61 protein-coding genes and 2 pseudogenes (2 of these 63 cut by a window edge) are annotated in these 54392 nt (G+C 72.1%); 38 read left to right on the forward strand and 25 right to left on the reverse strand.

The genetic code is table 11. From position 1 onward, the window contains the following. Positions 1 to 767: the 5' portion of an alpha/beta fold hydrolase gene (locus SCATT_RS27790; RefSeq protein ID WP_014152104.1), read on the reverse strand. Its footprint begins 208 nt before the window's first position; 767 of the gene's 975 nt are visible here — the first part of the coding sequence; the start codon lies at positions 765 to 767; its stop codon lies off the left edge, out of view. Beyond that, positions 760 to 2028, reverse strand: a complete 1269-nt coding sequence (locus SCATT_RS27795) for an MFS transporter (protein ID WP_014152103.1) — start codon at positions 2026 to 2028, stop codon at positions 760 to 762. The genes SCATT_RS27790 and SCATT_RS27795 overlap by 8 nt, the downstream gene beginning before the upstream one ends. Before the next feature lie 88 nt (positions 2029 to 2116). Here SCATT_RS27795 and SCATT_RS27800 point away from each other — a divergent pair, with 88 nt between their 5' ends. The 6 genes from SCATT_RS27800 to SCATT_RS27825 all read left to right on the forward strand — a co-directional run bounded on the left by SCATT_RS27800 (position 2117) and on the right by SCATT_RS27825 (position 6469). Then, positions 2117 to 2707, forward strand: coding sequence for a TetR/AcrR family transcriptional regulator (locus SCATT_RS27800; protein WP_014152102.1), 591 nt, complete (start codon positions 2117 to 2119; stop codon positions 2705 to 2707). Positions 2708 to 2859: 152 nt separating this feature from the next. After that, positions 2860 to 3255 carry a hypothetical protein gene (locus SCATT_RS27805; protein ID WP_014626687.1) on the forward strand — a complete coding sequence of 132 codons (396 nt, stop codon included), beginning with the start codon at positions 2860 to 2862 and terminating at the stop codon, positions 3253 to 3255. Positions 3256 to 3273: 18 nt separating this feature from the next. Beyond that, positions 3274 to 3915, forward strand: a complete 642-nt coding sequence (locus tag SCATT_RS27810) for a hypothetical protein (protein WP_014152100.1) — start codon at positions 3274 to 3276, stop codon at positions 3913 to 3915. Positions 3916 to 4022: 107 nt separating this feature from the next. Further along, on the forward strand, positions 4023 to 5441 hold the full coding sequence (locus SCATT_RS27815; protein WP_231904950.1) for an outer membrane protein assembly factor BamB family protein: 1419 nt from the start codon (positions 4023 to 4025) through the stop codon (positions 5439 to 5441). A 273-nt stretch (positions 5442 to 5714) separates the two neighbouring features. Further along, entirely contained in the window at positions 5715 to 6038 is a 324-nt protein-coding gene (locus SCATT_RS27820) for a hypothetical protein (RefSeq protein WP_014152098.1), read from the forward strand. A gap of 116 nt (positions 6039 to 6154) precedes the next feature. After that, positions 6155 to 6469, forward strand: coding sequence for a hypothetical protein (locus SCATT_RS27825; RefSeq protein ID WP_014152096.1), 315 nt, complete (start codon positions 6155 to 6157; stop codon positions 6467 to 6469). A gap of 36 nt (positions 6470 to 6505) precedes the next feature. Here the strand turns inward: SCATT_RS27825 and SCATT_RS27830 are convergent, their stop codons facing one another. Further along, positions 6506 to 7066 (reverse strand): TetR/AcrR family transcriptional regulator, encoded by a 561-nt coding sequence (locus tag SCATT_RS27830; RefSeq protein ID WP_041823760.1) that lies wholly within the window; start codon positions 7064 to 7066, stop codon positions 6506 to 6508. Positions 7067 to 7103: 37 nt separating this feature from the next. On the opposite strand from SCATT_RS27830, the gene SCATT_RS27835 reads away from it, so the two are divergent. Then, entirely contained in the window at positions 7104 to 7655 is a 552-nt protein-coding gene (locus SCATT_RS27835) for an epoxide hydrolase family protein (RefSeq protein ID WP_231904948.1), read from the forward strand. 61 nt (positions 7656 to 7716) lie between these two features. On the opposite strand, the gene SCATT_RS27840 is transcribed toward SCATT_RS27835, so the two are convergent. Beyond that, entirely contained in the window at positions 7717 to 8379 is a 663-nt protein-coding gene (locus SCATT_RS27840) for a hypothetical protein (protein ID WP_014152093.1), read from the reverse strand. Between the two features lie 63 nt (positions 8380 to 8442). Then, the gene (locus tag SCATT_RS27845) at positions 8443 to 9405 is read right to left on the reverse strand and encodes an NADP-dependent oxidoreductase (RefSeq protein WP_014152092.1); all 963 of its coding nucleotides are present in this window, start codon (positions 9403 to 9405) and stop codon (positions 8443 to 8445) included. A 131-nt stretch (positions 9406 to 9536) separates the two neighbouring features. Here SCATT_RS27845 and SCATT_RS27850 point away from each other — a divergent pair, with 131 nt between their 5' ends. Then, positions 9537 to 10520, forward strand: a complete 984-nt coding sequence (locus SCATT_RS27850; RefSeq protein ID WP_014152091.1) for a GlxA family transcriptional regulator — start codon at positions 9537 to 9539, stop codon at positions 10518 to 10520. A 158-nt stretch (positions 10521 to 10678) separates the two neighbouring features. On the opposite strand, the gene SCATT_RS27855 is transcribed toward SCATT_RS27850, so the two are convergent. Both SCATT_RS27855 and SCATT_RS27860 read right to left on the reverse strand, forming a co-directional pair. Then, positions 10679 to 10879, reverse strand: coding sequence for a hypothetical protein (locus SCATT_RS27855; RefSeq protein WP_231904946.1), 201 nt, complete (start codon positions 10877 to 10879; stop codon positions 10679 to 10681). A gap of 106 nt (positions 10880 to 10985) precedes the next feature. Further along, positions 10986 to 11531 (reverse strand): GNAT family N-acetyltransferase, encoded by a 546-nt coding sequence (locus SCATT_RS27860; protein ID WP_014626691.1) that lies wholly within the window; start codon positions 11529 to 11531, stop codon positions 10986 to 10988. 451 nt (positions 11532 to 11982) lie between these two features. On the opposite strand from SCATT_RS27860, the gene SCATT_RS27865 reads away from it, so the two are divergent. Beyond that, entirely contained in the window at positions 11983 to 12570 is a 588-nt protein-coding gene (locus SCATT_RS27865) for a snapalysin family zinc-dependent metalloprotease (protein ID WP_014152088.1), read from the forward strand. Between the two features lie 174 nt (positions 12571 to 12744). Here SCATT_RS27865 and SCATT_RS27870 read toward each other — a convergent pair whose 3' ends face one another. Then, positions 12745 to 14340, reverse strand: coding sequence for an FAD-dependent monooxygenase (locus tag SCATT_RS27870; RefSeq protein ID WP_014152087.1), 1596 nt, complete (start codon positions 14338 to 14340; stop codon positions 12745 to 12747). Between the two features lie 213 nt (positions 14341 to 14553). Here SCATT_RS27870 and SCATT_RS27875 point away from each other — a divergent pair, with 213 nt between their 5' ends. Next, the gene (locus SCATT_RS27875) at positions 14554 to 14928 is read left to right on the forward strand and encodes a hypothetical protein (protein ID WP_014152086.1); all 375 of its coding nucleotides are present in this window, start codon (positions 14554 to 14556) and stop codon (positions 14926 to 14928) included. 71 nt (positions 14929 to 14999) lie between these two features. On the opposite strand, the gene SCATT_RS27880 is transcribed toward SCATT_RS27875, so the two are convergent. Next, entirely contained in the window at positions 15000 to 15380 is a 381-nt protein-coding gene (locus SCATT_RS27880; RefSeq protein ID WP_014152085.1) for a MerR family transcriptional regulator, read from the reverse strand. Positions 15381 to 15460: 80 nt separating this feature from the next. Between SCATT_RS27880 and SCATT_RS27885 the strand changes: the two genes are divergently transcribed. Then, on the forward strand, positions 15461 to 16432 hold the full coding sequence (locus SCATT_RS27885; RefSeq protein ID WP_014152084.1) for an MFS transporter: 972 nt from the start codon (positions 15461 to 15463) through the stop codon (positions 16430 to 16432). 75 nt (positions 16433 to 16507) lie between these two features. On the opposite strand, the gene SCATT_RS27890 is transcribed toward SCATT_RS27885, so the two are convergent. The 3 genes from SCATT_RS27890 to SCATT_RS27900 all read right to left on the reverse strand — a co-directional run bounded on the left by SCATT_RS27890 (position 16508) and on the right by SCATT_RS27900 (position 18267). Then, positions 16508 to 16924, reverse strand: coding sequence for a nuclear transport factor 2 family protein (locus tag SCATT_RS27890; protein WP_014152083.1), 417 nt, complete (start codon positions 16922 to 16924; stop codon positions 16508 to 16510). A 67-nt stretch (positions 16925 to 16991) separates the two neighbouring features. Beyond that, positions 16992 to 17744 carry an SDR family NAD(P)-dependent oxidoreductase gene (locus SCATT_RS27895; RefSeq protein WP_014152082.1) on the reverse strand — a complete coding sequence of 251 codons (753 nt, stop codon included), beginning with the start codon at positions 17742 to 17744 and terminating at the stop codon, positions 16992 to 16994. 91 nt (positions 17745 to 17835) lie between these two features. After that, entirely contained in the window at positions 17836 to 18267 is a 432-nt protein-coding gene (locus SCATT_RS27900; RefSeq protein ID WP_014152081.1) for an Rrf2 family transcriptional regulator, read from the reverse strand. 284 nt (positions 18268 to 18551) lie between these two features. Between SCATT_RS27900 and SCATT_RS27905 the strand changes: the two genes are divergently transcribed. Both SCATT_RS27905 and SCATT_RS27910 read left to right on the forward strand, forming a co-directional pair. Then, a complete protein-coding gene (locus SCATT_RS27905) occupies positions 18552 to 20525 on the forward strand; it encodes a S9 family peptidase (protein WP_014152080.1) in 1974 nt (657 codons plus the stop codon). 66 nt (positions 20526 to 20591) lie between these two features. Next, positions 20592 to 21260 (forward strand): SDR family NAD(P)-dependent oxidoreductase, encoded by a 669-nt coding sequence (locus tag SCATT_RS27910; protein WP_014152079.1) that lies wholly within the window; start codon positions 20592 to 20594, stop codon positions 21258 to 21260. A 27-nt stretch (positions 21261 to 21287) separates the two neighbouring features. On the opposite strand, the gene SCATT_RS27915 is transcribed toward SCATT_RS27910, so the two are convergent. Further along, a complete protein-coding gene (locus SCATT_RS27915; RefSeq protein WP_014152078.1) occupies positions 21288 to 21692 on the reverse strand; it encodes a winged helix-turn-helix transcriptional regulator in 405 nt (134 codons plus the stop codon). A gap of 129 nt (positions 21693 to 21821) precedes the next feature. On the opposite strand from SCATT_RS27915, the gene SCATT_RS27920 reads away from it, so the two are divergent. Continuing rightward, positions 21822 to 22679: an NmrA family NAD(P)-binding protein gene (locus tag SCATT_RS27920; protein WP_014152077.1), complete on the forward strand. Its 858-nt coding sequence runs from the start codon at positions 21822 to 21824 to the stop codon at positions 22677 to 22679. Positions 22680 to 23081: 402 nt separating this feature from the next. On the opposite strand, the gene SCATT_RS27925 is transcribed toward SCATT_RS27920, so the two are convergent. Beyond that, entirely contained in the window at positions 23082 to 24470 is a 1389-nt protein-coding gene (locus SCATT_RS27925) for an MFS transporter (RefSeq protein ID WP_014152076.1), read from the reverse strand. A gap of 70 nt (positions 24471 to 24540) precedes the next feature. Between SCATT_RS27925 and SCATT_RS27930 the strand changes: the two genes are divergently transcribed. After that, positions 24541 to 25521, forward strand: a complete 981-nt coding sequence (locus SCATT_RS27930) for a GlxA family transcriptional regulator (protein ID WP_014152075.1) — start codon at positions 24541 to 24543, stop codon at positions 25519 to 25521. A 25-nt stretch (positions 25522 to 25546) separates the two neighbouring features. Here SCATT_RS27930 and SCATT_RS27935 read toward each other — a convergent pair whose 3' ends face one another. Further along, on the reverse strand, positions 25547 to 26053 hold the full coding sequence (locus SCATT_RS27935; protein WP_014152074.1) for a GNAT family N-acetyltransferase: 507 nt from the start codon (positions 26051 to 26053) through the stop codon (positions 25547 to 25549). 124 nt (positions 26054 to 26177) lie between these two features. Between SCATT_RS27935 and SCATT_RS27940 the strand changes: the two genes are divergently transcribed. Beyond that, a complete protein-coding gene (locus SCATT_RS27940; RefSeq protein ID WP_041823758.1) occupies positions 26178 to 26891 on the forward strand; it encodes a TetR/AcrR family transcriptional regulator in 714 nt (237 codons plus the stop codon). 174 nt (positions 26892 to 27065) lie between these two features. Beyond that, complete coding sequence (locus tag SCATT_RS27945; RefSeq protein WP_014626697.1) at positions 27066 to 28478, forward strand: MFS transporter; 1413 nt, start codon at positions 27066 to 27068, stop codon at positions 28476 to 28478. A gap of 64 nt (positions 28479 to 28542) precedes the next feature. Here SCATT_RS27945 and SCATT_RS27950 read toward each other — a convergent pair whose 3' ends face one another. Continuing rightward, positions 28543 to 29286 carry a class I SAM-dependent methyltransferase gene (locus tag SCATT_RS27950; protein ID WP_014152071.1) on the reverse strand — a complete coding sequence of 248 codons (744 nt, stop codon included), beginning with the start codon at positions 29284 to 29286 and terminating at the stop codon, positions 28543 to 28545. 394 nt (positions 29287 to 29680) lie between these two features. On the opposite strand from SCATT_RS27950, the gene SCATT_RS27955 reads away from it, so the two are divergent. From SCATT_RS27955 to SCATT_RS27990, 8 genes are all read left to right on the forward strand, one after another. Then, positions 29681 to 30535 carry an SAM-dependent methyltransferase gene (locus tag SCATT_RS27955; RefSeq protein WP_014152070.1) on the forward strand — a complete coding sequence of 285 codons (855 nt, stop codon included), beginning with the start codon at positions 29681 to 29683 and terminating at the stop codon, positions 30533 to 30535. Between the two features lie 195 nt (positions 30536 to 30730). Next, the gene (locus tag SCATT_RS27960; protein ID WP_014152068.1) at positions 30731 to 31717 is read left to right on the forward strand and encodes a phosphoglycerate dehydrogenase; all 987 of its coding nucleotides are present in this window, start codon (positions 30731 to 30733) and stop codon (positions 31715 to 31717) included. After that, the gene (locus SCATT_RS27965) at positions 31714 to 32502 is read left to right on the forward strand and encodes a hydroxypyruvate isomerase family protein (RefSeq protein ID WP_014152067.1); all 789 of its coding nucleotides are present in this window, start codon (positions 31714 to 31716) and stop codon (positions 32500 to 32502) included. The genes SCATT_RS27960 and SCATT_RS27965 overlap by 4 nt, the downstream gene beginning before the upstream one ends. Further along, positions 32499 to 33149: a hypothetical protein gene (locus SCATT_RS27970; RefSeq protein WP_014152066.1), complete on the forward strand. Its 651-nt coding sequence runs from the start codon at positions 32499 to 32501 to the stop codon at positions 33147 to 33149. The genes SCATT_RS27965 and SCATT_RS27970 overlap by 4 nt, the downstream gene beginning before the upstream one ends. Before the next feature lie 99 nt (positions 33150 to 33248). Next, positions 33249 to 34649, forward strand: a complete 1401-nt coding sequence (locus tag SCATT_RS27975; RefSeq protein WP_014152065.1) for a GntT/GntP/DsdX family permease — start codon at positions 33249 to 33251, stop codon at positions 34647 to 34649. Positions 34650 to 34692: 43 nt separating this feature from the next. Next, positions 34693 to 35958 carry a 3-oxo-tetronate kinase gene (gene otnK / locus SCATT_RS27980; RefSeq protein ID WP_014152064.1) on the forward strand — a complete coding sequence of 422 codons (1266 nt, stop codon included), beginning with the start codon at positions 34693 to 34695 and terminating at the stop codon, positions 35956 to 35958. Continuing rightward, on the forward strand, positions 35955 to 36581 hold the full coding sequence (otnC, locus tag SCATT_RS27985; protein WP_014152063.1) for a 3-oxo-tetronate 4-phosphate decarboxylase: 627 nt from the start codon (positions 35955 to 35957) through the stop codon (positions 36579 to 36581). Before otnK ends, otnC begins: the two co-directional genes overlap by 4 nt. 55 nt (positions 36582 to 36636) lie before the next feature. Beyond that, positions 36637 to 37338 carry a molybdate ABC transporter substrate-binding protein gene (locus tag SCATT_RS27990; RefSeq protein WP_014152062.1) on the forward strand — a complete coding sequence of 234 codons (702 nt, stop codon included), beginning with the start codon at positions 36637 to 36639 and terminating at the stop codon, positions 37336 to 37338. Positions 37339 to 37360: 22 nt separating this feature from the next. Here SCATT_RS27990 and SCATT_RS27995 read toward each other — a convergent pair whose 3' ends face one another. After that, a complete protein-coding gene (locus SCATT_RS27995) occupies positions 37361 to 38005 on the reverse strand; it encodes a GntR family transcriptional regulator (RefSeq protein ID WP_014152061.1) in 645 nt (214 codons plus the stop codon). A 100-nt stretch (positions 38006 to 38105) separates the two neighbouring features. Then, on the reverse strand, positions 38106 to 39335 hold the full coding sequence (locus tag SCATT_RS28000) for an erythromycin esterase family protein (RefSeq protein ID WP_014152060.1): 1230 nt from the start codon (positions 39333 to 39335) through the stop codon (positions 38106 to 38108). Between the two features lie 58 nt (positions 39336 to 39393). On the opposite strand from SCATT_RS28000, the gene SCATT_RS28005 reads away from it, so the two are divergent. The 5 genes from SCATT_RS28005 (at position 39394) to SCATT_RS28025 (ending at position 43663) form a co-directional block, all read left to right on the forward strand. Further along, positions 39394 to 40113 carry a TioE family transcriptional regulator gene (locus tag SCATT_RS28005; RefSeq protein WP_014152059.1) on the forward strand — a complete coding sequence of 240 codons (720 nt, stop codon included), beginning with the start codon at positions 39394 to 39396 and terminating at the stop codon, positions 40111 to 40113. Between the two features lie 269 nt (positions 40114 to 40382). Continuing rightward, positions 40383 to 40901 (forward strand): hypothetical protein, encoded by a 519-nt coding sequence (locus SCATT_RS28010; protein WP_014152058.1) that lies wholly within the window; start codon positions 40383 to 40385, stop codon positions 40899 to 40901. A gap of 85 nt (positions 40902 to 40986) precedes the next feature. Continuing rightward, positions 40987 to 41829 carry a DUF4097 family beta strand repeat-containing protein gene (locus SCATT_RS28015; protein ID WP_014152057.1) on the forward strand — a complete coding sequence of 281 codons (843 nt, stop codon included), beginning with the start codon at positions 40987 to 40989 and terminating at the stop codon, positions 41827 to 41829. Between the two features lie 74 nt (positions 41830 to 41903). Beyond that, entirely contained in the window at positions 41904 to 42875 is a 972-nt protein-coding gene (locus SCATT_RS28020) for a daunorubicin resistance protein DrrA family ABC transporter ATP-binding protein (RefSeq protein WP_014152056.1), read from the forward strand. Beyond that, positions 42872 to 43663, forward strand: coding sequence for an ABC transporter permease (locus SCATT_RS28025; RefSeq protein ID WP_014152055.1), 792 nt, complete (start codon positions 42872 to 42874; stop codon positions 43661 to 43663). The genes SCATT_RS28020 and SCATT_RS28025 overlap by 4 nt, the downstream gene beginning before the upstream one ends. Positions 43664 to 43763: 100 nt before the next feature. On the opposite strand, the gene SCATT_RS28030 is transcribed toward SCATT_RS28025, so the two are convergent. Continuing rightward, the gene (locus SCATT_RS28030) at positions 43764 to 44231 is read right to left on the reverse strand and encodes a Pycsar system effector family protein (protein WP_014152054.1); all 468 of its coding nucleotides are present in this window, start codon (positions 44229 to 44231) and stop codon (positions 43764 to 43766) included. A 126-nt stretch (positions 44232 to 44357) separates the two neighbouring features. Beyond that, positions 44358 to 45119, reverse strand: a complete 762-nt coding sequence (locus SCATT_RS28035; RefSeq protein ID WP_014152053.1) for an SDR family oxidoreductase — start codon at positions 45117 to 45119, stop codon at positions 44358 to 44360. Between the two features lie 323 nt (positions 45120 to 45442). Between SCATT_RS28035 and SCATT_RS28040 the strand changes: the two genes are divergently transcribed. Beyond that, positions 45443 to 46276: a helix-turn-helix transcriptional regulator gene (locus SCATT_RS28040; RefSeq protein WP_014152052.1), complete on the forward strand. Its 834-nt coding sequence runs from the start codon at positions 45443 to 45445 to the stop codon at positions 46274 to 46276. 23 nt (positions 46277 to 46299) lie between these two features. Here SCATT_RS28040 and SCATT_RS28045 read toward each other — a convergent pair whose 3' ends face one another. Further along, positions 46300 to 46860 (reverse strand): dihydrofolate reductase family protein, encoded by a 561-nt coding sequence (locus tag SCATT_RS28045; RefSeq protein WP_014152051.1) that lies wholly within the window; start codon positions 46858 to 46860, stop codon positions 46300 to 46302. A 166-nt stretch (positions 46861 to 47026) separates the two neighbouring features. Here SCATT_RS28045 and SCATT_RS28050 point away from each other — a divergent pair, with 166 nt between their 5' ends. Then, positions 47027 to 47362, forward strand: a complete 336-nt coding sequence (locus SCATT_RS28050) for an STAS domain-containing protein (protein ID WP_014152050.1) — start codon at positions 47027 to 47029, stop codon at positions 47360 to 47362. On the opposite strand, the gene SCATT_RS28055 is transcribed toward SCATT_RS28050, so the two are convergent. The 3 genes and pseudogenes from SCATT_RS28055 to SCATT_RS40810 all read right to left on the reverse strand — a co-directional run. Then, positions 47315 to 48304: a sigma-70 family RNA polymerase sigma factor gene (locus SCATT_RS28055; RefSeq protein WP_014152049.1), complete on the reverse strand. Its 990-nt coding sequence runs from the start codon at positions 48302 to 48304 to the stop codon at positions 47315 to 47317. The genes SCATT_RS28050 and SCATT_RS28055 overlap by 48 nt on opposite strands. 51 nt (positions 48305 to 48355) lie before the next feature. Beyond that, positions 48356 to 48760: a zinc-binding dehydrogenase gene (locus tag SCATT_RS40625; protein ID WP_322972897.1), complete on the reverse strand. Its 405-nt coding sequence runs from the start codon at positions 48758 to 48760 to the stop codon at positions 48356 to 48358. 221 nt (positions 48761 to 48981) lie between these two features. Then, positions 48982 to 49473: pseudogene (locus SCATT_RS40810) on the reverse strand (alcohol dehydrogenase catalytic domain-containing protein); the annotation flags it as partial. 50 nt (positions 49474 to 49523) lie between these two features. Between SCATT_RS40810 and SCATT_RS28065 the strand changes: the two are divergent. From SCATT_RS28065 to SCATT_RS28075, 3 genes are all read left to right on the forward strand, one after another. Further along, positions 49524 to 50723: a hypothetical protein gene (locus SCATT_RS28065; protein WP_014152046.1), complete on the forward strand. Its 1200-nt coding sequence runs from the start codon at positions 49524 to 49526 to the stop codon at positions 50721 to 50723. Positions 50724 to 50749: 26 nt separating this feature from the next. Further along, on the forward strand, positions 50750 to 51334 hold the full coding sequence (locus SCATT_RS28070; protein WP_014152045.1) for a hemerythrin domain-containing protein: 585 nt from the start codon (positions 50750 to 50752) through the stop codon (positions 51332 to 51334). Between the two features lie 125 nt (positions 51335 to 51459). Continuing rightward, positions 51460 to 51651, forward strand: coding sequence for a hypothetical protein (locus tag SCATT_RS28075; protein ID WP_014152044.1), 192 nt, complete (start codon positions 51460 to 51462; stop codon positions 51649 to 51651). A gap of 81 nt (positions 51652 to 51732) precedes the next feature. Here the strand turns inward: SCATT_RS28075 and SCATT_RS28080 are convergent, their stop codons facing one another. Further along, the gene (locus tag SCATT_RS28080; protein ID WP_014152043.1) at positions 51733 to 52488 is read right to left on the reverse strand and encodes an SDR family oxidoreductase; all 756 of its coding nucleotides are present in this window, start codon (positions 52486 to 52488) and stop codon (positions 51733 to 51735) included. 154 nt (positions 52489 to 52642) lie between these two features. Here SCATT_RS28080 and SCATT_RS28085 point away from each other — a divergent pair, with 154 nt between their 5' ends. The 3 genes and pseudogenes from SCATT_RS28085 to SCATT_RS28090 all read left to right on the forward strand — a co-directional run. Then, complete coding sequence (locus SCATT_RS28085) at positions 52643 to 53443, forward strand: helix-turn-helix transcriptional regulator (protein WP_014152042.1); 801 nt, start codon at positions 52643 to 52645, stop codon at positions 53441 to 53443. An 87-nt stretch (positions 53444 to 53530) separates the two neighbouring features. Continuing rightward, positions 53531 to 53602 (forward strand): annotated as a pseudogene (locus SCATT_RS38715). Positions 53603 to 53817: 215 nt separating this feature from the next. Beyond that, on the forward strand, positions 53818 to 54392 hold the 5' portion of the coding sequence (locus tag SCATT_RS28090; protein WP_014152040.1) for a glycosyltransferase. Its footprint extends 649 nt past the window's final position; 575 of the gene's 1224 nt are visible here — the first part of the coding sequence; it begins with the start codon at positions 53818 to 53820; its stop codon lies beyond the right edge, outside the window.

Below are 54392 nucleotides of genomic sequence, written 5' to 3' on the forward strand. Positions count from 1 at the left end.
CCGAGGACCGGGACGGTCAGGCGCTGTTGTTGCAGTGCCTCGTGGTTCTTCCGTGCCGACTCGGCGGCGTCCCGGTAGTAGGCCAGGGACGCGCGCAGACCGCCGTCGGCGGCCACGGACGCGGCGTAGTGCTCGGTTTCGGTGTCGTCGAAGGTGTCGGAGGAGAGGGTCTTGGCTTTCAGGAACCAGCCGACGTATTCCCGTTCGCGGCCGGCGAGCAGTGTCTCGGGCAGGTCGGGCACGAGGTGGAAGGCGAAGTGCCAGGTCTTCCACGCCTGTTCGGGGTCGGTCGGGATGGCGTCGGGGAGTGTGATGCCCGGGATGCCGGCGTCGAGCAGGGCCAGGCCGCGCAGGTGGCTCCGGTACGTCAAGGCGAGGGAGAAGGCGACCCACGCGCCGACGTCGTGGGCGGCCAGCCAGTAGGTGGAGACTCCGAGCGCCTCGACCGCGGCGTGGACGTGCGCGGCGACCGTGTGCGTGTCGTAGCTGATGTCGGGGCGTTCGGAGTGGCCCTGGCCCGGCAGGTCGATCGCGATGACGTGGAACCGGTCGGCCAGGTCCGGCATCACCTTGCGCCATGCCCACCAGGTCTGCGGGAACCCGGCGAGCAGCACGACGGCCGGACCGCCGGGCCGGCCGCCCTCGACCGCGTGGAGCAGGACGCCGTCCGCGTCGACCCAACGGTGGGTGAAACCGGCCAGGTCGGGCAGCGGCAGGTCGCGGACCGGGTTGCCGAAGGTGCGGGGGGCGGTTGCGGGGTCATTCATGGTTCTCCTCCACTGGTGTGAGGTGTGTCGACGGTCTGCTGACGGTGTCGGGTGTGCTGGTTGGTCCGGTGCGTCGGCCGAGCGCCAGGCCCACGAGCGCGGTGGACACGACGACAGCGGCGAGCATGGCGCTGGAGACCCGTGTCCCGACGGCCTGGTCGGCGAAACCGAGCAGCAGGACCGGGACGACGAGCCCGGAGTAGAGGAACAAGAAGTAGGTTGCGTTGAGCTCGGCCCGGTTGCCGGGACCGCACAGTGCGTCGGTAACGCTCAGTCCGTGTCGCAACAGCGTTCCGACCGCCGCGCCGGCGAAGACGGTGCCGACGACGAAGAGCGGCGCTGAGCGGGTCCACAGCGCGGCCTCGATGACGATCATCCCCACGGCCAGGAGGGCCGTCCCGATGTCGCGTCGTAGAAGGGCCGCGGGCATGACGATCTGCGCCAGCAGCGCGCTGACGAACAGCGCGCCGACGCCCACGCCGATGACGGCGAAGTTCGACACGCCCAGGTCGTCGCGCAGGAACGCGGGAGCCAGCGAGGAGAAGAACCCGTTGACGCCCGAGGAGGCCGCGACGAGCACACCACTGGCGACGAACGACCGCACCCGGCTCGATCCGTCGGGAAGGACCGGGCGGCGGATACGAGGCCGCCAGGCCGCCGTCCGGTCCGCGGTCTCGGGGATGACCAGCCAGCAGACGCCGGCGACGGCGCACATCCCCAGATAGCACCAGAACACGGTGTGAGTCGGTGCCGTGACGCATTGCGCCAGGACGCCCGCGGCGACGACCCCGAGACTCAGGCCGCCGACGTTGGCCGCGGTGCCCAGCACGGCCGCCGTCCTGCGCCCGCGCACGAGTTCCGCGATCGCCGACGTCGCCGTCGCGGTGATGAGCCCGGTCGCCACGCCGCTGAGCACCCGCGAGACCAGCAGGACCGCCAGGCCGTCCGCCAGCGCGAACCCCACAGCGCTCAGCGCCGTGAGGGCGAGCGAGAGCGCGAGAACGGGACGGCGGCCGATGGCGTCGGACAGGGAACCGGCCACGAGCAGGGTGCCGACGACTCCGACGACATAGGCGACGAACACGACCACGGTGGTGAGCGGTCCGAAGCCGAATCGCGCGGCCCACAGCACGTACAGCGGGATCGTCAGCGTTCCGCCCGCCATGACAACGGTGTAGACGAACGCGACGGCGCCGACCGCGAGCGCGCGGTGCGTGTGTCGCCGCGCTGGGCGGTGTGCGGGGTATCCGGCCGTGACCATGCCTTCACCCTACCCCATCTTGGACTGATCAGTTCAAGATGAGATGATGGTCTCCACCAAGAAGGCAGAGCACGAGGGAGATGCCGGCATGGCGGGCAAGAAGCAGTTCGACATCGCCACGGCGCTCGATGCCGCGATGATCCAGTTCTGGCGGGCCGGCTACGCGAACACCTCGGTGGACGACCTGTCCCGGGCGACCGGACTCAACCGCAGCTCCATCTACTCCTCCCTCGGCGACAAGGACACGCTCTTCCTGCGCTGCCTGGAGCGCTACACCACGCGTTACGGAGACAAGTACGACGCCGCGTTGTCCTGCGCCGCCGACCGGCCCCTGGCAGCCGCGCGGGCGTTCTTCGACGTCACCCTGGAACGCATCGCGGACCCCGGCCTGCCCGACGGATGCCTGGTGGCCCAAACCGTCATGGCGACCCCCGTGCTCAGCGCGAACGTCGCGGCGCGTGCGCGGGAGGCGATCGGCCTCCAGCACACCCGGCTACGCGCCGCGCTCAAGGCCGGCCGACTGCACGACGAGGCGGCCGAAGCCTTCGCGACCCACCTCGCGGCCGTGAACCAGTCCCTCGCCGTCATGAGCAGAGCCGGAACGAGCACGGAGCAACTGCGCGCCATCGTCGACGTGACCCTCGACGCGCTCGCGCAGACCCTCGGTGCGAGCGACTGAGATTCGTCCGGCAAACCGGACTTCGCCGTCCGCCGGGGCGCGGCGACTCGTTTCACGGCGATTTCACCGGCTGCTCCTAGCCTCCTGCCCGTCGTGTTCGCATCGCGTGTGACGCCTTGTCATGCCCGATCGCGGGGGAGTTGGAGTCTTCGGTGGACGCATTGCTGCACAAGCTGGTCTCCGGTGTCATCACGGGCGGACTGATCGCGCTCGTGGGGTGGTTGAGCGTGCAGAGCCGCAAGAGGAAGGTCGCCAAGGCGGAGGCGCTCGCGCCGGCTCCGGTCGAGGACCCCTCGCAGGCGCTGTTGCGCCGCGCCCAGGAGGCCGACCGGCACAGGGACGATCTGATGGCCCAGGGCCACTGGACGGAAGCCCTCCGATACGCCGGGGAGGCGGCCGATCGCTGGCGCCGGCTCACCGCGGCACGGCCCGGCCGGTTCCGCGGCGAGCTTCGGACCGCCCTGGAGCGCCTGGGTGAGTTGCTGGACAGCACGGGCCGCACGGCCGAGGCGGCGCGGGTCCGCCACGAAGCCGCCGGACTGGTCTGACGGAACGGGGGAGCAACCATGTCCGGTTCCCTGTGGACGGGTCGGCAGGGCGACATCCGCACGGTGTCCGCCGCCGTCGCCCGGGCACTCGTGGAGGAACTCGGCCTCGCCGAACCGCCCCCGGCCGGGGCCCTGCCCGCCGACAGCGCCGGCGTCCCCGCGGGAAGCCTGCTGCCGCCGCGCGAACGGTTCAGCGGGATGCCGGTCCGGACGCACGGCTTCGTGTACGTCGACAGCCAGGCACCCCGGCCCTTCGAACTGCGCCTCACGGTCCTGGGCGGACGCCGGTCGTTGCGCCGCGGCCTCGGGATCGGCCCGCTGCTGTACGCGGTGCCGCTGAACGCACCACCGACCGGCCGGGTCGCGCTCGGCCCGGCCCGCGGCCCCGGCCCCGCGTCCTTCGCCGGGGAGCCCGGCGTCGCGGGCCGGTTGAACGCGGACGCCGATCTGGTGCGCGCGGCCGACTCCCTGGCCCCCACCAAGGTCGGCCCCGACCATCTCCACACCTGGCAGGTGGACCGGTTGCTGGCCGTCGAACCGCTCGCCCCGGGCCCGGTCCTGCTGGTGCGCACGTTCCACCGTTCCACCGCGGGAGGCTGGTCACCGCGTGCCGATGCCGTGCTCGACCTCGCCGCCCGGGTCGAGGCGGTACTGCGGTGACTTCCTCCGACCACCAGGCGCAGGGCCGGCCACCACTACCGCCTCTTCCGCCGGCCGCGCCTCCCTTGCCGCCCGGGCCGCCTCCCGTCCCGCCTCCCCCCGGCCGCATGCGTGGGGCGCGTGGACCGGTGGCCGCGCTCGCGGGCGTGATCGCCGGGATCCTCGCCCTCGCCGTCGCCCTCACGTTCTGGGGCCCCGGCTCCTCGTCCTCCACCGAGGTTTCTCCCGCCCCCGCCGCCTCCGCCCCCGCCGCGCGGCCGGGGTTCACCTGGTCGTTGCGTACCGCGGACACCGGCACCTTCGTGGGGCTGTGGAGTACGGCGACGTCCGTGGTGCTGGGCAGCAAGTACGGGCTGACCGCGTACGACGCCGCCTCCGGCGACCGGATCTGGTCCTGGAGACCGCCGGGGAACGGGCTGTTGTGCAACATGAGCCCCGACACGTCCTTCGGCACGGGCGCCTTCATCTACGGTGTGTGGGCCGCGAACCCGGGCATCGAGAGGTGCGATCACCTCCAGACCGTCTCCCTGGCCTCCGGCCGGCTCGGCTGGACACGCCCGGTCGACCTGGTCGGGGCCGGCTCCACCGGCTTTCCCGACCGGCTCGGCGGTACCTCACTGTCCATCAGCGGCTACGTGGTGACGACGCCCTTCGCGGGGTCCCGGACCCATGACCAGCGCGGCACCGACCTGCTCAGCGTCGACGTGCGCACCGGCCGGGTGAGGTGGTCGACCGACTTCGGCCCGGCGGGCATGCCGGGCGGATGCCGCCTGAGCGGACCGGCACAGGCGCTGGTGGGGATGGTCTACGTCCTGGCCGAGTGCGGCGACCAGGCCAGGCTGTTCTCCCTCGGTGACGGTCCGCCGTCCCGCCCGGCCGGGATGATCGCCCTGCCCGGGTGCAACAGCGTGCGGCCGTACACCGCGGTGCGCCGGAGTCTGTCCGGCTTCATGACCGTCCGTGGCTCCCGTCTGCTGGTCGGCTGCTATCTGGCCGATCCGGGTGGCGGCTCGCTCTACGTGTTGCCCGCGGGCACGGGCCGGCCGGTCCCGCTGGACACGGCCGGGGCCGCCACCAACACGGTGGCCTTCGCCTCCGGGGTCGTGTACGGGCCGGCCAACCTTGTCCTGAGTTCGGACACGTTGTACCTGGTCAAGGGCGACAACCGCGCCAACGGCCGCACGGACGGCGTCATAGCGGTGGACCTCGCCACCGGACGGCAGCGCTGGAACACCACACTGCCGGGCGCCTCCTCGGTCGCTCTGACGGCAGCCACCGACTCCGGCGTCGAAGTGCTGACCGGTACGGGCGACCACGCTTCGCTCCATACCGTGACCCGTACCGGTCAGGTGACGCCGGCACCATCGTGGCCGACCGAGCAGGCCACCTCCTTCCGCTGGGACCCCCACGTCAACCCCCCTCGGGCCGCACGCACGGGAGACCGTCTCGCCATCGCCTTCCCCGGCTCGTACGAACCTGACCGGACGAGCCTCGGGGTCCTGCCCCTGGGGGTGCGCCGTGGCTGAGCCGACAGCGTGACCAGTGCGCTGGGCACCCCGGTACGCCGCGACGGCGTCCCTCTGCGCCTCGGATGAGCGGTCGGAGCCCCTCCGTTCCACAACAGGGCCCAGCTCCGCCGAACCGCCAGGTCTCCCATGCGTCGGAAAGCCCCCTCACATCCCGGACCCGTCACATTCCCGATCGCCGTACTGTTCAGCGATGGGCTCGCACCGGATACTGGCGTGGCCGCGACAGGGAAGGGCGAGATGGCCAGAAAGCCTGTGGAACCATCGACTTCGGTGACGGAACTCGCGCGTACGCGGGGGTTCGGCGATCGCGTACGCAGCTTCACGCCGCGCCGGGCGAAGCCCGACCGGGCCGGGGGCGTCGGCTGCCTGCTGGTCATCGTCCTCGCGCCCGTCGGTGTGGTGCTGGCCGTGCCGTTCGCGCCGTGGACACCGGGGATGCATGTCGCCGGGTATGTGCTGACGTTCGTGGCGCTCGTGCTGCTGACGGTGGTCAGCAGCAGGGACAACAGGGCGCGGGTCCTCCACGGCGATCTGCACGTCTACCGGGGCGGCCTGGTCATGCGGTCCGCCGCCGCGCCCGACGCCGGTTTCTAAGCCCTGCCCTGGCCCGAGATCGTGCCGTACCACTGGACCGAGTACCACGCGGTGGGCTCCGCGGGCAACACGCAGGCCCGTCCCTACCTGCTGCTGACCACGCACGAGGACGCGAGGTGCGGCGTTTCTCGGGAACGGACGCGGTGCTGATCGCGAGACTCGCGACGGCGGACGAAGGCCCCAGGGCCATGCGGCGACTTGAGGAGACGGGCTCGGTCACCTACGGCGCCTACACGGTGACCGCCGAATCACTGATCGTCCAGGACACGACGTACCCCTGGTCACAGGTGCGTCGCAAGCCGTTGCGGCCCGACAGCGTGGTCCAGACGCGCCAACCGAACGGCAAGTGGCGCGACTTGGAGATCCCGGAAGCGAAGACACCCCACAGCGCGGTGCTGCTCGACCTGATACGTCATCAGGTCGATTCGTAGGCGGGGCCACCGAGTGCGAGGGGGCCGTCTGGTGCGTCAGCCGTCGGCGAGGCGTTGGATGGTGGCGCTCAGCCATGCCTGGAGGTCGGCGGGGTCGCCGAGTTCGGAACGCAGGACCCGGCGGCGGGTCGAGACGCCGAGCACGAAGGCGTCGATCGCCGCGGCTCGGTTGCGGGCGTCCGCGTCGTCCAGGCCACTGTCGCGCAGGTAGCCGTGGAGCGGATCCAGCGAGTGGGTGTCGAGGAAGGCGGCCAGCGCCTCCGCCGCCTCGGGACGTTCACCGGACGCGCGTTGCAGGATGAGCAGCGGATCCTTCCCGGGCGCGCCGAACCAGCGCTCGACGATGCCGGCCGCGAGGCGCGCACCCAGCGTGGAGAGGTCACCGTCGAGCGAGGTGGTGACCGGGATCTCGACCCGGGTCGCCGCCAGGAAAAGGCCCTCCTTCCCGCCGAAGTAGCGCGTGATGAGGTTGGGCGACACCCCGGCGGCGTCGGCCACGCCTTTGACCGTGATCGCCGCGTACCCGTGCTGGGCGAACTGGCGTTGTGCCTGCTCCAGGATCCGCTGGCGAGTGGAGGCCGCATTACGCGAAGTCATGTGTATCACCATACACATTGTGTGTACGCTGATACACATGGACCACGGGTTGCTGGAACGAATCCAGCGGACGCGTCGTGTCACCACCCCTTGGAGTGACGACACGACGCGCGGCATCAGCGGCACTCACCTCGACGCACTGCTCGAACGCTGGGCGAACGGATACGACTGGGGTGTGCACGAGCGACGCATCGGCGCGCTCCCTTGGGTCACGGTGCGGGCAGGCGGCAGCGACCTGCGGGTGATCCACCAGCGGTCCGCGGATCCCGGCGCCCCGGTCGTCGTGCTGCTGCACGGCTGGCCGGACTCGGTGCTGCGGTTCGAGCGCGTCCTGCCTTTGCTCGCCGACATGCACGTGGTGGTTCCGGCGCTGCCGGGCTTTCCCTTCGCGGCCCCGCTCACCGTTCCCGGTATGTCGGCCAACCGGATCGCCGGGATCGTCGCGGACGCTCTCGACGAACTCGGCCACCCCCGGTACACGGTGTCCGGCGGCGACGTGGGCGGCACCGTCGCCGAACTCCTCGCGGCCTGGGAACAACCCGAGCTCTACGTCGACGACCTGCGCCGCGCCGTCGAGCTGGGCCGCTGAAACGTCAGCTCGCGGACGCTCCCACCCGGGCGGGCCACCCGGCCACATCCACCAACCACGCTCACAGCGGCGACGGCAGGTGCACCGCGGGCAGCAGCCCCCGCTCGATCTCCCGGCGCGGCAGCGACAGCCCGAGGTGCTCCCCCACCGCCCCGAACAGCCGCCTCGCCAGCTCCTCGTCCTCGTCCTCGGGGTCCTCGCAGCCGGGGAAGGTCGCCCGCACCGCCCCGGCCCGGCGCATGGCCGCGTCCAGTGCGGCGAACGCACCGAGCCGGTCCTCGGGCGGGACCACGGTCTCCAGCAAACTGTCACCGGGCTCGGCGGAACCGAGTTCGCCGGCTGCGTCGATGTAGCACACCCACGGGTGCTCGTGCAGGAAGCGGTCCAGGCAGACGAGTTCCTCGCCCCGTCCCACGAGCGTGTCCTGGCCCAGCCGCTCGAGGAGGAGGAGATGCCAGGTGGACCGCTCGACCTCCAGGACGTAGGCCCACTCGCCGCTGTGGCCGAACATCGCCACACTGTCGCCGGGGTCCACGCTCAGCCTGTCGAAGTCCCTGAAGAGTACGGGGTGTTCGGCCTCGCGGCGGTCCGCACCGAGGCGGACCACGAAGTCCACCGCGTCCACACCGCGCACCGCCGTCAGGCAGATGTCCGAGAGCATGCCGTCCTTGACGATCGCACCGCTGTACCAGTGCTCGCCGATCCACGACATGCCGTCCGACATCGTGCCGACCTTCTTCCTCGGGCTTCGCGCGCATGCTACCCAACCGCCACCGCGGTGCCGCCGTCACACCACGGACAGGACGATCTTCCCCCGTGTCCGTCCGGACTCGCCCAGGGTGTGTGCCTTCGCGGCCTCCTCCAGCGGCAGCACCGTCTCGACGTGTACCCGTAGCCGGCCGTCGTCGGCGAGGGCCGCGATCTCCCGGAGGGCGGCGAGGTCGGGTTCGACCATCACGAAGGCGGCGCGGATCCCGGCGGCGGCGGCCCGGTCGGCGGGGAAGGCGGGGTCGAGCGGGAGGATGGAGACGAGCGTGCCGCCGGGTCGCAGGGTGTTCAGGGAGCGGGCCGGGTAGTCGCCGCCGACCGTCTCCAGGACGACGTCGACGTCGCGGACGGCTTCGGCGAAGTCCTGGGTGGTGTAGTCGATGAGTTCATCGGCGCCCAGTTCGCGCAGGAAGTCGTGTTTGGCCTGCCGGGCGGTGGCGATGACGTACGCGCCGCGGGCTTTGGCGATCTGCACGGCCAGGTGGCCGACGCCCCCTGCCGCCGCGTGGATCAGGACCCGTTGCCCGGAGCGGACCTCGGCGGTGTCGACCAGCGCCTGCCACGCGGTGAGCCCGGCCAGCGGCAGGGCGGCGGCCTGGACGTGGTCCAGCCGCGCGGGCCGGCGGGCGAAGCGGCGGGCCGGTGCGGTGACGTACTCGGCGTAGGCGCTCGCCGGGTGCGGGAAGCGCGGCATGCCGAAGACTTCGTCGCCGGGACGGTGCACGGTGACGCCGATGCCCACCGCCTCCACCACTCCGGAGACGTCGAACCCGAGGGTGAACGGCGGCACTTCGCCGGTCAGGAAGGCACCGCGGGCCCGTGCCTTCCAGTCGGCGGGGTTGACGCCGGCCGCGTGCACCCGCACCAGGATCTCGGTGGGTCCGGGTCGCGGCCGGTCGGTCTCGACGACCCGCAGGACCTCGGGGCCGCCGGCCCGCTCCTGGCTGACGGCACGCATCCGGGCCGGTGTCTCCTGTGACATGACCTGATCCTTTCGACAGCGGTGACCGGGCGTGCACCCACGCCGCGCCCCGGTCGGTGCGTTCCCCAGCCTGCCCGGGACGCCGACCGTCCAGTAGTGACCCGATGGTCATCATCTGAAAGGATCGGGACATGCATCGTGTCGCGGTCCTCGCCCTGCACGGCGTCGTTCCCTTCGAACTGGGCATCGCCGGGCGGGTCCTGGGCGCCGCGCGGGACGCCCGCGGCCGGCCGTTGTACACGGTGACGACGTGCAGTGTGGACGGCGGTGCGGTGCAGGCAGAGGCCGACTACGAACTGGCTGTCCACCACGACGCGTCGGTGCTGGGCGAGGCGGACACGGTGATCGTCCCGCCCTCGCACCGGCTCGGGACCATACGTGAACACGGCCTGCTGCCCGACGACCTGCGGGCGGCGCTGGCCGGGGTGCGCCCGGGCACGCGTATGGTGGCCATCTGCAACGGTGCCTTCGTGCTCGGGGCAGCCGGGCTGCTCGACCACCGTCCCGCCACCACGCACTGGCGCGAGGCCGACCTGCTGCAACGTCTCTTCCCCGCCGCCCGGGTCGATCCGGACGTGCTCTTCGTGGACGACGGCGACCTGCTGACCTCGGCGGGGGTCGCGGCCGGGATCGACCTGTGCCTGCATCTGGTGCGCCGGGACCACGGCAGCGAGGTCGCCAACGAGGTGGCGCGTTCCTGTGTCGTTCCGCCGTGGCGCGACGGCGGCCAGGCCCAGTTCATCCGCCGCCCGGTGCCCAGGTCCGCCGAGTCCGGTACGGCCCCCACCCGGGCCTGGGTACTGGAACGCCTCGCCGAACCGCTGTCACTGGCCGACATGGCCCGGCACGCCGGGGTCAGCGTGCGCACCTTCACCCGCCGCTTCCGCGCCGAGGTGGGCACCAGCCCCGGCCAGTGGCTCGTACGGCAGCGCGTGGAGCGGGCGCTGCACCTGCTGGAAACCACCGACTGGCCGGTCGACCTGGTCGCCGACCGCGCCGGATTCGGCACCGGTGCCTCACTGCGCCAGCACCTCAACGCGGTGGTGGGGATCACACCGCAGGCGTACCGCAGGACGTTCCGGGGCCGGCGCGGGCCGGTACCGGCCACCGTCTGACGCGACGCGCCGTCCTCGTGCTGTGTGGGGATGTCCGGCCGTCGGAACCGGTGCGGGCGGTGTTCCCCGTCGGCCGGGCGGCGAAGTCACACGCGGCCGTGGCAGCGGGGCCGCGCGGGGATCTGGCGGCACCGGCGGCCTGTAGGCACTGCGGCGGTTCAGGGGCGGACCTGGACGCGGTGAGCCGCAGGTGCGCCGTCGGCGGGAACCGCGCCGGCCGCCACCAACGCCTCGCCGGTGTCGGCGAACTCCCAGCGGGTGACGCACGTCCCACCCACGCGCAGCGCTGCGACAAAGGCGGGCTCCGCCTCGCCGTACTCCCACGGATCCTCGGCCTCGAACCAGTTGTCGGCGTCCACGGGGAGACCGTGGAGCCGGGGGCGGGCCATCGATGGCATGGGGCTCACCGCTCCCCCGCACCGGGGCCGTTCCGTCCAGGTCGACCACACCGTCTCGCACCTCGTGTCACGCCGCGAACCCGGCCGCGGCTACGGGACGGTAGGTGAAGCCGAGACTCTCGTAGAGACGGATGGCGGCGCCGTTCCACTCGTCCACCATCAGCGCCGCGGTGCCGTGCGCTTCCACCGCCGCGGCGGTGACGAACGCGCACACCTCGCGGCCCAGGCCCCGCCCACGCGCCGCCGGGGCAACGGCGACCCCCGACAGGAACCCGACCCGCGGCGCCGACCAGGCAAGCGCCGCGACGGCGACCAGTTCCCCCGAGGTGTCGCGGATCCCGGCCCAGCGCTCGACGCCGGACACCCCTGGCGCCGCGTACGAGCTGGGGAAACCGTCCTCGATCACCCGCGTGACATCACCGGCGCCGTCGGGGGTCAGCCACACCGGTCCGCCGGGGACCGGAACACCACAAGTGGTGTCCATCCAGCCGAACGCCCCTTGGACCCGCAGCCCAGGGATCCCCTCCACCAGGGCGTCGATGAGCCGCGGTGGCCCGAACGGACGGTAACTAGGCCCGAGTTCACGCAGCGCCACGGCGGCCACAGGGACCACAGCCTGCGGATCACCGTGAACGGCCAGACGGTCACGGCGCGAAATCCCCGGGGACGCCGCGACAACAGCACAACCATCCGCGCAGGCCCAAGCACGCGACCCGGGACGCTCAAGTCCACCCGCCGCCCACACGCACAAGGAAGCCTCGTCACACAACACCGCAAGATGTTCGGCATCCCGAAGCTCGACGACCGTACCCGGTGAAGCGCACCCCATGCCCGCCATCCTGCCAGACGGTCAACGACACGAGAACGGACAGTCCGCCTCGGCCACGACCGCATCGTCGCCCCGACCTCTCCCGGCAGGGCTCCGATCCGGCCGCCAACTCCCGCGCCACTTTGAGCCAACTTCACACCCGCCGAGGCCGGATTACCGGAATGGACCTTGTCATGTCTGCGACGAACCCTTTTACTGCGAGCAGCAGCTGAGTTCGAGGAGGCGCACCAGTCTCATGATCAAGCGAATAGCCGCCCTGACGGCACTCGTCCCGGCCATGCTGAGCACCGCGGTCGTCACTCCGGCGCACTCCGCGCCACGCGCGACCGCGGCTGTGGTCACCCTCACCTACGACGCCAGCGATGCCGGTCAGTGGGCGGGCCCGATCGAGCAGGCCGTGCAGAACTGGAACAACGCGGTGCACAACGTGCGCCTGGAACCGGCGAGCGACCCCAGCTCGGCCGACTACGTCTACGAGGCGACCAGCGGCTGGCCGCAGACCACGTTGGGGCCGATCTTCCCCGGCGGCAGCGGCGAGGTGCAACTGGGCCAGCAAGCGGTGGACGAGGGCTACGACGCGACCCGGATCACGGCGCACGAAACCGGCCACATCCTCGGGCTGCCCGACGACTACAGCGGCCCGTGCTCGGAACTCATGTCCGGCCACGGCCCCGGCACCTCCTGCACGAACGCCAAGCCCGACGCGGCCGAAGCGGCACAGGTCGACGAGAACTACGCCGCCGGCACACCGAGGATCCGCCCCCAGCACCACCAGGTGGTGATCGACGTCTGGTCCGGCCGGGTCCTCACCAACTCGCGCTGACCGCACGGCAACACCCCTGCCGCGAGGACCGGCCACGCCGGAGAACCGACCTGTTGACGCGCGCCCGCGCCGACCTCGGCGGCCGGATCCGGCGTCGTCCGCGGGCGCACGTCCGGCGGCCGAACGCGCGATTCGGCCGCCGGCTCACCCGCCGCCGTCCGGGACGCCGCGATCTCATCGCGTCGGCCGCAGAACCCGTCGCGTGGCCTCGGACAGGGCCGTGGTGGTGTCGGGAGCGGCCTGCGTGGCGCGCCAGGCGATCACGTGGTCGGGGCGGACCAGGACGGCTCCGTGGTCGCCGATGCCGCAGAGGTCGGCCGCCGGTAACGTTCCCGCATCGGCCCGCCGGGGCAGCAGGGCCACGTCGAGGAACGCACCCCGTGGGTCCACAGCGCGGGCGGCCCGTGCCCAGTGGTGTCCTTCGGGCCCGGCGAGCAGCAGGTGGCGGCCGTCGCGGACCAGGTCGAGGGTCGATGCGCCGTCGTACGCGCCGGTGAGGAACGTGTGCGGCAGCCGGGTGCCGGGCTCGCCACGCCAGCGGCCCGGTTCGTCCGCCTGCGGCAGGCCGCGATCCGCATCGACGTCGGACATGCGGTAGCGGTAACCGATCGCCACCGCCGCCTCGCTGAGCAGCGGACGACTGCCTGCCGACGCTTCGGCGCGGTTGTCGAGGCGCAGCAGTGCCTGCTCGACCGTGAGTGCGCCCACCGCGTGGCGCTCGGGCTCGTAGTCGTCCAGCAGTCTCGGGCCGGCGTCGCCGCGCAGTACGGACACCAGCTTGGCCGTGAGGTTCCAGGCGTCCTGGATGCCGGTGTTGGCGCCGAAGCCGCCGGTCGGCGGGGTGACGTGCACGGCGTCCCCGAGGAGGAAGACCCGGCCCGCGCGGTAGGAATCGGCCACCCAACCACCCATCCGCCACGGCCGGGTCCCGGTGACCGTGAAACGCGACGCGGGGAGCCCGAGAGCGCGTGAGACGACGTCACGGCACCGCTCGGTGTCGAACGCGATCGCCGGGTCGACGGCCGCGGGGTCGTACGTCACCGACACCGTCCCGCGGTCGTGTGCGGTGTTCCACGAGAGGAAGGCACGTTCGGGCGCGTCGGTCCAGGCCAGGGCGAGGCGGCGGCCGTCCAGGACTTCGCGCAGGTCGGCCGTGAAGCCGATCTCCATCACGTGGGAGACCACCGCGCTGCCGCTGCGGCCGATGCCGAGCGCTTCCCGGATGGCGCTGCTGTTCCCGTCCGCCGCCAGCAGGTAGTCGGCCTGGACGGTGTACGGCTTCCCGGCCGCGTCGAGCACGTGGGCGACCACGTGGTCCTCGTGCCGGCCCAGGCGGAGAAAACGGTGACCGAAGCGCAGGTCGGCGCCGCGGGCTCGGGCGTGGGCGCGGACCACCTCCTCCACGTCGGCCTGCTTGACGAGTGCGCTGGGACACGGCGAGACATCACCGAAGTCCTCCGCCGCGGGCAGCCGCCAGCGCCGCACTTCCGGCCCGGCGAGGGAGGTCACCACCGCTGCGTGATCGGCCGGCGGCACACTGTGCTGGACGGCGTAGACGTCCTGGTCAACCCCCACACTGCGGTACGCCTCCATGGTGCGCGGATAGAACAGCTTGGCACGCAACCGGGTCGACACCGCCGTATGCTTCTCGACGAGGACGGGGGTGATCCCCCGTGCGGCGAGGAAGAGCGCCGCCGAGGCTCCGACGATGCTGCCGCCCACGATCAGGACGGCGGCGCGCTCTGTCGGTATCCGGGAATCCATGTTCATGGCCTCATCGTGTGCGGCGCCCCGGCCAAGGCCCATTCACCAGCCGTGGGCCAGCAATATCCGACACGTTTCGCGCCCGTACCGGTGGAATCCGACTGCCACGGCGCCATCGGCTCTCAGATCCTGCACACCGACAACGTCGGTGGATTCCGCCGCCGCGTGCCGGGATCGCGACTACAGTGTTTGCTTCATCGCAGGAGCAGGGGGGCGCAGATGGGCAAGCAGGTTCCCAACGTGACCGACGAGCGCTTATGTTGGCTGGCGGTACGCGACTACGTCGACAAGAAGTCCCGCCGGACCGGCCCGTTGGGCGTGCTGTTCATGGTGTTGGCGGCATCCGGTGGGACCGGTGGGCCCAACGGGTCGACGGTCGGCGGGCCGGCCGGCGCGGGGCTCGCGGGCGACCTGCGACGTGACAAAGCCAGTTCCCGCAAGGCCCGTTACGCCCTGGCCGTGGACATCGCGCCCGACACCCTCTCCGCGGACGAACGCAGACACCTGCGCGCCACCGGCGAGGTTCCGGCCTGGTTCCTGCCGGATGTCGAGCGCCGGGTGGCCGAGTTGAAGAAGCAGCGGCCGAAGCGGTAACGGACGGGCAACTGCCGTCACGGGTGATGTCGCCGGAGACCGGGACGTCGGCCGAACGTCGAGCGCGACGGTCAGCGGGCCGCCGCGCGTTCGGCGACGTCGGCGGGGGCGGCGGCGATGACGTCGTCGAGTGCGCGGCGGGAGGTTCGCAGGTCGGTGATGGCCTGGGTGATCCTCTCGCGCTCCCTGAGCAGGTCGGCGAGGAGGTCGGGACAGGTCGGCACCAGCCGGTCCCGCTCCTGGCGCAGGCAGGGAAGGATGGTGGCGATGGTCGCGGTGTTGAGACCGGCGGCGAGCAGACCGCGGATGCGCCGCACGGTGTCCACGTCCGCCTCGTCGTATTCACGGTAACCGCTGGGTCGCCGCCGCGGGCTGAGCAGGTGCTGCTCCTCGTAGTAGCGCAGCAGTCGTTCGTGGACACCCGTTCTGCGGGACAGCTCACCGATCCGCACGCGGACCTCCTCATGGATCTCTTGAGCGCGGGCACCGCCGCTTGACTCTCACACCGATGTCAGACTCTAGCTTTCCGGCCATGAGGAAGAGCTTCGCCCAGCTCGCCGCCTTGTGCGCGAGCGTCTTCGTTGTCGGTACGTCGGAATACCTGGTCGCGGGCGTGTTGCCCGAGATCGGCGCCGACCTGCACGTCTCGCAGGCCACCGCCGGGCAGGCGGTGACCGCGTACGCACTCGGCGTGGTGATCGGCGGCCCCGTGGTGACCATGCTGACGGGGCGGTTGCCGCGCAAGGGCCTGGCGATCGCCTTGATGCTGCTGTTCGCCGCGGGCAGCGCGCTCAGCGCGACGGCCACCTCGTTCGCGATGCTGTTGGCCGGGCGGGTGGTGTGCTCGCTCAGCCACGCGGCGTTCCTGGCGTTGGCCCTGGTGACGGCCACCAGCGTCGTTGCCCGGGAGAAGACCGGCGCGGCCATCGCCACGGTGGCGTCCGGGTTCACCGTGGCCACCTTGCTCGGCGTGCCGCTGGGTTCGCTGTTGGGGCACGGCGCCGGATGGCGCGCGCCGTTCGTGGCGTTGACGGTGCTCACCCTGGTTGCCGTCGCGCTGCTGGCACTGGTGCTGCCGCGTCGGCCGGCACCGACCGGTCGGCTGCGCGCGGAGTTGCGGGTGGTGACCCGCAAGCCGGTGCTACTGGCCGTCGCCAGCACGGCGGTCGGCTTCTCCGGCGTCGCTGTTGTCTTCACCTACATCGCCCCGTTGCTCACTCGGGTGTGCCACTTCTCCGCCGCGGCCGTCTCCGGGCTGCTGCTCGCCTACGGAGCCGGCAGCTTCCTGGGCAACCTGGCGGCGGGCCGGCTGACCGACACATCGATGTCCACGACCGTGCGTGGCGTGTTCGGCGGCCTGCTGGTCGCCGCACACGCCCTACGCTGGACCGGCCTGGCCGGCGCCGCGCTGAGCCTCGCCGGCCTGGGGCTGACCTACCTGGTCCTGCCGCGTACCTCCGCCGCCGAGCACACCGACGACACCGCGGTCACCGCTGCCTCATGAACCCTCGTTCGGGCTGATGCCGATGGCCAAACGCGAGGTCCCGCCCGCCTGGCCGCCATGCGCTCCGGGCCGCGCTCAGCCCGCGTCGAACGCCTTCCCGACGGTCAGCGTGTCCTCGTACAGGTGCATGCGGACGATCCGGTTGTCCTCGACCACCAGGTGCATGGCCGCCGGTGTGGTGAATTCCCTCCCGCTGGACGCGACGGTGTGGGTGAAGACCGCCAGCAGCACCACGTCACCACCGTCGACGATGACGCGCTCCAGCACGACCTTGCTCCTGCCCTGCGCGAAGTGCGGCCACATCGTGGTGAAGTACGGCGCGACCTCCTCCCGGCGGGTACGGCGCCCGGTCCAGGGCAGCGCGTCACTGCCGGGGACGTGCCAGTCGATCTCCTCGGCGAAGAGTTCCTGGATGCCGTCGGGGTCCTGCCTGCCGAGGCGCTCCACGAACTGCTCGGCCACGGTCCGCGAGGTCTGCGTATCTGTTGCCATCGTCCTTGTCCTGTCTTTGTCTTCTGTCGTTTCGTTCGGTGCTTGCCGCGCAGCGCGCCAAGGGCGTCTAGAGCTGGGTGGCGCCGCCGTCGACGAACAGTTCCGCGCCGGTGGTGAAAGTGCTCTGGTCGCCGGCCAGGTAGAGGGCGGCGGCGGCGACCTCGTCGGGGTGGCCGACGCGGCCGAGCGGGGTCGGTGGGGCGGGTTCGGCGGCGGTGGGACGGTCGCCGTGCGGGAAGGCGGCGAGGAGGTCGTCCAGGCCCGGGGTCTCGACGGGGCCGGGGGTGAGGGCGTTGACGCGGATTCCGCGGTCGGCCAGTTCGGCGGCCCAGGTGCGGGCGAGGCTGCGGATCGCGGCCTTGGTGGCGGCGTAGACACCCAGGCCCGGGGTGGCCCGCAGCGCCGAGCTGGAGGACAGCAGGGTCACCGAGGCGCCGGCCGTCAGCAGCGGCAGCGCCTTCTGGACGGTGAAGACCGTGCCCTTGAGGTTGACCGAGGTGGTGCGGTCGTACTCCTCCTCGGTGATCGCGCCGAGCGGGCCGTACTCCCCGACCCCGGCGTTGGCCACCACGATGTCCAGGTGGCCGCTGCGGTTCGCGATCTCGGCGAAGAGCCGGTCGAGATCGCCGAGGTCCGCGGCATCACCCTGGACGGCGATGCCGCGGGCGCCGACCTGCGCAACGGCGGCGTCCAGCGCGGCCTTGCGGCGCCCGGTCAGGTAGACGGTCGCGCCCTCGGCGGCGAAACGGCGGGCGATCGCCAGGCCGATGCCGCTGGATGCGCCGGTGACGAGGGCGATCTTGTCGTCCAGTTGTCCCATGAGACTCTCCGATCCTTGATGTAACCATTTTTGTTACATTGCCGGGCGCGGGATGCGACCTCCTCGATCGGAGGAAGTCGACGATCCGAGGTCAGGCGGCTCTCAAGACGTCCCGCAGTACGTCCTCCAGCGTGGTTTTCGCCAACTCCCTACGCAGGGCGGCCTCCACCTTGTCGTACACGGCGGTCATCGCCGGCCCGATGCCGTGGCCCACGACGCACTCGTGGTCCGGTGTCGCGGGATGCAGGGCGAAGACAGGTCCCGGCTCGATCGCCTGGTAGACGTCGAGCAGGGTGATCGCCGCCAGGTCCCGCGCGAGCATCCAGCCCGCCCCCGCCCCCCGCCGTGAATCGACCAGGCCGGCCTTGCTCAACGTGGCCAGCAGGCGGCGGATCACCACCGGGTTGGTGTTGACGCTCGTCGCGATCTGCTCTGAGGTGGCGACCTCGTGGCCACGCCGCTGATACAGGCCGATCCACGTCAGGGCGTGCGCCGCGATGGTCAGCCTGCTGTTGGCGCTCACGTCGGACTCCATCTCCCTCGACCCCCGGCTCAGTCGTAACGATAGTTGTTACAACCGCATGCGGCAAGTGTTGTGGGGCCGGCCGGACCGCCCTCGTCGGCCCGCCTGGCGTCTGCGGCTCAACTCCCGGTAACGCGCCGGGCGTTCGGTCGATGCGCCATGGGCTACGGCAGGCCGTCCGGGGCGGGTTCGCATGCCGCCCGCTCTCCGAATTCCGGCTGACGCCGACCCGATAGTGCGGGAGGATGTCCGCTTGCCGTAGTGACGAGCGAAAGGCAGTCTGCATGCCGCCGCACCCCGCACCCGCACCGCAGCCGACCCCCGAACCGACCGACCCGCTCACCGCCGAACTGGTGGTGGACGTCGCCGCCGCCGTGACACCGGCCATCTCGCCGGACGGCCGCCTGGTCGCCCACGGAGTGGTCGCGAACGGCGGAAAGGGCGGGCGTCCGCACGGGTCCATCTGGGTCACCGCCGCCGACGGCAGCACAGCCCCGCACAGGCTGACCGACGGCACGGCCCGCGACCTCGCCCCGAAGTGGGCCCCGGACTCGGCCTCCCTCTTCTTCACCTCCGACCGCGAGGAACAGGGCACCGCCCAACTCCAGCGGATCCGTCTGGACGGCGGCGAGGACATCGCCGAGGCCGAGGCCTTGACCAGTTGGCGCGGCGGCATCTGCGACCACTTGCCGCTCTTCGACGGCCGCACCGTCGCCCTGCTCGCCGAGGACGAACCCACCGCGGAGGACGAACGCCGGGAAGCCGAGTGCGACGACGCCAAGGTCTGGGGCCGCCACCTTCCGCCCACCCGGCTGCGCCTGCTCGACCTGGAGACCGGCGTGCTCCGCACCGTGGACGGCCTCGGTGACCGGCATGTGGTCGGGTTGGTCCAGCGTCCGGACGGCGGCCCGCTGGCGGTGCTGAGCTGGTCCACCCCTGAGCTCGACCCCGGCGTCATGACGGCGGAACTGCATGTGGTGGATCCGCACTCGGCATCCGTCCACGACCTGGGTCCGGTCGGGATCGAGGCCCAGTCCCCGGCCTGGTGGCACCACGACGGTGTGTGGCATCTGGCCCACCTGGCGGTGACCCCCGAGCACCTGGTCGGCGGGCTCGCCGTGATCGACACCGTCCCGCCGGCGAGCGGCCCGGCCGTCGGACACCGCGACCTCACCGCCGGCATGTCCGTCAGCCCGAGCGAGTTGGTGCAGGTCGCGGACGGGCCCCCACTCGCGCTGTTCGCCGACGGGCTGGACACCGCGCTGTACCGGCTCCACCCGGAGTCCCTGCGGTTCCACCAGGTGTCCGCCGCCCCCGGCATGCTCGCCGGGCTCACCGCGAGTCGCGGCGGGGAAACCGTCGCCCTGCTGGCAAGTACGGCGTACGAGCCCAAGAACGTCCACGCGGGACCCACCGGCGGACCACTGGTCCGGCTCAGCGACACCATGCCGGAACTGCGCAGGATCCGTTGGGGTGTCCAGGAGCGCCTTCACTACCAGGCTTCCGACGGAGTCCAGTTGGACGGCCTGCTGATCCTGCCGGCCGGCCGGAGTCGGGACAACGGTCCGTTTCCGCTGGTCACCCTGGTCCACGGCGGCCCTTACTACCGCTACGCCGACGAATTCGCCCTCAACGCGATCGATTGCGGCCAGTGGCTGGCGACCGCCGGGTACGCGGTCTTCCTGCCCAACCCCCGAGGCGGCTCGGGGCACGGCCACGAGTTCGCCGCCGTGGTCGCGGGCGCGGTCGGCGGCGATGAGTGGACCGACATTCTCAGCGGGATCGACCTGCTGGTGGCACAGGGAGTCGCCGACCCCGAGCGTCTGGGGATCTCCGGATGGAGCCACGGGGGCTTCATCGCGGCCTGGGCGGCAGCCCGTACAGACCGGTTCAAGGCCGCCATGATGGGCGCGGGCATCAGCGACTGGGGCATGCAGGCCGGGACCGGCGACTGGGGGCTCCTCGACGCGGCGCTCGGCGGCAGCACCGGATGGGAGGGCCCGGGACCACACGTCCACGACCGGCACAGTCCCATCTCCTACGCCTCCGGCATCCGCACCCCGGTGCTGATCCTGCACGGCGAGGAGGACACCAACGTCCCGCTCGGCCAGGCGATCCACTTCCATCGCGCGCTGCGCCACTTCGGGGTCGAGCACGAGTTGGTCGTCTACCCCCGCGAGGGCCATGGGCTCGACGAGCGCGCCCACCAACTCGACGCCCTTCGGCGGATCCGCGCCTGGTACGACCGCTGGCTGTAGACCCGAGCCGGGGCGCAACCACGACACCGCTGGTCCGCCTCTGGGCCGTGTCAACCGATCGGACGGTTGCGGCCGCTCGCCGAGCGCGACTTCCACGTCGTCCTCACCGCGCGCGACCGCTCCGCGGCGGAGTCGCTGGCCGAGCGACTGCGCCAGGACGGATACGCGGCCACCGCCCTGCGCCTGGACCTCACCGACCGGGCTGGCATGGCCGAGGTGGCCGATCACCTCACCCGGGCCTTCGGCCACCTCGACGTTCTGATCAACAACGCCGGCGCCCTGCCCGACTTCCGCACCCTCTCCGCGCTGGAGGCCGACATGGACGCGGCGCGCACCGCGCTGGACGTCTCCGTGATCGGCCCGTGGGCACTGACCCAGGCGTTGCTGCCGCTGCTGACCGCCGCGCCCGCGGCCCGGATCGTGAACGTCTCCAGCCTCGCCGCCCAGCAGATCGCCACCGGACTCGATCTCGGCGCGCCGCTGCGCTCCCCGGCCTACTCGATGGCCAAGTACATGCTCAACGCGCTGACCACCGTGCTCGCCCGCGCCCTCGCGGAGACCCCGATCCTCGTCAACGCCGTCGACCCCGGCAACACCGCCACCCATCCGGAGCGCGGCGACGACGCCACCGACCGCCCGGCCGCCGAGAGCGCCCGTGACATCGCCCGGGCCGCCACCCTCGGTCCCGACGGCCCCACCGGACAGCTCTTCACCAACGGGTACCCGTCCGCCTGAAGGGCTCTCGCGTCAACTGACGTGGCGTCAGTTCACTTGCTCGATACGGGCGTCGTACTCCTCACGGGCGGCGAGCACTTCCGCCGTGTGCCGCAGTGACCACTCCGTGAGCACCTTCAGGGGCTCACGCAGGGTCCGACCGAGCGGAGTCAGCTCGTACTCCACGCGCACCGGCACCGTCGGGAAGACGGTTCGCAGGACGAGGCCGTCGCGTTCGAGGGCGCGCAGTGTCTGGGTGAGCATCTTCTCGCTCACGCCCGAGAGTCGTTTCCGCAGTCGGGTGAAGCGGGACGCCCCGTGTTCACCGAGCTCGCCGAGTACGAGGATCGACCATTTGTCGCCGATCCGGTCGAGCAGGTCCCGGGACGGGCAGCCGCGCGCGTACGGGTCCCACGGCGGTGTCGTCCCGGTCACGTCGTCGATGGTCTCCACGGCTCTCACCTCGTTGCTATCCGACAGGTGGCTACCTTACCTCAAGGTGGCTACTTCCCAACGGTAAGTAACGAGGTCATCGTGGTTCCCGTGATGCCGCGAAGGACGCGGCGGGAATGGGGATCGTCCATGTCAATCGTTGTGACCGGAGCCACCGGTCAGCTGGGCAGGCTCACCGTGGAGGCGTTGCTGCGGCGCGGGGTCGGCGCCTCGGCCATCGTCGCGACCGGGCGGGACATCGCCGGGATCGAGGACCTGGCCGAACGCGGTGTCGTGGTGCGCCGGGCCGACTTCGCCGACCCGGACAGCCTCGCGGCGGCCTTCGCCGGAGCCGAAAAGCTGCTCCTGGTCTCGACCACGTCCGTCGACGAGCGCCTCGCCAACCATCGACGCGCCATCGACGCCGCGCTGGCCGCGGGGGTGTCGCTGGTGGCGTACACGAGCATGGCGCACGCCGACACGGCCACCACCATCCTCGCCGCCACCCATCGCGCCACCGAGGAGTACCTGCGTGAGCGCGACGTCCCCAGCGTGCTGCTGCGCAACAGCTGGTACCTGGAGAACTACACCGCCCAACTGCCGCTCGTCCTCCGGCAGGGCGCTGTCCTCGGGGCCGCGGGCGGGGGAAGGGTCAGCGCCGCGGCCCGGGCCGACTACGCCGAGGCCGCCGCGGTCGTGCTCACCACCGAGGGCCATCTGGGCGCGGCGTACGAGCTGGGTGGCGACGAGGCGTTCACCCTTGCCGAGTTCGCCGAGGCGGTATCCGCCGCCACCGGCAGGCAGATTCCCTACACCGATCTGCCGGCGCGGAAGTTGGCCGAGGCGCTGACCGCGGCGGGCCTGCCCGCCGAGTTGGCGCACGTGCTCGCCGACGCCGATCTCGGCCTGGGACGCGGTGAGTTGTTCACCGGCTCCGGCGACCTCGGCCGCCTGATCGGACGGCCGACCACGTCGCTGGCCGACGCGATCGCCGACGCGCTGCGCTGACCTGTGTTAGCGTTCACAACGTGACGTGACCCGCCGATTCAGGAACCCCTGCCGGGTTGGCGCCGACGGCCTTCGCCTCGCAACCGCTCAAGAACACGCGCCTATCGGATCGACCGGCAAGGTCCCCAACCATGTCCACCCGGGGGCCGGCACGGTCACCGGCGTCGCGGTGAGCCGGGGCCGGTTGCCGGTTGCCGGTGACCAACTCCCAGATGGACACCTTCCTGCGCGGCGCTCCGCCGGCCAGGCCGGTGTTCACCGTCGAGAGCCTGCCGCTGCGCTGACCGCCGGGCGGCGGCGAGCGGATGACGGCGGGAGCCTTCCGCTCGCCGCCCCGGCGATGACGGCGTCGCCGTCGTCCTCGACGTGTGAGGTCACGTCGGCGAACCGGCACAGTGTCCTTCAGGCCCGCCTCGCGGAGCGGCCCGGGAGACGGAAGGTGAGCGCGCACGCCACCGTGAGCAGGGCCGCGCCGACGAGCAGGCTCAGCCGCATGCCCGTCTCGAAGCCGTGGCCGAGGAGCGACCCGAACACCGCGATGCCCAGCCCGCCGGAGACCTGCCGGGCCGCGTTGAGCACCCCGGCCGCGAGCCCCGCCCGTTCCGCCGGTACGGCGTCCATCATCGCGGCCGTCAGCGGCGGCACGGTCAGCGCGCACCCCAGCGCCAGCGGGACCAGGAGGACGGACACCAGCGGCGCCGGTGTGTGAGCGCTCACCACGAGCAGCACCAGCAGTCCGGCGACGGCCAGCGGCTGCCCGATCAGCATCGGCAACCGGGGCCCGTACCGGCCCGCGAGCTTGCCCGCCAGCACGTTGGTCACCGCGATCAGCCCCGTCATCGGCAGGAACATCAGCCCGGCGTAGAGCGCGGAGTGCCCCTGGACCTGCTGGAAGAAGAGGGAGAAGACGAACACCATGCTGTAGAAGGCGACGCTGACCGCGCCTCCGGCCACGACCACGGCGACGACGGTCCAGTTGCGGAAGAGGCCGAGTGGCACCACCGGATGCGGCTGCCGTGCCTCGACGCGCAGGAAGACCGCGCCCGCGACGACGGCCACCGCCAGCGCGGCCCAGCCGGCCGTCCCGCCCTCGATCGCGGCGAACGTCAGCGCCACCAGGGCCACCACCGCCGTCAGCTGTCCGGGCAGGTCCAGCGGTGCCGGGCGCGGGCGGGAGCGCGGGGCCCGTACCAGCAGCACCAGGATGGCCGCGCCGAGCGGCAGGTTGACGAAGAAGATCCCGCGCCAGTCCCACACCGTGGTCAGCGCGCCGCCCGCGACCGGGCCGAGCGCCACCGCCAGCGAACCGCCCGCCGCCCACGCGGCCACCGCCCGGGCCCGCCGTGCCGGTTCCGGATACGCCTGCCGGACCAGGGCCAGCGAGGCCGGCAGCACCACGGCCGCCGCGACGCCCTGCACCACCCGCGCGCCGATCAGGGTCGGCAGGTTCGGCGCCAGCCCGCAGGCCGCCGACGCCAGGGTGAAGACAGCGGTGCCGAGCGCGAAGGCCCGGCTCGCCCCGGCCCGGTCCGAGAACGCGCCCGTGGACAGCATCAGCGCGGCGAACGCCAGCGTGTAGGCGTCCACCACCCACTGCAACGCGGCCATACCGCCGTCGAGGGAGGTGCCGATCGCGGGCAGCGCCACGTTCACCACGGAGGCGTCGAGGCAGATCAACGCGAAGCCGAGCAGGGCGGCGGTGAGGGTGAGGGCGGCGGAGGGCCTGGCGGGCTTCATGTCGTCGTCGCCGAGGGCGAGTTGATCCGCCGGTGACGTCTGGTTCGTGGACATGCCCCCATCCTGCGGATCTTCGCCGCCGTACAGTAGTGACCTGAACGCCATACCTCCGGAGGTTCTGGCCATGCCGCACCGCGTCGCCGTCATCGCGCCCTCCCCCGTCTCGATGTTCAACGTCGCCATTCCCGACATGCTGTTCGGCAAGGTCGAGGTGGACGGAGGCCCCGGGTACGAGGTGCGGGTCTGCACCGCGGAACCGGGACCGGTGCCCACCACCGGCGGGGTCGACCTCTACGTCCGCCACGGGCTCGACACGGTGTGCGAGGCGGACACGGTGATCGTCGCCGGGACCGGCGCACCCTACGAGCCCGAGGCGCGGATCGTGGCCGCCCTCCGGGAGGCCGCCGACGCCGGCAAGCGCATCGCCTCCATCTGCAGCGGCGCCTTCCAGCTCGCCGAAGCGGGGCTGCTGCACGGCCGCCGGGCCACCACGTACTGGACGCACGCCGAGGAGATGCGCAGGCGCTACCCGCGGATCGAGTTGCAGGGGGACGTCCTGTACGTGCAGGACGGCCCGTACCTCACGTCCTCCGGGTACGCCGCCGGCATCGACCTGTGCCTGCACATCATCCGCACCGACTACGGCGCCGCCGTCGCCAACGAGGTCGGCCGCCTCGCCCTGGTCGCTCCCCACCGCCCCGGCGGCCAGACCCAGTTCACCCACACCCCGCTGCCGCCCGAGCGCGGCAACGCCTGCGCCGACACCCGCGCTTGGGCCATGCGCAACCTCGACAAGCCGCTCACCCTCACCGACCTCGCCCGGCACGCCGGCGTCTCGGTACGCACCCTCACCCGCCGCTTCCACGCCGAGAGCGGGGTCAGCCCCCTGCAGTGGCTTCTCCACCAGCGCATCGAACGGGCCAAGGAACTGCTGGAGACCACCACGCTCCCCATGGACCAGGTGGCCGCCGCGTGCGGCCTCGGCACCGCCGACTCCCTCCGCGCCCACCTGGTCCGCCGCACCGGCCTCACCCCGAGCGCCTACCGCGCCCAGTTCAGCCGCCTGGCGGCCACCCGCCACCGCACCTCGTCCTCGGCGGCCTGACCGGTCGCGCGCCAGGGTGTCCTCGTCAGCCGGTGTGGCCGGTGACCGGCTTGACGTAGCGGTGCGTCGGTACGGTCACGGCTTCCTGGCCGTCCGGCGCGACGTGGTCGTAGGGGCCCTCGTCCGTCCAGCCCTGGCGGGCGTAGAACGCGCGGGCCCGGGCGTTGCCCGGTACGACGACGAGCCACGCCCGCCGGTGACCGCCGGCCGCGACCATGCGTTCCGCCTCGTCCAGCAGGGCCGTGGCCACCCCGCCGCCGCGGTGCCGCTCCGCCACGTACACCTGCTCCACCTCGTCGCCGATCACGGTCACGAACCCCGCCACCTGTCCGCCGACCACCGCCACCACGGTGTCGGCGATCCGGGGCACCACCCGCGCGTCGAACGACTCCCGCGTCCGCAGCGCGACCAGGGCGTCGGGAACGTTGCCCAGGTGCGCGTCACACCATCCGCGGTACCAGACGTCCGCGATGGCGGCCCCGTCCTCGGGACGCGCGGGACGCAGCTCGATCTTCGTGGTGTCGGTCGTCATGGACCACCAACTTACTGGAGTGGCCACGGGGTTGACCGGTTCACGTGAAAACAACGTTCGTGGTGTAAGGAGCGTTGTTCGTCGCTCGTGGAACAGGGTTCGTCGGGTCCGGTATGCTCGGACCATGCCACCCACTCCCCAGCAACGGCGCGCGGCGCGGAACCATCAGCCCGTTCCGGAGGCGGGCGCGGCGTCGGGGCGGGGGCGGCGGGCGAAGCCGATCACGGTGGAGGCGATCGTCGAGGCGGCGCTGGACATCGTGGCGCGCGAGGGGTACGAGGCGCTGACCATGCGCCGGGTGGCGGCCGCGCTGGAGACGGGGCCGGCGTCGTTGTACGCCCACGTCGTCAACAAGGGCGATCTGGACGAGCTGCTCATCGGCCGCCTGTGCGCCGGGATCGTCCTGCCCGAGCCGGACCCGGCCGCGTGGCGGGAGCAGATCACCGGCATCTGCGTCCAGGTGCGCGACCAGTATCTGCGCTACCCCGGTATCTCCCGGGCCGCGCTCGCCACCGCCCCCACCAACGAAGACACGCTGCGGCTCAGCGAAGGCATGCTCGCCATCCTGCTCGCCGCGGGCATCGCCCCACAGACCGCCGCCTGGGGCATCGACTCCCTGACGCTCTACATCAACGCCTACACCCTGGAGATCTCCCTGCTCCGCGACCCGGGCAACGAGTGGGTCGTCAGCCGGGACGAACTGCTGGGCCGGTTCTCCAGCCTGCCCGACACCTTCCCGCACACCAAGCGCTACGCCGCCGAACTCACCGCGGGAACCGGCCACGAGCGCTTCGACTTCACCATCAAGCTGATGCTCGACGGCCTCGCCCGCCACTGAATCCGGCCCGCGCGGGCGGTACGGGCGTGTTGTCACTGGTTCGGGGGACTCGGCCGCCGTTCCCCGGGGCGCGGGCGGTGCCGGGGCTAACGTCGAAGGCGCCAGGGAGTCGCGGGCGCGGACGTCGGTGTCCTGAGAGCGGCAGGGGGCGTTGGTGTGCGGGGCGGTCAGGGTGTGACGGGTGACGAGGCGCCCGGGGAACAGGTGGCGGTCCCGGCCGGCGGTGACGTGGAGGCGGTGAAGGCATCCCCCGGCGAGGCGGGTGGGGGCGCCGATGTCGCGGGCTCGCGTCCTGGGCGGCGGACGGTGGCCGCCAGCATGGTGGGGACGGTGTTGGAGTGGTACGACTTCAACCTCTACGGTTTCGCCGCCGCGGTCGTCCTCGGTGAGCAGTTCTTCCCCCGCACCTCACCCACCGCGCGGGTGCTGGCGTCGTTCGCGACGTTCGCTGCCGGGTTCGCGGCCCGGCCGGTGGGCGGTCTGCTCTTCGGCCACTTCGGCGACCGGCTCGGGCGCGCCCGGATGCTGGTGGTGACGATGGTGGTCACGGGGTGCTCCAGCGCGTTGCTCGGGCTGTTGCCCACCTACCGGCAGGCGGGCTGGCCGGCGCCGGTCGGGCTGGTGGTGCTGCGTGTGGTGCAGGGCGTGGGGGTGGGCGGCGAGTTCGCCGGAGCGGCGCTGATGACGATGGAGAACGCGCCGCCCGGCCGGCGGGGGTTCTTCGGTGCCGTCCCGGCGATGGGTACGGGCGCGGGCTTCGTGCTGGCGGCTGCCGCCTTCGCGCTCGCCGCCCGGTTGCCGGGGCAGGCGCTGATGGCGTGGGGGTGGCGGCTGCCGTTCCTGGGCAGTCTCGTCCTGGTCGCGTTCGGGTTGCTGGTGCGGCGGCGGCTGCCGGAGACCGCCGAGTTCACCGCGCGGGCCCGCGCTCGCGGCCGGGCGGAGACGTCCCTGCTCACCGCGGTGCGCGGCTGTCCGGGGGCGGTCGTGCGCACCATGGGTGTGTCGGTGTCGTGTTTCATCTGGGGCTACATGATCCAGGGCTTCGTCGTGCACTACGGCGCGACCGAGTTGCACATCGCCAGGTCGACGCTGTTGTGGGCGCTCGCCGTGGCGTCCGCCGTGAGCATCGGTACGCTGCCGATGTGGGGCGCGGCCTCGGACCGGTGGGGACGGCGTACCGTCATCACCGTGGGGCTGGTCGGCACGGTGGCTTACGCGTGGCCGTTCTTCGCCCTGCTCCACACCCGTTCCCCGCTGTGGATCCTCGTCGCCTTGGTCGTGGCGCTGCCGGTGCTGCGGGATCTGGTGTTCGCGCCGCAGGTGGCGCTGTGCGCGGAGATGTTCGACACCGGTGTGCGCTACACCGGTCTCTCCGCGGGGCGGGAGTTCGCCGGAGCGCTCTCGGGCGGCACCGCGCCGTTCGTCGCCACCGCGTTGCACGCCGCCACCCATCGCGTCTGGCCGGTCGTCTGCTATGTCGTCGCCGGATGTGCGGTGACCGCCGTCGCCGTTCTGCTGCCGACGTCACGCCCTGGCGGTGACGCGCACGGGCCGGTCCGTGCGGTGCCCGGTCAGGGCCGGGGCTGAGAAGGTACGGCCCCGGCGCCGGTCGGACGCCGGGGAAGCGTTTTCGTGGAGGGGCCTTCGCCGGTCAGGCGCGGCAGCGCAGCATCTCCAGCGGCGGCTTCGCGAGGACGTCCGCCCAGAAGTCCTCGCCGAATTCACGGATTCCGGCGTCCGACACCCGCAGCGGAACCCACTCCACGTCGCTGAACCCGGCCGCCGCCAGGCACCGCTCGTAGACTTCGCGGCGCGGGACCGTGCTGACGATGCTGATCGGCCGCGGGTCGAGAAGCGCCGTGACCCGTACCCGCGGACCCATCTCGGTCTCCTCGCCGGTCGGCTCGCAGCGGAACCCGTACTTCTCCAGCGACAGGCAGTCGAACCGGTAGTCGGGCTTCTGGGCGAAGACGAAGAACTCCCCGCCCGGCGGCAGGCTTTGGTGGATGTTGCGGCACATCCGTTCCAACGCCGTGGCGCTCTCGGCGTAGTTGAGGCACTGCACCCCCAGCGCGATGTCGAAGCGCCGGTCGGTGGGGCGCAACTCGGTCACGTCACCGACGTCGTAGCGCACCCCGAGCGGTTCGCGTTCCTCCATCTGCCGGGCGACGGCGATCATTTCGGCGGAGATGTCGACGCCGAAGACATCGGTGGCGCCGCGCCGCTTGAACTGCCTGCTGTAGAAGCCGGTGCCGCAGGCCAGGTCGAGGACGGACTTGCCGCTGACGTCCCCGACCATGCCCAGGAAACTCGGTACCTCCCCGTAACGTATCAACGGCAGGGCCTTGAACCCCTCGAACGCCTCACCGATCTCGTCGTACTGCTGAACACTCACGTGGCTCCCCCTTGTGTGTCTCGTCCTGCGCGTGGACACGACCGACCATCCGGATCCAGCGGCTCACCGCTTCCGGTCGTGGCAGGCAGTCTCCCCCGCCCCGCCTCCGCCGCCGTACTGGCAGATGACACGAAGAAGTCGCCGTCCCACCGGCGAAGCCACCATCTCCCGACGCCAGCGGTGGCGGGACCACACGCCTGCGCCTAGGGTGAATAAGCAGTGGGGGCAGCCATCTGTGTGGTGTGACCTCACCCGGTGAGCGTGGGCCGATGGCCGCTCCCGGTGACGCGAGCCGTGTCGGCCGCCCGTTGCCCCGCCGGCGTTCAGACGAGCTCCCTCCGGCCCGGTTCCCGAATCGACGAGCCCGGCGGCACGTGTGCGAAGGGAGCACCCAGTGGCCCAGGCGTCCCCTCTCTCGTCATCGTCCTCCCGGCTCGGGGAGTGGTACGACACGGCCTCCGCCGTGGTCGCCAAGGCCTTCAACGGCCATCTGCACATGGGCTACTGGACGAGTTCGACCACCACCCTGGCCGAAGCCGCCGAGGCGATGACCGACCAGCTCATCGCCCGTACCCCTGTCAAGGCGGGGCAGCGCGTCCTCGACGTGGGGAGCGGGACCGGCCGTCCCGCCCTGCGCCTGGCCCGGGCCACCGGGGCCCAGGTGCTGGGCATCTCGCTCAGCCAGGCCGAGACCGACCGTGCCAACGCGCTCGCCGGTGCCGACCCGCCACCGCCACCCGGCGGCACGCGGTTCGAACGCGCCGACGTCATGGCGCTTCCCTATCCACCGGATTCCTTCGACGCGGTGTGGGCCGTCGAATCACTGGCCCATGTGACCGACCGGGCCGAGGCTCTGCGGCAGATCGCCCGCGTGCTGCGACCGGGCGGCCGGCTGGTCCTCGCCGACGGATTCCTGCGGTCGGCGGCCGACCGTGACGACACGGCCGTGACCACCGCGCACACCACCTTCTTCATCGCCCCGGTCATCACCCTGGCCGCCTTCACCCACCTGCTCAGGAACGCGGGGCTGCCCCCGACCACCATCACCGACGCGACCGATCACGCACGCCGTTCCATGACCGCGTGGGCCGCCGTCGTCCGCGACCACCCGGCCGACTACATCCCCTTGTTCGGCGAGACCGGCTTCCGCCAGCTGCTGGAGTGCTGGGCGCGGGAGAACGACCTGTGCGACGTCATCGGCTACGTCCTGCTCACGGCGCGGCGAACGGCAACTCCCCGCGTCGAATGACGAGTTGGCCGCTTGTCGGCCGATGCCCGGTCCGTCCGGCGACCGGGACCGCGCCTGCCCGGGGTGCACGCCTGGGCGCTGGTCCCCGCGATCCCGTCACCTCCACCCTCTGGACTATCGCGAGCATTCCTATACTATTTTCCTACTCACCCGAGCACTGCCCCTCACCCTCCGACCGACAAGGAGAACCCCGCGTTGACTGACACACAACACGTACTGGTGACGACCACATGGCTCCGCCCCGGCGACGAGGTCCACCGGTACCTTCTCGACGCGGGGTTCTCGGTCGCCCACGGGTCGTCCAGGGATCGGGAGGCGGTCGCCGGATGTGACGCGGTGATCGCGGGGACGGATCGGTTCGACGCGGAAGTGCTCGCTGGGGCGCCGCAGTTGAGGGTGATCTGCCGGACCGGGGCCGGATACGACAACGTCGATGTGGAGGCGGCGACCGCCCGGGGGGTCGCGGTGTGTACCACGCCGGGGGTGAACGGGCAGTCGGTGGCCGAGCACACGATCGGTCTGTTGTTGAGTGCCGCCCGGGCGATCCCGCAGAATGTCGCCGCCGTCCGCGCGGGACGCTGGGAGCAAGGCGGCGGGCGGGAGTTGGCGGGGGCCGTTCTCGGTGTGGTCGGCTTCGGGGCGATCGGACGCCGGGTGGCCGCCATGGCCCGGGGGATCGGTATGGACGTGGTGGCTCATGACCCCGTCGCGGACCGGGGGTTCGCGGAGGCCAACGGGGTCCGGCTGTTGTCACTGGAGCAGTTGCTCGCCTCGTCCGACGTCGTCACCCTGCACCTGTCGCTGACCCCCTCGACGCGTCACCTCATCGACGCCGGTGCCTTCGCCCGGATGAAGCCCGGCGCCTACCTCGTCAACGCGGCGCGGGGCGGCATCGTCGACGAGGAGGCGCTCGCCGACGCGCTCGCCTCCGGAAGACTGGCCGGCGCCGCGCTGGACACCGTGGAGACGGAGCCGCTGCCGAGCGGTCACCGGCTGCGCGCGTTCGACAACGTGCTGGTGACCGCGCACATCGGGGCGGCCACCAGGGAATCGCGGGCCCGGTCCGGCATGCTGGCCGCCCGCTCGGTGGTGGAGGTCCTGGCCGGCGGCATCCCCGGCACGGTCGTCAACCCCGGGTTCGCCGGGCACCGTACCTCCGTTGAGCGGGGGAAGACGGCATGACGGAGATGCGTTTCGCCGCGAACCTCAAGTGGCTGTTCACCGAGGTGGAGTTCGAAGCCCGCTTCGACGCGGCGGCGGCGGCCGGGTTCAGCGGCGTCGAGTACGCCTCCCCGTACGCGCACGAACCGGCCGAGCTGCGGCGGCGGCTGGGTGACGCGGGGCTGACCCAGGTGCTGATCAACACGCCGATGGGCGCGCCCGGGACGCCCACCCGGGCGGGGCTGGCCTGCGTACCGGGTCTGGAGTCGGAGTTCCGCGCGGGGGTCGAGCGCGGTCTGGAGTACGCGGACGCGCTCGGCTGCGGTCTGTTGCACGTCGTCGGTGGTGTGGTGCCGCCGGGCGTCGGCCGCGACGAGGCGTTCGCCCGGTATGTCGCCAACATCGCGTGGGCGGCGGAACGGGCGGACGGCACCGGGGTCCGCCTCGTCCTCGAAGCGCAGAACAAGCGGGACGTCCCGGGGTTCGTCCTCGACTCGCAGGCCCAGGCGGCGGCGGTGGCCGAGGCGGTCGGCGCGGACCGGGTCGGGCTGTTGCTGGACTTCTACCACCTCCAGGTCGACGAGGGCGATCTGATCCGCACCTACCGGCGGTTCGCGGACCGTGTGTTCCACCTCCAGGTCGCCGATCCGCCGTACCGTCACGAGCCGGGCACGGGGGAGATCGGGTGGCGTGGTGTGTTCGCCGCCGTTCGCGCGTCCGGCTACGACGGCTGGATCGGGTGCGAGTACGCGCCCGCCGCCGGGACCGTGGCGGGCCTGGGCTGGATGCGGACGGTGGCGGAGTGAGCGCCCCGCGCATCGCGCTGATCAGCGCGGTTCCGGCGGCGATCGCCCCGGCGGCGGAGGCGTTGCGCGAGCGCTTCCCGGCGGCGGTGGTGTGGAACCTGCTGGACGACCGTCTGCTGGCGGACGCGGACGAGCGCGGCGGGCCGGACGGCGACCTGTACGCCAGGATGGAGCGCCTCGTCGAGTACGCCGTCCGCGGTGGTGCCGACGGTGTCCTGCTGACCTGTTCGCTCTACGGTGCCGTCGCGCGGCGTGCGGCGGTCGGGGTGCCGGTCCTCGCGCCGGATCAGGCGGCCTTCGACGAGTTGTGCGCGCGACGCTTCGGGCGGGTGCTGGTCGTGGCGTCCTTCGCGGGGGCGAGGGACGACTCGGCGGCTCGGCTGCGGCAGGCGCTGCGTCGTTCCGGTTCCGCCACCGACGTGCGCGGGGTGGCCGTGCCGGGCGCGGTGGGTCCGCGGGACGTGCCGGGGCTGGTCGCCGCGCTCGCCGAGGGCTGCGCGGAGGTGATGGACGGGGTCGGCGCGGTCTTCCTCGCCCAGTTCTCGCTGGCTCCGGCGGCTCGCGGCCTCGCGGCGGCCCTCGGTGTGCCCGTGGTGTCCGGCCCGGTGAGCGCCGCGGACGCCCTGCGTTCGGCGCTGGGGTACTGACCCCGCGCTCGTCCTTTCCGTTGTCCCGCGCTCCGGGCGCGTCTTCCGAACGGGTGCGGTCGACACATCCCCGCCGGCCCCCGAACAGAGAGGTTCAGTGTGGTCGCGACATCCGAGGCCGGCCTGCTCGCCACCGGCGTCATCGGCATCATCGCCGTGATCGTGATGATCACGACACCACTCAAGGTCCATCCGTTCCTCGCCCTGGTCATCGGGTCGCTCGGGATCGGGCTCGTCGCGGGTGAGAAGCCCGCGGCGCTCATCGATTCGGTGACCGGCGGCGCGGGAGGGACGCTCGGCAGCACCGGGCTGATCCTGGTGCTGGGGACGGTCCTCGGCACCGTCCTCGCCGAGTCGGGGGCGACCAGGCGGCTCGCGGAGGTGCTGACCCGTGGCCGCACGCTGCGCGGCATTCCGTGGATGGTGAGCCTGCTCGCCTTCATCGTGGCCCTGCCGCTCTTCTTCGAGGTGGCGCTGGCGGTGCTGCTGCCGCTGCTGTTCGGCATCGCCCGGCAGGTGGAGACCACGATGCTCGACGGCGAGGGCCGCGATCCGAAGGGGCGGAAGACCTCGCCCTATCTGCTCGTCGGCGTCCCGGCGTTGGGAACGGTCGCCTCGGTGCACGCGCTCGTACCGCCGCATCCCGGGCCGACGGCCGCGGCGAGCGCCCTGCACACCGACATCGGTGCCGTCGTGGGCTTCGGTGTGCCGATCGCGGTGATCACGATGGTGGTGGCGGGCCAGGTCTTCGCCGGGCCGATGGCGCGCAGGATGTTCCCGGTACCGCCGCGAAGGCTCGTCGAGCAGTTCACTCTCTCCCGTGACGAGCGCACTCCGCCGCCTCTGACATGGGCGATCGTGCCGGTGGTGCTGCCGCTGGCGCTGGTCGTGACGCAGTCGGTGGTGACGGTCACGCACCGGTCCGGGGCGTGGGCCTCCGTGGTGGTGTTCGCCGGTCAGCCCGTCGTGGCGTTGCTGATCGCCGTCCTCGTCGCGATGGTGGGCCTCGGCTGGGCGCGTGGCACCGGTGGTGGTCGGCTCAACTCCCAGGTGGCGGAGGGCATCGCGGCCATCGCGCCGATCCTGCTGATCATCGGTGGCGGCGGCGCGCTCAGCAAGGTGATGGTGGACTGCGGGATCGGGAAGGCCATCGCCCACGCCACGCATACGCTCGGGATCTCCCCGCTCGTGCTGGCGTGGCTCGTCGCGGTGCTGATCCGGCTGGCGGTCGGCTCCGCGACGGTCGCCATCATCACCGCCTCGGGGATCGTCGCGCCGGCGGTCGCCACCACGCCGGGGGTCCATCCGGCGCTGGTCGTGCTGGCCCTCGGCTGCGGCTCGATCATCTTCCCGCACATCAACAACGCGGCGTCCTGGCAGGTCAAGGAGAGTTTCGGGATGTCGCTCGGGGAGATGTTCGCGTCCTTCACCGTCATCGAGTCCACCGTCTCGGTGCTGGGTTTCGGATGCGTGCTCGCCGCATCCGCCCTCATCCGGTAATCACCCGTCAACCACCGTCAATCACCGAAGGAACCGTCATCCCATGATCGGTGTGATAGCCGACGACGTCACCGGCGGCACGGACGCCGCCGCCGCCTTCCGGCGCCAGGGTCTGCGGACGCTGTTGTGTTTCGGCCTCCCGGACGGACCCGTAGCAGGGCAGGGGCCCGCCGCCGACGCCGTGGTCGTCACCCTCAGGACCCGCACGGCCCCGGCGGCGGACGCCGTACGCGACAGCCTGGCCGCCGCCCGTCACCTCACGGCCGCCGGAGCCACCCAGCTGTACTTCAAGTACTGCTCCACGTTCGACTCGACACCGCACGGCAACATCGGCCCGGTCCTCGACGCGTTGGGCGACCTCACCGGGGCCGGGCCGGTGGTCACCACCCCCGCCTCCCCCGAGCACGGGCGCACCCAGTACCGGGGCCACCTCTTCGTCCACGACCAGTTGCTGGCCGAATCCCCCATGCGCCACCACCCGTTGACGCCCATGACCGACTCGCTGCTCCCCCGGCTCATGGACGCGCAGACCGCGTGCCCCGGCAGCGTCGTCCTCGGCCACGAGACGGTCGTGGCGGGGCCGGAACGCATCAAGGCAGCGCTCGGCCAACTCGCGGGGCGGGCCCGTTACGTCTTCGCGGACGCGCTGGACGACGGCGACCTGCTGCGGATCGCCCGCGCGGTGGCCGACGCCCCGCTGGTGGCGGGTGCCGCCGGTCTCGCCGGTGCGCTCGGCGCGGTGCGGGCCGAGCGGGGCCTGCCCGGTCGTCCGGACGGGCCGGGGCCCGTCGCCCCGCCACGTGGCCGGGGTGCCGTGCTGGCCGGCAGCTGTTCGCGCCGCACCCTGGAGCAGATCGACGCCGTGCGTGCCGCGGGCCGCCCCGTCCACCTGCTCGACCCGCTGGCCGAGCCGGATCCGGACGCGCTCGCCGACCGGGCCCTGCGGTGGTACGACACGGTGGACGCCGCCGGAGCGCTGATCCACGCCTCCCGCCGCCCGGACGAGTTGCGTGCCGTGCAGGAGGTGCTCGGTGTCGGCCGCTCGGCCCGGATCCTGGAGGAGGCGATGGGCCGGATCGCCGTCGGGCTGGCCGCGCGCGGGGTGGAACGGCTGGTGGTCGCCGGTGGTGAGACGTCCGGCGCGGTGGTGGCGGCGCTCGGGATCGGAGGCGGTGAGGTGGGCGCCGAGGCCGCGCGCGGGGTTCCGTGGATCCACCCGGCGTCGGGGCCGGCCATCCTGCTGAAGTCGGGGAACTTCGGTGACCGGGAGCTGCTGCTGACCGCGTCGGCGGCGGAGGCGGACGCGTGAGCCCCGCCGAGCCGCGCGCCCAATTGATCGCGGCGGCACGTTCGTTGTACTCCCGTGGCCTGACCCACGGCAGCACCGGCAACCTGTCCCTGCGCACCGCGGACGGCATCCTGGTGACACCGACGGGGTCCAGCCTGGGCACCGTCACGGCGGACCAGCTGTCGCTGGTGGACGAGGACGGCCGCCACCTCGCCGGGCCCAGCCCCTCCAAGGAGGCGTTCCTGCACGCCGCCGTCCTGCGGGTCCGCCCCGCCGACGGCGCGGTCGTCCACACCCACTCCACCCACGCGGTGGCGGTCTCCTGCCTCGCCGGCATCGACGAGCGGGACGTGCTGCCGCCGCTGACCGCGTACTTCGCGATGCGGATCGGACGCCTGCCCATGCTTCCCTACCACGCGCCCGGGGACCGCCGGTTGGGGGCGGTGGTCGAGGAGACCGCACGGCGGCATCGCGCACTGCTGCTGCGCAACCACGGCCCGGTCGTCGCGGGCCGCGGTCCGACGGAGGCGATGGACGCCGTCGAGGAACTGGAGGAGACGGCGAAGCTCTTCCTCCTGCTGCGCGGCCTGCGCACCCGGCCGCTGACGGACGCCCAACGCGCCGCGCTGGCACCGCCGTTGTGACCGGCACCATCTCCCACTCCCCCGCCCCTCGACCCGGAAGGCGATCCGGCACACCATGACCACCACCGCCCGTTCCCTCACCCTGTTCAGCGCGCTCGCCGTGCGCAAGGCGTACGACGACGGCCTCCTCGACGCGTTCGAGGCCGCGTCCGGCACGCCGGTCACCGCTGTCTTCGACCCGACCGTCCCGCTCCTGCGCCGGATCGAGGCGGGCGAGGCGTTCGACGTGCTGGTCGCCGTCACCGGGTCCCTGGCCCCGCTCGCCGAGCGTGGCGTCATCGACCCCGCGACCCGTACCGCCGTCGCCCGGACCGGGGTCGGCCTCGCCGTGCCGCCGGGCGCGCCGCACCCGGACGTCAGCACCCGGGCCGCGTTCGTCTCGGCGCTGCGCGCGGCCCGCAGCGTCGCCTACTCGCGCACCGGCGCGAGCGGCATCTACTTCGCGCGGCTGCTGGAGGACCTGGGCATCGCCGAGGAGGTCAACTCCCGGGCGACCGTGATCGACAAGGGGTTCACGGCCGAGGCGGTCGTGGACGGCCGTGCCGACATCGCGATCCAGCAGATGAGCGAACTGCTCTTCGTGCCGGAGGCCGAGATCGTCGCCCCGCTCCCGGACGAGGTGCAGCACCACACCGAGTTCTCCGTCGCGCTGAGCGCGGCGGCGTCGTCCGATCCTGGCGCCCGGGCGCTCCTCACCCATCTCAGCGGGGACCGGGCCGCCGCCGCCTACCGCCGCACCCACCTCGAAGTGATGTGAACCGTGCCGCGGTCCGGACGGCTCAGGCGGTCCGGACCGCGCCCTTGGCATCGAGGATGCGGGCCTTGGCGTTGGACAGGTGACGACGCATCAGCTCCGAGGCTCGCTCCGCCTGGCGCCGCTCCAGCGCGTCGCAGATCGCCCGGTGCTCCTCGACGGCGTGTGCGGCGCCGGTGTGGCCGCGCTTGGTGAACAGCCGGAACCGGTGCATGTGGCCGCCGAGCGAGAGGAACGCCTGCTCCAGGAAGGCGTTGTCGCTCTGGGTGGCGATGAGGCGGTGGAAGGCGTCGTCGGAGGTCCAGTAGTGCTGGAACCCCTCCGGCCCGGTGTCCGCGCCGGCCGCCGACGCGTCCAGCTCCTCGACCGCCTCGCGGAGGGTGTCCAGGAACTCCGGTGTCGTCCGGAGCCCGGCCTCCAGGGTGAGCGCGGGTTCCAGGACGAGCCGCGCGTCGAAGAGCTTGCCGACCTCACGGGCCGACAGCGCGTCGGCCACCCGGTATCCCTTGAGGGCTTCCCGCTGGACGAGCCCGGTGTGCTCCAGCCGTGCCAGCGCCTCGCGCAACGGGGTCTGGCTGACGTCGAGTTCGCGGGAGAGGGCACCGATGTTGAGCGGTGACCCCGCGACGCGCTCCCCCTGGAACAACTGCTGGAGCAGCACGTTGTACATACGGTCGGCGATGGGTTCGCGTGTGGAACGGGGCCTGGGTGACACGGTCCTCCTCGGATTCGGCCCTCGATCATACACGATCGCCGCACATCCTGTACGGTTACCGGTCGCCCTCATCGGCGTTCCCGGCCTCGCTCCGCCGGGTGTCCTTGACGAAGACGAGCCCGTCGATCCCCGTCAGGTGGGCCGGGTCGAGCGGGGCGTAGCCGAACCACGGGGACACCCGGGGCGCCGGCGGTGTGTCGCCGAGGGCGGCGGCCAGGCGCGCGGTGTCGACCAGGCAGCGGTCCTCCGGGAGCGCGTACAACAGTCCTTCGAGGGTGTCCGGCGGCGGCGTGTCCACCCCCTGGTGACGGATCGTGCCCAGGGCCGTGGCCACGAAGGCGTATTCCGCGCCGAGTTCCGCGCCGACCAGGGCACCGGCGCTCCACCACGCCACCGTCCCCTGCCACATCCGCATGGTGCTCTCCTCCCGCTGGAGATGGGAGTTGTGGGCGTGGAGGAGCACCGGGCCCCGCTCGGCGAGGGCGAGGATGTCGTGGGCCATCATCAGGTCCCGCAGCGCGCACAGCCGGGTCATGCGGGCCGGTGTGGTGTCGGCCATCGCGTGGTGGTAGCGCAGCAGGCCGGTGGCGGTACGCCCGTACCGGCGCACCCGGTCCCAGTCGTCCGGTGAGGTCACCGTGCGCAGGTGCGGTGCCCGCGCGTCGAGCAGCGCCACCAGGTCGTCGGCGAGCAGCCGCAGTTGTCCGGCCTCGGCGGACCGTCCCACCGAGCGGGCCGGGTCCGTCATCGCGTCGGGGTCGGTCCACCGGTCGTCGGCGCCGATCAGGCGGTCGAGCGTTTCGGCGGTGCAGGGGAGCAGGCCGGCGTCGACGTGGGCCGCGAGGTAGCCGTGGAGCGCGGTGAGGACCGGCCGGGGGCTCGCGGCGTGGGTGATCTCCAGCGGGCCGTCGAAGCCGGCGAAGCGGACCCGTTCGGACGCGGGCCGGCCCTCGTTGTGGGCACGCATCCAGCGCACCAGCTCCCGGTTGGCCGGGAAGGCGCCCCAGCCGTGGCTGAACCCGTGCTCCATGACGTCGTCGAGGCTGCCGGTGCCCGAGGTGACGTAGTCGTCCACGGCCATCCCCGCCACGCAGTCGCTCTCGATCGCGATCGTCCGGTAGCCCTCCTCCTCGACGAGTCGCCGGAAGAGTTCGTTGCGCATGCCGAGCAGGGTCTCCTCGCCGTGGGTCGGCTCGCCCAGGGCGAGGACGCGGGGCCGGGACGGAAGCAGCCCGATGACGGCGGCAGCTTCGACGGCATGGGTGTGTGCGATGTCGGTCGCCATGGCTTCAACGGTATCGTTGAACCTTCAGTGGAAACTTTCCCGCGATAGTGTCGGGATCGTGGGACGAAACCTTCAAAGGAGTCAACGACTCAGGCCCGTCGATCTGGCGCGCGGTCACGGTCTGTCGACGCAGGCGGTCAGGAACTACGAGGAGGCCGGCATCCTTCCGGCCGCCGAGCGCACACCGAGCGGCTACCGCGCCTACACCTCGCTGCACGCCGCCGCCCTGCGCGCGTTCCTCGCCCTGGTGCCCGGCCACGGCCACCGGACGGCGGCGGCGGTCATGCGGGCCGTGAACGACGGCGCGGACGACGAGGCGTTCCGGCTCATCGACGGCAGCCACGCCCAACTCCTCGACGACCGGCGAACCCTCCAGGCCGTGGAGAACGCCCTGCGCGACCTCGATCCGGCCACGGCGCCCGAGCCCGGGTCCGGCGGCACGTTCATCGGCCCGCTGGCGAAGAACCTCGGTGTCCGGCCCGCGACACTGCGCAAGTGGGAACGCTCCGGGCTGGTGCGTCCGCGCCGCGATCCGCGCACCGGCTACCGCGTCTACGCCGAGTCCGACGTACGGGACGCCCGGCTCACCCACCAACTGCGGCGCGGCGGTTACCTGTTGGAGCAGATCGCCCCGCTGATCGCCCAGGTACGCGCGGCCGGCGGCCTGGAACCGCTGGAGGCCGCGCTCCGCGACTGGCACCGCCGGCTCTCCGCCCGCGCGCGGTCGATGCTGACCGGGGCGGCGGAACTGGAGGCGTACCTGCGCGAGCGCGGATGACGCTTCGGCGGGCCGCCCGGCACCACGCCGAACGACCACGGGCGCCGGGTGCCGGTTGCCGGGTGCCGCCACATGACGCCGGATGACGTCACGTGACGCCACACGGCATCACCACATGCCGCCACAGCCGCCACGCACCGGCGGCGTCACCATGTCCCGGATCACCATCCTCACGTTTCCCCAGGTCAGAGCGGCCCTCGCCGAGAAGGCCGCTATCTGACACCACTCCGGACTTGCGCATGACGTCACTATGGCGTCATGATGAAGCCATGGACCTCACCCCGTATGTCGAGACCCTCCGCCGCGAACTGGCGGTGGCCGCCGAAGCCGGCGGGGAACACACCCGTGAGCTGGCCGAGAGGCTCACCGCTCCGCTGGAGTCGGCGACCCGGCTGACCATGCTCAACGTGCTCTCCGCCGCGATGGACGAGATCACCCGTGAACTCGCCCCCGGCTCGGTCGACGTACGGCTGCGCGGGCTGGACCCCGACTTCGTGGTGACGCTGCCGCCCGCCGACGGTGGCGTCCACGCCGAGCCGGCCGCGCCCGTCGAACCCCTTGTGGCGCAGGCGCCGGCCGACGGCGACGAGGGCGGCACCGCGCGGGTCAGCCTGCGCCTGCCGGTCCACCTCAAGGCCCGCGCCGAGGACGCCGCGAACCGCGAGGGCCTGTCGGTCAACGCCTGGCTGGTCCGCGCCGTGGCCAACGCGGTCGACGGCGGCACCCGGCCGCGTACGCCGGAGAGGACCCAGGCCATCGGGCAGAGCATCACCGGCTGGGTGCGGTAGCCGCGCGCCCAGCCCCCGCACCACCTCACCCACCCCACGTCCCACCAGCGGGGACGCCCTGAAGACCCAAGAGGACGGGACAGCCATGCCTTCTTTCGACACCCCCGAAGCGATCTCGGTCACCGCGCACGTGGAGGCCGGTTCCATCCGGTTCGCCGCGGACGACCGCCTCGACACCCTCGTCGACGTGCGGCCCCGCGACCCGAAGAGGGAACTGGACGTGCGCACGGCCGACCAGACCGAGGTCACGTACGCGGGCGGCACCCTGACCGTCCGGACGCCCAAGCCCAATCTGTTCGGCCGCACCGGTGTCGTCGACGTGACGGTCGAACTGCCCACCGGATCGCGCGTCGACACCACCGGCGCCTGGACCCAGGTGTACAGCGAGGGCCGGCTCGGCAAGGTCCGCGTCAAGACCTCCTCCGGCGACGTCCGCCTGGACACCACCGGTCCGCTGCACCTGAAGGCGTCGCACGGCTCGATCACCGTGGACCGGGTGGAGGGCACGGCCGAGATCACCACCAGCTCCGGCAGCCTGCGCGCCGGCCTCCTCGACGGCCCCGCCGTCCTGAAGAACTCGCACGGCACCACCACCGTGGAGGCCGCCACCGACGAGCTGCGGGTGAGCGGCGCCAACGGCGACATCGAGATCCGGCGCGCCGCCGCCTCGGTCACCGCCACCACCGCGCACGGCACCCTGCGCGTGGGTGAAGTGGCGCGCGGCACCGTCCAGTTGGAGACCTCCTACGGCGCCATCGAGGTCGGGGTCCGGGAGGGGACGGCCGCCTGGCTCGACGTCAGCTCGGGCGCCGGCCAGGTACGCAACACGCTCACCTCGTCCGGGTCCCCGGAGGAGACCGAGGAGACCGTCACGATCCGCGCCCGTACCCGGTACGGCAACATCGACGTCCTCCGCGCCAAGGTCTGACACCGCGAGAGCCCGGCCCCACCTCACCTCATCACGTCAACCTTCCCCCGGGAGGATCCATGCGGAGTTCTGTCATGTCCACGACTAACCATGACTCACCCTTCGCCGTCTCCGCCGTCGGACTGCGCAAGTCGTACGGCGACAAGACCGTGCTCGACGGCATCGATCTGCGCATCCCGGCCGGGTCCGTGTTCGCGCTGCTCGGACCCAACGGCGCCGGCAAGACCACCACCGTGAAGATCCTGTCCACGCTCGTCACCGCCGACGGCGGGCGGGCCCAGGTCGCCGGCCACGACGTGGCCACCTCCCCGGACGGGGTGCGCGCCGCGATCGGCGTCACCGGCCAGTTCTCCGCCGTGGACGGGCTGATCACCGGCGAGGAGAACATGCTCCTCATGGCCGACCTGCACCACCTGTCCAGGCGCGAGGGGCGGCGCGTCACCGCCCGGCTGCTGGAACGGTTCGACCTCGTCGACGCCGCCCGCAAGCCCGCCCAGAGCTACTCCGGCGGCATGAAGCGCCGCCTGGACATCGCCATGACCCTGGTCGGCGACCCGCGGATCATCTTCCTCGACGAACCGACCACCGGTCTCGACCCGCGCTCCCGTCACAACATGTGGCAGATCATCCGCGAACTCGTCTCCGACGGCGTCACCGTCTTCCTCACCACCCAGTACCTGGAGGAGGCCGACGAACTCGCCGACCGGATCGCCGTGCTCAACGACGGCGGGATCGCCGCGGAGGGCACCGCCGATGAGCTGAAGCGGCTCGTCCCCGGCGGCCACGTCCGGCTCCGCTTCTCCGACCCGGCGGCCTACCGGTCGGCCGCCGGGGCCCTGCGCGGGGCCGCCCGCCAGGACGAGGCGCTGGCGCTCCAGATCCCCAGCGACGGCAGCCAGCGCGAGCTGCGCGCCATCCTCGACCGGCTGGACTCCAGCGGCATCGAGGCGGACGAGCTGACCGTGCACACCCCCGACCTCGACGACGTCTTCTTCGCCCTGACCGGCTCCGGCCGGCCGAACCGACCCATGGAGACCGCCCGATGAGCTCCCTCGCCCTCGCCGTCCGCGACTCGTCCACCATGCTGCGGCGCAACCTCCTGCACGCCCGCCGCTACCCGTCGATGACCTTGAACCTCCTGCTGACGCCGATCATGCTGTTGCTGCTGTTCGTCTACATCTTCGGCGACGTGATGAGCTCCGGCATGGCGGGCGGCGGCACCGGGCGCTCCGCGTACATCGCGTACCTCGTCCCGGGCATCCTGCTGATGACCATCGGCGGCACCACCGTCGGCACCGCGGTGTCCGTCTCCAACGACATGACCGAGGGCATCGTCGCCCGCTTCCGTACGATGGCGATCCACCGCGGCTCGGTGCTCATCGGGCACGTCGTCGGCAGCGTGGTGCAGGCGCTGATCAGCGTGGTGCTCGTCGGCGCCGTCGGCGTGGCCATCGGGTTCCGCACCACGAACGCCACCGTGCTCGACTGGCTCGCGGCGTTCGGACTGCTCGCGCTCTTCGCCCTGGCGCTCACCTGGATCGCCGTCGGGATGGGCATGGTCAGCCCCAACGCGGAGGCGGCGAGCAACAACGCGATGCCGCTGATCATCCTGCCGCTGATCTCCAGCGCCTTCGTCCCGGTCCACGCGATGCCCGGCTGGTTCCAGCCGATCGCCGAGTACCAGCCGTTCACCCCCGCCATCGAGACCCTGCGCGGCCTCCTCCTCGGCACGCACATCGGTGACAACTGGTGGATCGCCGTCGTCTGGTGCCTGGGCCTGACGGTACTCGGCTACCGGTGGTCGAAGGCACAGTTCAACCGCGACCAGAAGTAGCCACCACACCGGCGCACCGCGTCCCGCCCGAGGGCGGCGTACCCCGGCACCACGCCGGCGTACGCCGCCGGCGTCGGCTTCGCCGGGCACGACAGCGTCCTCAGCCGAACGCGGCGAGCACCGCCGCGAGGGCCAGCAGCCCCAGCCCGACGAGGACGCAGTCGACCGCGGCCCGGATGAGCCGGAACTTGCGCGTGGCGAGGGCGGCCATGAACCTCAGGAGCTCCACCTCGTACCCGGACGCCAGACGTCCACGCAACTGGTCGCCGCTGAGCCGGGGCCAGGCCGTCCAGCCGGTGCCCTTGAGGTCCGGGCGGACCGCGAGCAGCAGGATCACGACGGCGGCCAGCAGGGCGGCCCCGCCGAGGTATCCGGGCACCGCGACGGGGACCGGCAGACGCCGGCTGGTGGCCACCGACACCAGCGCCGCCAGGGCCGCTCCGGCCAACGCGAGCAACAGGCTCGCCTTGCCTTCGGCACGCGCCAGGTCACTTTGTATCGCCACGGCCGCCGCGGCGATCCGCTCCGGTGCCCCGTCCCGACCCGGTTCCGGTGTGATGACCGCCATCGCCTCGTCAACTCCCGCCTCGTCGGCCCGCCGTGGTCTCCGCTGACGTCCAGCACACCACGGCGGGCCGCGCGGTTTCCGTGGTTTCGCCGGAACGGCGGGCGGTAACGGCGGGCAGGCGGTGGCCTACCGGCGGCTCGGGAGCATCGCGAGCGCCTGCGACCGCTGGGCGACCAACGCGTCGTAGGTGCCGTCGCGTTCGGCCCACCGGTGCGTCAGCACACCCTTGACGAGGACCTCGCGCGGCGTGGGGTCGCTGCCGAGCAGGTCCATCACCTCGGTGGCGAACGCGTCCAGGTCCAGCGCCTTCGGGTTGAGCCGGGCCTGCTCCCCGGTGGTGGCGACGGCCGGGGGGACGAGTTCGCACACCTCGACGCCGGTGCCGTCCAGTTGTGCGCGCAGCGCCTCACTGTAGGCGTGCACCCCGGCCTTGGTGGCGGCGTAGGTCGGCATGGGCGGGAACGGCAGGAACCCGATCCCCGAGGTGACCGTGACGATGGTGCCGGTGCCGCGTCCGATCAGGTGCGGGGTGAAGGCGTCGATGACGCGGATGGTGCCCAGGAGGTTGGTGTCGACCGTCTTCCGCGCGGTGTCGAAGTGCGCGGGGTCGCGGAGGTCCTCCAGGAGCATGACCCCGGACATCGTCACGATCGTGTCGAGGCCCGGGTGACCGGCCAGCACCGTGTCGCGGGCCCGGTCGACGCCGTCCTGGTCGGTCACGTCGACGGGGACGGTGGCGAACCCCTCCGCCGCGAGTTCGTCGAGCAGGTCGGTGCGGCGGCCCCCGACGACGACCGTGCTGCCGGCCGCGGCGAACCGGCGGGCGAGCTCCCGGCCGATCCCTGAGGTGCCGCCCGCGATGAAGACGGTGCGGTTGCTGATGTCCATTGATTGCTCCTGCTCAGGGCGTCGACAGCGGCGAGCCGACGGTGCGGTCGGCGCGGGTCTTCGGTGTCGTGCCGGGGTTTCACGGTGTGGATCGGCCCGGGCGCGGTACGTGGTCGTACGGCGGCCGTGCCGAGCGGTCCGTGGGCGGGACGCCGGTCCCGTCGGCGACCGGCGTGGTCTTCGGTGTCGCCGTCCTCGGCCCCGGTCCGGTACGGCGATGTCTTCAGTCTCGCCGCGTTCCCCGGCCGCCGGCAGTGCCCCTGTCTTCCCAGGTCCTGCCAGGACCCCCCTTCGCCGAGGGGCCCTGAACTACGATGCCGGACATGAGCGACGACGACCGCGCCAACCAGCTCGGCGGCTACCTCCGCGCCCGGCGGGCACTGGTCACCCCTGAGCAGGCCGGGCTCGCGGCGGGCGGGAACCGCCGCGTTCCGGGGCTGCGCCGGGAAGAGGTCGCCATGCTCGCGGGCATCAGCGCCGACTACTACCTGCGGCTGGAACGCGGCCGGGACAAGAACCCCTCACCCCAGGTCCTCGCCTCGCTCGCCCGGGTCCTCCACCTGGACGAGCCGGAGCAGGAATACCTGCTCGGCCTGACCGCCCCGCGCCCCAAGCCGCGGCGGCGCCGGAAGCCCGAACGCGTACCCGCGCGGTTGCACCACCTGCTGGCAAGCGTCCAGGTTCCCGCGTTCGTCGAAGGCCGCGCGTTCGACGTGCTGGCCTCCAACCAGCTCGCGGTCGCCCTCTCCCCACGCCTGCCCCCCGGGCACAACCGCCTGCGATCGCTGCTCCTCGACCCCGAGGAGCAGGCGTTCCAGCAGGACTGGACACGCGCCGCGGAAGGGTTCGTCGCCGCCTTCCGGAAATCCATCGGCGACGACGTCGACAACCCCCGCTTCGTGGAACTCATCGGCGAACTCGCCCTGTCGAGCGAGCGCTTCCGCACCCTGTGGGCCCGCCACGACATCCGCAACCTCGAAGGCGGCACCATCACCGTCAACCACCCCGTCGTCGGCGAGCTCCACCTCCACCGCGACAAACTCCCGGTGGCCGACCTCCTCCTCGTCGTCTACTACGCCGACCAGGGCAGCGACACCGACGAGAAACTCCGCCTCCTCGCCTCCATGACGGCACCGCCCACCACGCGGCGGACCTGACCCGGCCGGGTCCGGGCGTACGGCTACGCCTGGTCGGCGGGGCCGTAGACGACGTGCAGGACGCCGGTGGTGAAGGCGGCGGAGGAGAGCAGCTTGAGGGGGACGGGGTCGGCGGTGTCGTCGAAGAGGCGCAGGCCACGGCCGACCGCGATCGGGTGGACGAACAGGTGGAGTTCGTCGATGAGTCCGGCGGCCAGCAGCTGGCGGACGACGGAGACCGAGCCGGACAAGGCGATGGGGCCGCCCGGCTCCGCCTTCAGCTTGGTGACGGACTCGATCAGGTCGCCCTGGAGCTGCTCGGAGTTGCGCCAGGTGAACTCCAGCGGGGAGCGGGAGACCACGATCTTGCGGGCGTCGCCGAGGGACTTGGCCATGGCGTCGTCCGCGTCCGCGGCCTCCCGGGCCGGCCACGCGCCGACGAAGGTGTCGTAGGTGACACGGCCGAGCAGGATGGTGTCGGCCGTGCCGAGCTGCGCGGTCACGGCGGCGCCCATCTCGTCGTTGAAGTACGGGAAGTGCCACTTGTCGGGGCTCTCCACGACGCCGTCGGCGGCGATGAACATCCCGGCGGTGATCTTCCTCATGTGTTCCTCCCAGCAGGGTCGGGTATCGGTCGCTTCATCTGGTGGGACGGGGCGCCCCGGCACAACTCATCGCTGTTCGGCGGTGTTTCCCGGAGTTTTTTCGCGGCCCCCGGGACGTTCGGTGTCGCACCGATGAGTCGAGGGCGCCCGGGCGGTCCGAACGGGTATGACGACTGTGGTGTTCACGGTGGGGCAGCTCCGTTGTGGGGCCGGGCCTTTCCTGTGCGACCAGTTGGCCGCGTCGCTGGCGGACCGGCCGGAGGCGGTGGTCGTGGTCTGTGATGTCTCCGCCGCCGACCGGCCCACCCCGGCCGACCTCGACCATCTGGCACGGCTGCGGACGACGGCCCGGCGCATGGGGTGCGATCTCGTACTGCGCGGGGCCTCGCCGCGGCTGCGGCTGCTGCTGGCGCTCACCGGTCTGGAGGAGGGCTTCGGCTACGGGGACGACGCGTCAGACCCCGGCGGCGTCGGCGGTCAGCCGCGTCGGCAGGTTCCATAGCGGGAACAGCCGCTCGGTGTCCATGTGGTTGGTCATGACGTCGATCCTGCCGTCGGTGATCTCCAGCACCGTTATCCCCCACGGCGTCCAGCCGTCGCCGTCCTCGGCGGGCCGGTACTGGGCGAACGCGGGCGTCCCGTTCGCCCGGACGGGCACCAGCCGCGAACCCCGGCAGCCGGAACCCGTACCAAGCCACCACGCCCGCAACTGATCGATGCCGCGCAGCCACAGCCGGTAGGGCGGCATGTTGAGGACGGCGTCCTCGTGCAGCAGCGCGGTAAGGGCGTCGATGTCGAACGCCTCGAAGGCGCTGACGTACCGGGCGAGCAGCGCCCGTTGCCCTTCGTCGAGCGGTTCGGCCGGGTCGCTCGCCGGCACCTTGCCTTCGGCGAGCGTGGCCCGAGCGCGTTGCAGGGCGCTGTTGACCGAGGCGACGGTGGTCTCCAGCAGCTCGGCGGTCTCCGCCGCCGACCAGGCCAGCACCTCACGCAGGACGAGCACGGCGCGCTGCCGTGCCGGGAGCCTCTGCAACGCGGAGACGAACGCCAGCCGGATCGTCTCCCGCTCCACCGCGACCTCGGCGGGGTCACCGCGCAGCACCCGCTCGTCCGGGACCGGCCCCACCCAGATCCGTTCCTCCAGCCGCGCCAGGTCGGGCGCGGTGGCGGAGCCGGGCGAGAAGAGGTCCATGGGCCGGGCACGGCGCTGCGCGGCCGGCGCCATGTCCAGGCACACGTTGGTCGCGATCCGGTACAACCAGGTGCGCAGCGCCGAACGCCCCTCGAAACCGGCGAACTTGGACCACGCGCGGACCAGCGTCTCCTGCACCGCGTCCTCGGCCTCGAACGCCGAACCGAGCATGCGGTAGCAGTAGCCGGTCAGCTCCCGCCGGTACGGTTCGAGCTGCTCGATGACGTCATCACGGTCTCGGGTCACAGACACGGCAGCACCATAGCCGCCGGGTCGGACAACGCCCGGCGCTCGGCGGACGCCTCAGAAGAGTACGGCGATCTTTCCCGACGGGCCGCCCCGGGCGAAGCGCGCGTGCGCGGCGTGGATCTCCTGGAGGCCGAAGGTGGCGTGCACACGCGGTGTCAACGAGCCGCGGTCGACCAGTTCGGTGAGCCGGCGCAGTGCGGGGCCGTCCTCGCGTACCTGGTTGACGGTGGTGCGCACGCCGCGCGACGACAGGTCGGGCACCGGGCCGGCCTGGGTGGCGACGGACGCGTACCGGCCGCCGTCCGCCACCGCGTCGGTGACGAACGCGCCGAAGGTGTCGAAGACCGCGTCGTAGTCGCGGCCCCGCAGGGCGTGGGGGTCGGTGGTGACCACGCCGGCACCGTGCTCGCGGGCGAAGGCGGACTGCGCCTCCCGGGAGACCAGGGCGTCGACCCGCACACCACGCGCCCGGGCGATCTGCAACGCCAGCCCGCCGACCGCGCCGGCCGCCCCGGCGACCAGCGGCCGCTCGCCGGGCTGGACCGCGAGCCGGTCCAGGTCTGCCAGGCCGTCAGCCCGGGCAGCGGCAAGGTGACGGCCTCGGCCAGGCTGACGTCGCGCGGGGCGAGGGCGACGGCATGGGCCGGCAGCGCGACGAGATCGGCCCAGGTGCCCCGGCCGGAACCGAGTTGGTGCGACATGGCGACCACGCGTTCCCCGGGGCGCAGGCCGCTGCCGCCGCCGTCGACCACGATGCCGGCCAGGTCCCAGCCGAGCGTGATCGGCGCCGGCGGTATGCCGTCGCCGAAGAGCCCTTCACGTGTCTTGTCGTCGACGGGGTTGATACTGGTGGCGACGGCCCGGATCAGGACGTCCCCGGTGTCCGGCCCGGGCTCGGGGACGTCGGCGACGCGGAGGACGTCGGGGGTGCCGAAGCGGTCGATCTGTATGGCGCGCACGAAGGGCCTTCCACCCGACTGGTGCTGACGCCGATGGCCAACACCCGAGCTGATCAGGGAATTCCCGCACGCGTCGTGGTGTGGTGCGCCGTCCAGGTGATCGGCGGCGCGGGGCGGGACCGTCGGCCCGGTCCGGCCGGGCCGGGATGCCAGGCTGGCGCCAGGCGACGGCACGCCATGGCCGGAAGCGGACCGTTTGCGCTGCCCGCTCATGGGCTACCCGGCCTCGCGGACCCGTCCAACCATCTCGTGCGGAGGGCACAATGGCGTTCAACCCCCTGGAGCAGCGGGGCATCCCGCTCGACCATCAGGTGCGCAACTGGCGTGAGCTGAACGTGGAGCCCATCGACCCGGACCACTGCGACCCGTACACCCGGTGCCGGATCATCACCATGAACGGCATCGAGGTGGAGGCGATCCTCTTCAGCCACCAGTTCGCCCGCCACTGTCCGGACCCGGAGGTCAAACGGCGGCTGGCCCAGCTGCGCTACATGGAGGCGCAGCAGCAGAAGGTGGTGAACTGGCTGCTGCCGGGTGTCTCCTCGGTGCTGGAGACCACCATCGCCTACGAGCAGGTGGCGGTGGACCTGACCGCGTGGGTGGCCCGGATGGAGCCGGATCCGTATCTGCGGCAGGCGTACCAGTTCGGTGTGCTGGAGGACTTCGACCACCTGTACCGGTACGCCAACCTGTACGAGATGATCGAGCACCGCAAGGCGGAGGAGGTCGTCGACCGGCTCACCGAGGTGATGCCCGGCCGCCCGACGGCGTTGCACCACCGTGACCCGCTGGACAACGTGCGCGACCCGTACGACCGCACCAAGGCGAGCCCGCTGTCGAAACTGCACGCGCTGACCGTGATGTCGGCCGAGCAGCAGACGATGAACTTCTACATGAACACCGGCCCCACCTACATGGAGCCGATCGCCCGCCAGCTCTACCAGGAGATCGGGCTGATCGAGGAGGAGCACGTCACCCACTACGAGTCCCTGGTGGACCCGGGTGAGACGTGGTGGGAGCAGTGGGTCAACCACGAGTACAACGAATGCTACCTGTACCACTCGTTCATGGAGACCGAGTCCGACCCCAGGATCAAGGCGATCTGGGAGCTGCACCTGAACATGGAGCTGGAGCACCTGCGCATCGCCTGCGACCTGATGCGCCGCCACGACGGACGCCAGCCGGCCGAGGTCCTGGCTCCGGAGCTGCCCGCCCCGGTCACCTTCGAGCCCAACAAGGCGTACCTGCGGGAACTCATCGCCGACCAGCTCGACCTGACCACCCTGGGCGCCGGTTACGTCCGCGAGGCCCACGAGCGCTTCGAGGCGATGCAGCGCGCGCTCAACGGGGATGAACGGCCGCCGAGCGACCGTGTGATGTCGATGCACCAGGACCGGCTCGGCCGTGAGTACCGCGTCGAGACCGAAGGCGAACACCCCGTTCCCTCGCTGCGTGAGCGCTGACCACCCCGGTACGGCTGGAGGACCCCATGGCACACCAAGGCATCCCCGCGGCACCCGACCCCGACCAGGACGTGGTCGCGCTGCTGATCGCCCAGCACGGTGAGATCCGTACCCTCTTCGACGAGGTCGAGCGCTCCGAGGGCGACCAACGCCGCGACGCCTTCCGGCGCCTGGTACGCCTGCTCGCCGTCCACGAGACGGCCGAGGAGGAGATCGTCCACCCCTACCTGCGCCGGGCCGTGGACGGCGGGGCCGACATCGTCGAGGACCGGCTGCGGGAGGAGAGGCAGGCCAAGGAGGCGCTGCGCCGCCTGGAGGACATCGGCACCGACGACCCCGCGTTCCCCGGCCGGCTCCTCGCCCTGCGCAAGGCGGTGACCGAACACGCCCGGGCCGAGGAACGGTACGAGTTCACCCTCGTCCGGCGCACCGCCGACGCCGGACGGCTCGCGACCATGGCCAAGAGCCTGAAGGCAGCCGAGGCCACCGCACCCACCCACCCCCACCCGGGCGTCGAATCCGCCACCGCCAACGTGCTGGCCGGACCGTTCGCCGCCGTCGCCGACCGCACCCGCGACGCCATCCGCAGGACCATCGGCAAGGACCGCTGACCTGCCGCTGCTCACCGCGTCCACGGTGACACGGCGGGGAACCTCGGATTCCGCTCAAGCGGCGGGTGAATGTCCTTGCCGTGGTGCACACTTACCGTACGAAGTGATGACGTAGGGGGCGGGACATGACGAACATCCTCAGCAGGGCCGTGGCATTCCTGCGTGACGGGCTCTCCGGGCGGCGCCGGCTGGCGCGTTACACCGATCCGGAGGCGCACCGGCGGGGCCCGAACGTGCGGGACAGCGAGACGGTCGAGCGGTACCGGGGCACGGCTGTGGGCCGGAGCACCGACCTGGGCCCGTTCGGTCTCCGCTGAGGTCCGGGGGCCCACGACGCCGTGGCCCCCTCGTCGCCCGAAAGGGCCGTGGGCGGGCCCTGGTCGTCGTTGCGGCGGCCGTCACCGTTGGGCGGTGGGCCGTACCACGATCTCGTTGACGTCGATCTGGTCCGGCTGGGCGATCGCGTAGGCGATGGCGTCCGCGATCGCGATGGGGTCCATGGCGATGGCGTCGCGGCGGGCCGTCATGGCGGCGCGGGCGTCGGGGTCGGCGACCGCGTTGACGAAGTCGGTGTGGACGAAGCCCGGGGAGACGATGGTGACGCGCAGGTCGCCGACTTCCTGACGCAGTCCTTCGCAGACGGTGCGGACGGCTGTCTTGGTGGCGGCGTAGACGGCCTGGCCGGGGGCGGTGCGGTAGGCGGCGGTCGAGGCCACGGTGACGAGGTGTCCTGCCCGGCGGCGGCGGAAGACGGGGAGGGCGGCGGCGATGCCGTGCAGGACGCCGCGCAGGTTGACGTCGATCATGTCGTCCCATTCGTCGACGCGCAGGTCCTCCAGTGGGGAGATGGGCCCGATCCCGGCGTTGTTGACCAGCACGTCGAGGCGGCCGAATGCGCTCACTGCGGTGTCGGTGAGGCGGACGAGGTCCGCGCGGCGGCGTACGTCGGTGGGCACGGCGACGGCACGGCCGCCGTTTTCCCGGATGCCGGCGGCGACTTGCTCGACGCGGTCGGCGTTGCGGGCGCCGAGGACGACCGTGGCTCCGCGTTCGGCCAGGGCGAGGGCGGTGGCCCGGCCGATGCCGCTGCCGGCACCGGTGATGGCGACGACCTTGTCCAGGGGGTGGTGTGCCGTGGTGCGGGTGTCTGTCATGGGTCTGTTTCTCCTGGGGTCGGGCGCCGGGTGGGCCGAGCCCGTGCCGGCGGCGGGGGCGGGAGCCGTACTGCCTCACCCGGGGTTCAGTCTGGGATAGATTCAGCCTGGTATACAGAGCCCGTTCATTCTGGAACCGAAGGTGTCATCCGAGATGCGGCAACCGCAGGATCAACGCCGTGAGCTGGCCGCTTTCCTCCGCAGCCGCCGGGAACGGCTCACCCCGGACCAGGTGGGGTTGCCGAGCACCGGCCGGCGCCGGACGCCGGGGCTGCGCCGGGAGGAGCTGGCGCTGCTCGCCGGGATCAGCGCGACCTGGTACACGTACCTGGAGCAGGGCCGGGACATCCGCGCCTCGGACCAGGTGCTCGACGCCCTCGCCACGGCACTGCGGCTCGACCGTCCCGAGCGCGACCACCTCTTCCGCCTCGCCGGGCACACCTCCACCGCCACCGCCGGGGAACCCGAACCGCTCACCCCGGAAGTCGCGGCCGTCCCGCACCTCCTCCAGCCGCAGCCCGCCTACGTCATCGGCAACGACTACGACGTCCTCAGCCACAACAAGGCAGCCGCCGACCTGTTCCCGAACCTCACCACGGCGGCGGACCGGACGCCGAACCTCGCCCGCTGGACGTTCCTCGACCCCGCCGCCCGGGACGTCGTGGTCGACTGGGAAACCGAGGCACGCGGCCTCCTCGCCCGGCTGCGCACCCTCACCGCCCGCCACCCCGGCCACCCCCGGTACACACAACTCATCGACGAGCTGAAGGCAGGCAGCCCGCAGGTGCGTGCCTGGTGGCCGCGGTACGACGTACAGGTCCGGCACAGCGGACGCAAACGGCTGCGGCGCCCGGGCGGTGAGACCGTGGAGTTCGCCTACACCGCGTTCCACCTGGCCGACCAACCCGAACTGACCCTGGTGATCTACACCGAGGCGCGGCAGCCGGCGCGGTGAGCCTGGTACCTGCCCACGGCGTGGTCGCGGACTGCCTCCAACTTCCGGTATGATCAATGTCGTTCGGGTGCACAGCACGCGAGCCAGGCGTTCGTGGTCCAAGTCAAGACGCCCACCAACCGGTGGGAAATGCAGGTGCAAGCCCTGCCGGGCGCTCCATCACGAAAGGCGCCCTCGTCACCGAGACGGGGGCGCCTTTGTCGTGTCGCGGCGGCCCGTTGTCGGGTCACGCGGGCTCCGAAAGGAAAAGGCGAGGAGAACCCACTCCTCGCCACTCTCAACATATAGCGCACCGGGGGGCTTGCGGCAAGGCCCCGGTCGTACCGCAGAATCGGCGGCCGGAAGCCAGGACCTGCGGGAATGGGAGTTGTGACGTGCGGGTGTTGTTGACGTCGTGGGGGTCGCGCGGGGACGTGGAGCCGCTGGCCGGGCTGGCGGTGGCGTTGCGGGAGATGGGCGCGGGGGTGCGGGTGTGCGCGCCGCCGGACGAGGAGTTCGCGGAGTTGCTGGCGCGTGCCGGTGTGCCGTTGGTGCCGCTCGGGCCGACGGTGCGTTCGGTGGTCGCCGGCCCGAGGCCGCCGACGGCGGAGGACGCGTTCCGGCTCGCCCCGGAGCTGGTCGCGGCGCGGTTCACCACGCTCGGCACGGCGGCGCGGGGGTGTGACGCGTTGCTGGCGACGGGCCTGATGCCGGCCGGCGCACGGGACGTGGCCGAGAAACTGGGCATCCCCTACGTGCTCGCCTGCTTCCACACCCTGGGGCTGCCGTCACAAAACGTCCCTCCCGGGTCGCGGCCGGGCAGGCGGTCCGCGCCGGGCGAGACCGACAACCGGGTGCTGTGGGAGCAGGACGCCCAGCGGGTGAACGGCTTGTACCGCGAGGCGCTCAACAGCCATCGGACGGCGATCGGCCTGCCGCCGGTGGACAACGTGCGCGACCACGTCCTCAC

This window comes from Streptantibioticus cattleyicolor NRRL 8057 = DSM 46488 (assembly GCF_000240165.1).
Taxonomy (GTDB): Bacteria; Actinomycetota; Actinomycetes; order Streptomycetales; family Streptomycetaceae; genus Streptantibioticus; species Streptantibioticus cattleyicolor.

Bases quoted from the DNA above. Each gene is read 5' to 3' on its own strand.
- SCATT_RS28045 (WP_014152051.1), bottom strand. From the start codon at position 46,860: ATGAGGAAGATCACCGCCGGGATGTTCATCGCCGCCGACGGCGTCGTG.
- SCATT_RS27840 (WP_014152093.1), bottom strand. From the start codon at position 8,379: ATGTCGGACGGCATGTCGTGGATCGGCGAGCACTGGTACAGCGGTGCG.
- SCATT_RS28030 (WP_014152054.1), bottom strand. From the start codon at position 44,231: ATGGCGGTCATCACACCGGAACCGGGTCGGGACGGGGCACCGGAGCGG.
- SCATT_RS27810 (WP_014152100.1), top strand. From the start codon at position 3,274: ATGTCCGGTTCCCTGTGGACGGGTCGGCAGGGCGACATCCGCACGGTG.
- SCATT_RS27870 (WP_014152087.1), bottom strand. From the start codon at position 14,340: ATGAACATGGATTCCCGGATACCGACAGAGCGCGCCGCCGTCCTGATC.
- SCATT_RS28025 (WP_014152055.1), top strand. From the start codon at position 42,872: ATGAGCTCCCTCGCCCTCGCCGTCCGCGACTCGTCCACCATGCTGCGG.
- SCATT_RS28000 (WP_014152060.1), bottom strand. From the start codon at position 39,335: ATGGCGACCGACATCGCACACACCCATGCCGTCGAAGCTGCCGCCGTC.
- SCATT_RS27865 (WP_014152088.1), top strand. From the start codon at position 11,983: ATGATCAAGCGAATAGCCGCCCTGACGGCACTCGTCCCGGCCATGCTG.
- SCATT_RS28035 (WP_014152053.1), bottom strand. From the start codon at position 45,119: ATGGACATCAGCAACCGCACCGTCTTCATCGCGGGCGGCACCTCAGGG.
- SCATT_RS27935 (WP_014152074.1), bottom strand. From the start codon at position 26,053: ATGACGACCGACACCACGAAGATCGAGCTGCGTCCCGCGCGTCCCGAG.
- SCATT_RS27800 (WP_014152102.1), top strand. From the start codon at position 2,117: ATGGCGGGCAAGAAGCAGTTCGACATCGCCACGGCGCTCGATGCCGCG.
- SCATT_RS28010 (WP_014152058.1), top strand. From the start codon at position 40,383: ATGGACCTCACCCCGTATGTCGAGACCCTCCGCCGCGAACTGGCGGTG.
- SCATT_RS27850 (WP_014152091.1), top strand. From the start codon at position 9,537: ATGCATCGTGTCGCGGTCCTCGCCCTGCACGGCGTCGTTCCCTTCGAA.
- SCATT_RS27905 (WP_014152080.1), top strand. From the start codon at position 18,552: ATGCCGCCGCACCCCGCACCCGCACCGCAGCCGACCCCCGAACCGACC.
- SCATT_RS27890 (WP_014152083.1), bottom strand. From the start codon at position 16,924: ATGGCAACAGATACGCAGACCTCGCGGACCGTGGCCGAGCAGTTCGTG.
- SCATT_RS27895 (WP_014152082.1), bottom strand. From the start codon at position 17,744: ATGGGACAACTGGACGACAAGATCGCCCTCGTCACCGGCGCATCCAGC.
- SCATT_RS28080 (WP_014152043.1), bottom strand. From the start codon at position 52,488: ATGACAGACACCCGCACCACGGCACACCACCCCCTGGACAAGGTCGTC.
- SCATT_RS28065 (WP_014152046.1), top strand. From the start codon at position 49,524: ATGGCGTTCAACCCCCTGGAGCAGCGGGGCATCCCGCTCGACCATCAG.
- SCATT_RS28085 (WP_014152042.1), top strand. From the start codon at position 52,643: ATGCGGCAACCGCAGGATCAACGCCGTGAGCTGGCCGCTTTCCTCCGC.
- SCATT_RS27835 (WP_231904948.1), top strand. From the start codon at position 7,104: ATGGACCACGGGTTGCTGGAACGAATCCAGCGGACGCGTCGTGTCACC.
- SCATT_RS27965 (WP_014152067.1), top strand. From the start codon at position 31,714: ATGACGGAGATGCGTTTCGCCGCGAACCTCAAGTGGCTGTTCACCGAG.
- SCATT_RS27925 (WP_014152076.1), bottom strand. From the start codon at position 24,470: ATGTCCACGAACCAGACGTCACCGGCGGATCAACTCGCCCTCGGCGAC.
- SCATT_RS27795 (WP_014152103.1), bottom strand. From the start codon at position 2,028: ATGGTCACGGCCGGATACCCCGCACACCGCCCAGCGCGGCGACACACG.
- SCATT_RS27885 (WP_014152084.1), top strand. From the start codon at position 15,461: ATGAGGAAGAGCTTCGCCCAGCTCGCCGCCTTGTGCGCGAGCGTCTTC.
- SCATT_RS27845 (WP_014152092.1), bottom strand. From the start codon at position 9,405: ATGTCACAGGAGACACCGGCCCGGATGCGTGCCGTCAGCCAGGAGCGG.
- SCATT_RS28050 (WP_014152050.1), top strand. From the start codon at position 47,027: ATGACGACTGTGGTGTTCACGGTGGGGCAGCTCCGTTGTGGGGCCGGG.
- otnK (WP_014152064.1), top strand. From the start codon at position 34,693: ATGATCGGTGTGATAGCCGACGACGTCACCGGCGGCACGGACGCCGCC.
- SCATT_RS27920 (WP_014152077.1), top strand. From the start codon at position 21,822: ATGTCAATCGTTGTGACCGGAGCCACCGGTCAGCTGGGCAGGCTCACC.
- SCATT_RS27940 (WP_041823758.1), top strand. From the start codon at position 26,178: ATGCCACCCACTCCCCAGCAACGGCGCGCGGCGCGGAACCATCAGCCC.
- SCATT_RS27995 (WP_014152061.1), bottom strand. From the start codon at position 38,005: ATGTACAACGTGCTGCTCCAGCAGTTGTTCCAGGGGGAGCGCGTCGCG.
- SCATT_RS27930 (WP_014152075.1), top strand. From the start codon at position 24,541: ATGCCGCACCGCGTCGCCGTCATCGCGCCCTCCCCCGTCTCGATGTTC.
- SCATT_RS28020 (WP_014152056.1), top strand. From the start codon at position 41,904: ATGTCCACGACTAACCATGACTCACCCTTCGCCGTCTCCGCCGTCGGA.
- SCATT_RS27990 (WP_014152062.1), top strand. From the start codon at position 36,637: ATGACCACCACCGCCCGTTCCCTCACCCTGTTCAGCGCGCTCGCCGTG.
- SCATT_RS27875 (WP_014152086.1), top strand. From the start codon at position 14,554: ATGGGCAAGCAGGTTCCCAACGTGACCGACGAGCGCTTATGTTGGCTG.
- SCATT_RS28015 (WP_014152057.1), top strand. From the start codon at position 40,987: ATGCCTTCTTTCGACACCCCCGAAGCGATCTCGGTCACCGCGCACGTG.
- SCATT_RS27815 (WP_231904950.1), top strand. From the start codon at position 4,023: ATGCGTGGGGCGCGTGGACCGGTGGCCGCGCTCGCGGGCGTGATCGCC.
- SCATT_RS28075 (WP_014152044.1), top strand. From the start codon at position 51,460: ATGACGAACATCCTCAGCAGGGCCGTGGCATTCCTGCGTGACGGGCTC.
- SCATT_RS27830 (WP_041823760.1), bottom strand. From the start codon at position 7,066: ATGACTTCGCGTAATGCGGCCTCCACTCGCCAGCGGATCCTGGAGCAG.
- SCATT_RS28070 (WP_014152045.1), top strand. From the start codon at position 50,750: ATGGCACACCAAGGCATCCCCGCGGCACCCGACCCCGACCAGGACGTG.
- SCATT_RS28040 (WP_014152052.1), top strand. From the start codon at position 45,443: ATGAGCGACGACGACCGCGCCAACCAGCTCGGCGGCTACCTCCGCGCC.